This window comes from Stenotrophomonas forensis (genome assembly GCF_028752115.1).
Classification (GTDB): domain Bacteria; phylum Pseudomonadota; class Gammaproteobacteria; order Xanthomonadales; family Xanthomonadaceae; genus Stenotrophomonas; species Stenotrophomonas forensis.
The window spans coordinates 168,989-225,241 of the sequence record NZ_CP082270.1 but is presented as its reverse complement, the minus strand read 5'-3'; the positions used below and the strand labels follow the sequence as shown (position 1 = coordinate 225,241).

The 56,253-nt window shown below is 68.0% G+C and carries 50 protein-coding genes (2 of these 50 only partly in view); 21 read left to right on the top strand and 29 right to left on the bottom strand.

Annotation, left to right across the window (positions count from 1 at the left end; translation table 11 throughout):
• Positions 1-604 carry the 3' portion of a DUF2884 family protein gene (locus K5L94_RS01040; RefSeq protein ID WP_274511699.1) on the top strand. The gene continues 203 nt to the left of window position 1, outside the view, so only the last 604 of its 807 coding nucleotides appear in the window; its start codon lies beyond the left edge, outside the window; its stop codon occupies positions 602-604.
• Between the two features lie 120 nt (positions 605-724).
• On the opposite strand, the gene K5L94_RS01035 is transcribed toward K5L94_RS01040, so the two are convergent.
• The 3 genes from K5L94_RS01035 to K5L94_RS01025 all read right to left on the bottom strand — a co-directional run bounded on the left by K5L94_RS01035 (position 725) and on the right by K5L94_RS01025 (position 2,820).
• Positions 725-985: a hypothetical protein gene (locus tag K5L94_RS01035; protein ID WP_274511697.1), complete on the bottom strand. Its 261-nt coding sequence runs from the start codon at positions 983-985 to the stop codon at positions 725-727.
• Between the two features lie 66 nt (positions 986-1,051).
• Positions 1,052-2,152 carry a cell division protein ZapE gene (gene zapE / locus K5L94_RS01030; protein WP_004153673.1) on the bottom strand — a complete coding sequence of 367 codons (1,101 nt, stop codon included), beginning with the start codon at positions 2,150-2,152 and terminating at the stop codon, positions 1,052-1,054.
• Entirely contained in the window at positions 2,149-2,820 is a 672-nt protein-coding gene (locus K5L94_RS01025; protein ID WP_053448505.1) for an alpha/beta hydrolase, read from the bottom strand. The genes zapE and K5L94_RS01025 overlap by 4 nt, the downstream gene beginning before the upstream one ends.
• A 43-nt stretch (positions 2,821-2,863) precedes the next feature.
• Here K5L94_RS01025 and K5L94_RS01020 point away from each other — a divergent pair, with 43 nt between their 5' ends.
• Positions 2,864-3,721 carry an EamA family transporter gene (locus K5L94_RS01020; RefSeq protein ID WP_274511690.1) on the top strand — a complete coding sequence of 286 codons (858 nt, stop codon included), beginning with the start codon at positions 2,864-2,866 and terminating at the stop codon, positions 3,719-3,721.
• 111 nt (positions 3,722-3,832) lie between these two features.
• On the opposite strand, the gene K5L94_RS01015 is transcribed toward K5L94_RS01020, so the two are convergent.
• The 3 genes from K5L94_RS01015 to K5L94_RS01005 form a co-directional block, all read right to left on the bottom strand.
• A complete protein-coding gene (locus tag K5L94_RS01015; protein WP_053448503.1) occupies positions 3,833-5,278 on the bottom strand; it encodes an ExeM/NucH family extracellular endonuclease in 1,446 nt (481 codons plus the stop codon).
• 173 nt (positions 5,279-5,451) lie between these two features.
• A complete protein-coding gene (locus K5L94_RS01010; RefSeq protein ID WP_274511689.1) occupies positions 5,452-5,970 on the bottom strand; it encodes a c-type cytochrome in 519 nt (172 codons plus the stop codon).
• Between the two features lie 185 nt (positions 5,971-6,155).
• On the bottom strand, positions 6,156-6,764 hold the full coding sequence (locus K5L94_RS01005; protein WP_008266880.1) for a TetR/AcrR family transcriptional regulator: 609 nt from the start codon (positions 6,762-6,764) through the stop codon (positions 6,156-6,158).
• Between the two features lie 160 nt (positions 6,765-6,924).
• Between K5L94_RS01005 and K5L94_RS01000 the strand changes: the two genes are divergently transcribed.
• From K5L94_RS01000 to K5L94_RS00990, 3 genes are read left to right on the top strand one after another with little or no spacing between them, the layout of a single operon-like run.
• Positions 6,925-8,088, top strand: coding sequence for an isovaleryl-CoA dehydrogenase (locus tag K5L94_RS01000; RefSeq protein WP_053448502.1), 1,164 nt, complete (start codon positions 6,925-6,927; stop codon positions 8,086-8,088).
• A gap of 10 nt (positions 8,089-8,098) precedes the next feature.
• Entirely contained in the window at positions 8,099-9,709 is a 1,611-nt protein-coding gene (locus tag K5L94_RS00995; RefSeq protein WP_053448501.1) for a carboxyl transferase domain-containing protein, read from the top strand.
• A gap of 8 nt (positions 9,710-9,717) precedes the next feature.
• Positions 9,718-11,733, top strand: coding sequence for an acetyl/propionyl/methylcrotonyl-CoA carboxylase subunit alpha (locus K5L94_RS00990; protein ID WP_425507575.1), 2,016 nt, complete (start codon positions 9,718-9,720; stop codon positions 11,731-11,733).
• 19 nt (positions 11,734-11,752) lie between these two features.
• Here K5L94_RS00990 and K5L94_RS00985 read toward each other — a convergent pair whose 3' ends face one another.
• A complete protein-coding gene (locus tag K5L94_RS00985) occupies positions 11,753-12,919 on the bottom strand; it encodes a putative peptide maturation dehydrogenase (RefSeq protein WP_053448499.1) in 1,167 nt (388 codons plus the stop codon).
• A gap of 138 nt (positions 12,920-13,057) precedes the next feature.
• Between K5L94_RS00985 and K5L94_RS00980 the strand changes: the two genes are divergently transcribed.
• Positions 13,058-13,354 carry an NHLP-related RiPP peptide gene (locus K5L94_RS00980; RefSeq protein ID WP_053448498.1) on the top strand — a complete coding sequence of 99 codons (297 nt, stop codon included), beginning with the start codon at positions 13,058-13,060 and terminating at the stop codon, positions 13,352-13,354.
• Positions 13,355-13,361: 7 nt separating this feature from the next.
• Here the strand turns inward: K5L94_RS00980 and K5L94_RS00975 are convergent, their stop codons facing one another.
• The 4 genes from K5L94_RS00975 to aceB all read right to left on the bottom strand — a co-directional run bounded on the left by K5L94_RS00975 (position 13,362) and on the right by aceB (position 20,239).
• The gene (locus tag K5L94_RS00975; protein ID WP_053448497.1) at positions 13,362-15,851 is read right to left on the bottom strand and encodes a putative peptide modification system cyclase; all 2,490 of its coding nucleotides are present in this window, start codon (positions 15,849-15,851) and stop codon (positions 13,362-13,364) included.
• A gap of 13 nt (positions 15,852-15,864) precedes the next feature.
• Complete coding sequence (locus tag K5L94_RS00970) at positions 15,865-16,905, bottom strand: GGDEF domain-containing protein (RefSeq protein WP_053448496.1); 1,041 nt, start codon at positions 16,903-16,905, stop codon at positions 15,865-15,867.
• Between the two features lie 343 nt (positions 16,906-17,248).
• Entirely contained in the window at positions 17,249-18,550 is a 1,302-nt protein-coding gene (aceA, locus tag K5L94_RS00965) for an isocitrate lyase (RefSeq protein ID WP_004153647.1), read from the bottom strand.
• 66 nt (positions 18,551-18,616) lie between these two features.
• A complete protein-coding gene (aceB, locus tag K5L94_RS00960) occupies positions 18,617-20,239 on the bottom strand; it encodes a malate synthase A (RefSeq protein ID WP_274511678.1) in 1,623 nt (540 codons plus the stop codon).
• A 110-nt stretch (positions 20,240-20,349) separates the two neighbouring features.
• Here aceB and K5L94_RS00955 point away from each other — a divergent pair, with 110 nt between their 5' ends.
• Together K5L94_RS00955 and K5L94_RS00950 are read left to right on the top strand one after the other, a co-directional pair.
• Positions 20,350-21,318, top strand: coding sequence for a LysR family transcriptional regulator (locus K5L94_RS00955; protein ID WP_274511675.1), 969 nt, complete (start codon positions 20,350-20,352; stop codon positions 21,316-21,318).
• Between the two features lie 303 nt (positions 21,319-21,621).
• A complete protein-coding gene (locus K5L94_RS00950) occupies positions 21,622-22,530 on the top strand; it encodes a LysR family transcriptional regulator (protein ID WP_053448493.1) in 909 nt (302 codons plus the stop codon).
• Between the two features lie 117 nt (positions 22,531-22,647).
• Here K5L94_RS00950 and K5L94_RS00945 read toward each other — a convergent pair whose 3' ends face one another.
• Positions 22,648-23,904 carry an MFS transporter gene (locus K5L94_RS00945; protein ID WP_274511672.1) on the bottom strand — a complete coding sequence of 419 codons (1,257 nt, stop codon included), beginning with the start codon at positions 23,902-23,904 and terminating at the stop codon, positions 22,648-22,650.
• Between the two features lie 124 nt (positions 23,905-24,028).
• Complete coding sequence (lepB, locus tag K5L94_RS00940; RefSeq protein WP_274511670.1) at positions 24,029-24,655, bottom strand: signal peptidase I; 627 nt, start codon at positions 24,653-24,655, stop codon at positions 24,029-24,031.
• A gap of 182 nt (positions 24,656-24,837) precedes the next feature.
• Between lepB and K5L94_RS00935 the strand changes: the two genes are divergently transcribed.
• Positions 24,838-25,239 (top strand): hypothetical protein, encoded by a 402-nt coding sequence (locus tag K5L94_RS00935; RefSeq protein WP_008267294.1) that lies wholly within the window; start codon positions 24,838-24,840, stop codon positions 25,237-25,239.
• Positions 25,240-25,242: 3 nt separating this feature from the next.
• Positions 25,243-25,689 carry a 3-dehydroquinate dehydratase gene (locus K5L94_RS00930; RefSeq protein WP_004153636.1) on the top strand — a complete coding sequence of 149 codons (447 nt, stop codon included), beginning with the start codon at positions 25,243-25,245 and terminating at the stop codon, positions 25,687-25,689.
• Positions 25,690-25,834: 145 nt separating this feature from the next.
• Here K5L94_RS00930 and dcp read toward each other — a convergent pair whose 3' ends face one another.
• From dcp to arfB, 3 genes are all read right to left on the bottom strand, one after another.
• A complete protein-coding gene (gene dcp / locus K5L94_RS00925) occupies positions 25,835-27,991 on the bottom strand; it encodes a peptidyl-dipeptidase Dcp (protein ID WP_053511857.1) in 2,157 nt (718 codons plus the stop codon).
• Between the two features lie 111 nt (positions 27,992-28,102).
• A complete protein-coding gene (locus K5L94_RS00920) occupies positions 28,103-28,705 on the bottom strand; it encodes a lysophospholipid acyltransferase family protein (protein WP_008266991.1) in 603 nt (200 codons plus the stop codon).
• A 4-nt stretch (positions 28,706-28,709) separates the two neighbouring features.
• Complete coding sequence (gene arfB, locus K5L94_RS00915; RefSeq protein ID WP_004153612.1) at positions 28,710-29,141, bottom strand: alternative ribosome rescue aminoacyl-tRNA hydrolase ArfB; 432 nt, start codon at positions 29,139-29,141, stop codon at positions 28,710-28,712.
• A gap of 133 nt (positions 29,142-29,274) precedes the next feature.
• On the opposite strand from arfB, the gene K5L94_RS00910 reads away from it, so the two are divergent.
• Entirely contained in the window at positions 29,275-29,802 is a 528-nt protein-coding gene (locus K5L94_RS00910) for a DUF2059 domain-containing protein (protein ID WP_010487093.1), read from the top strand.
• A gap of 76 nt (positions 29,803-29,878) precedes the next feature.
• Here K5L94_RS00910 and K5L94_RS00905 read toward each other — a convergent pair whose 3' ends face one another.
• Both K5L94_RS00905 and K5L94_RS00900 read right to left on the bottom strand, forming a co-directional pair.
• Positions 29,879-30,622, bottom strand: coding sequence for a pseudouridine synthase (locus tag K5L94_RS00905; protein ID WP_274511664.1), 744 nt, complete (start codon positions 30,620-30,622; stop codon positions 29,879-29,881).
• A 107-nt stretch (positions 30,623-30,729) separates the two neighbouring features.
• Entirely contained in the window at positions 30,730-31,329 is a 600-nt protein-coding gene (locus K5L94_RS00900) for an O-methyltransferase (protein WP_425507574.1), read from the bottom strand.
• A gap of 152 nt (positions 31,330-31,481) precedes the next feature.
• Here K5L94_RS00900 and K5L94_RS00895 point away from each other — a divergent pair, with 152 nt between their 5' ends.
• Genes K5L94_RS00895 through K5L94_RS00880 form a run of 4 tightly spaced genes read left to right on the top strand, consistent with a single transcriptional unit; the run spans position 31,482 to position 34,614 of the window.
• Positions 31,482-32,093 (top strand): PIG-L deacetylase family protein, encoded by a 612-nt coding sequence (locus tag K5L94_RS00895; protein WP_053511859.1) that lies wholly within the window; start codon positions 31,482-31,484, stop codon positions 32,091-32,093.
• Complete coding sequence (locus K5L94_RS00890; RefSeq protein ID WP_004153603.1) at positions 32,093-33,232, top strand: glycosyltransferase family 2 protein; 1,140 nt, start codon at positions 32,093-32,095, stop codon at positions 33,230-33,232. The genes K5L94_RS00895 and K5L94_RS00890 overlap by 1 nt, the downstream gene beginning before the upstream one ends.
• The gene (locus K5L94_RS00885) at positions 33,219-33,824 is read left to right on the top strand and encodes an LbetaH domain-containing protein (protein WP_053511860.1); all 606 of its coding nucleotides are present in this window, start codon (positions 33,219-33,221) and stop codon (positions 33,822-33,824) included. Before K5L94_RS00890 ends, K5L94_RS00885 begins: the two co-directional genes overlap by 14 nt.
• Before the next feature lie 4 nt (positions 33,825-33,828).
• Positions 33,829-34,614: a YaiO family outer membrane beta-barrel protein gene (locus tag K5L94_RS00880; RefSeq protein WP_053511861.1), complete on the top strand. Its 786-nt coding sequence runs from the start codon at positions 33,829-33,831 to the stop codon at positions 34,612-34,614.
• Between the two features lie 54 nt (positions 34,615-34,668).
• Here K5L94_RS00880 and ubiB read toward each other — a convergent pair whose 3' ends face one another.
• On the bottom strand, positions 34,669-36,324 hold the full coding sequence (gene ubiB / locus K5L94_RS00875) for a ubiquinone biosynthesis regulatory protein kinase UbiB (RefSeq protein ID WP_004153600.1): 1,656 nt from the start codon (positions 36,322-36,324) through the stop codon (positions 34,669-34,671).
• Complete coding sequence (locus K5L94_RS00870; RefSeq protein WP_004153599.1) at positions 36,321-36,956, bottom strand: ubiquinone biosynthesis accessory factor UbiJ; 636 nt, start codon at positions 36,954-36,956, stop codon at positions 36,321-36,323. Before K5L94_RS00870 ends, ubiB begins: the two co-directional genes overlap by 4 nt.
• 451 nt (positions 36,957-37,407) lie before the next feature.
• On the opposite strand from K5L94_RS00870, the gene ddlA reads away from it, so the two are divergent.
• Positions 37,408-38,493, top strand: coding sequence for a D-alanine--D-alanine ligase (gene ddlA, locus K5L94_RS00865; protein WP_053511129.1), 1,086 nt, complete (start codon positions 37,408-37,410; stop codon positions 38,491-38,493).
• A 96-nt stretch (positions 38,494-38,589) separates the two neighbouring features.
• On the opposite strand, the gene K5L94_RS00860 is transcribed toward ddlA, so the two are convergent.
• The 3 genes from K5L94_RS00860 to oleC form a co-directional block, all read right to left on the bottom strand.
• A complete protein-coding gene (locus K5L94_RS00860) occupies positions 38,590-38,745 on the bottom strand; it encodes a DUF1328 domain-containing protein (RefSeq protein ID WP_004153593.1) in 156 nt (51 codons plus the stop codon).
• A gap of 82 nt (positions 38,746-38,827) precedes the next feature.
• Positions 38,828-39,820 (bottom strand): 2-alkyl-3-oxoalkanoate reductase, encoded by a 993-nt coding sequence (gene oleD / locus K5L94_RS00855; RefSeq protein WP_049458119.1) that lies wholly within the window; start codon positions 39,818-39,820, stop codon positions 38,828-38,830.
• Complete coding sequence (oleC, locus tag K5L94_RS00850; RefSeq protein ID WP_053448486.1) at positions 39,817-41,475, bottom strand: olefin beta-lactone synthetase; 1,659 nt, start codon at positions 41,473-41,475, stop codon at positions 39,817-39,819. Before oleC ends, oleD begins: the two co-directional genes overlap by 4 nt.
• Positions 41,476-41,579: 104 nt before the next feature.
• Here oleC and K5L94_RS00845 point away from each other — a divergent pair, with 104 nt between their 5' ends.
• Positions 41,580-42,011, top strand: a complete 432-nt coding sequence (locus K5L94_RS00845; protein ID WP_049458121.1) for a YkgJ family cysteine cluster protein — start codon at positions 41,580-41,582, stop codon at positions 42,009-42,011.
• A gap of 115 nt (positions 42,012-42,126) precedes the next feature.
• Here the strand turns inward: K5L94_RS00845 and K5L94_RS00840 are convergent, their stop codons facing one another.
• From K5L94_RS00840 to K5L94_RS00825, 4 genes are all read right to left on the bottom strand, one after another.
• The gene (locus K5L94_RS00840) at positions 42,127-43,017 is read right to left on the bottom strand and encodes an alpha/beta fold hydrolase (protein WP_274511653.1); all 891 of its coding nucleotides are present in this window, start codon (positions 43,015-43,017) and stop codon (positions 42,127-42,129) included.
• 140 nt (positions 43,018-43,157) lie between these two features.
• Positions 43,158-44,174: a 3-oxoacyl-ACP synthase III gene (locus K5L94_RS00835; protein ID WP_004153587.1), complete on the bottom strand. Its 1,017-nt coding sequence runs from the start codon at positions 44,172-44,174 to the stop codon at positions 43,158-43,160.
• A gap of 102 nt (positions 44,175-44,276) precedes the next feature.
• A complete protein-coding gene (locus K5L94_RS00830) occupies positions 44,277-44,594 on the bottom strand; it encodes a DUF4156 domain-containing protein (RefSeq protein WP_005407628.1) in 318 nt (105 codons plus the stop codon).
• Between the two features lie 179 nt (positions 44,595-44,773).
• The gene (locus tag K5L94_RS00825) at positions 44,774-47,623 is read right to left on the bottom strand and encodes a M16 family metallopeptidase (RefSeq protein ID WP_053448483.1); all 2,850 of its coding nucleotides are present in this window, start codon (positions 47,621-47,623) and stop codon (positions 44,774-44,776) included.
• 414 nt (positions 47,624-48,037) lie between these two features.
• On the opposite strand from K5L94_RS00825, the gene K5L94_RS00820 reads away from it, so the two are divergent.
• Together K5L94_RS00820 and K5L94_RS00815 are read left to right on the top strand one after the other, a co-directional pair.
• Entirely contained in the window at positions 48,038-48,514 is a 477-nt protein-coding gene (locus K5L94_RS00820) for an XAC0231 family protein (RefSeq protein ID WP_053448482.1), read from the top strand.
• A 69-nt stretch (positions 48,515-48,583) separates the two neighbouring features.
• On the top strand, positions 48,584-49,063 hold the full coding sequence (locus K5L94_RS00815; protein WP_004153580.1) for a tRNA (cytidine(34)-2'-O)-methyltransferase: 480 nt from the start codon (positions 48,584-48,586) through the stop codon (positions 49,061-49,063).
• A 137-nt stretch (positions 49,064-49,200) separates the two neighbouring features.
• On the opposite strand, the gene K5L94_RS00810 is transcribed toward K5L94_RS00815, so the two are convergent.
• Positions 49,201-50,364, bottom strand: a complete 1,164-nt coding sequence (locus tag K5L94_RS00810; RefSeq protein WP_053448481.1) for an acyl-CoA dehydrogenase family protein — start codon at positions 50,362-50,364, stop codon at positions 49,201-49,203.
• Between the two features lie 257 nt (positions 50,365-50,621).
• On the opposite strand from K5L94_RS00810, the gene K5L94_RS00805 reads away from it, so the two are divergent.
• Together K5L94_RS00805 and K5L94_RS00800 are read left to right on the top strand one after the other, a co-directional pair.
• On the top strand, positions 50,622-52,298 hold the full coding sequence (locus K5L94_RS00805) for an electron transfer flavoprotein-ubiquinone oxidoreductase (protein WP_197586566.1): 1,677 nt from the start codon (positions 50,622-50,624) through the stop codon (positions 52,296-52,298).
• 65 nt (positions 52,299-52,363) lie between these two features.
• Entirely contained in the window at positions 52,364-52,765 is a 402-nt protein-coding gene (locus tag K5L94_RS00800; protein WP_053448479.1) for a c-type cytochrome, read from the top strand.
• Here the strand turns inward: K5L94_RS00800 and K5L94_RS00795 are convergent.
• A protein-coding gene (locus K5L94_RS00795) for an ATP-binding protein (RefSeq protein WP_053448478.1) crosses the window boundary here: on the bottom strand, positions 52,759-56,253 show its 3' portion. It continues 105 nt past the right edge of the window; the window shows 3,495 of its 3,600 coding nt (coding positions 106-3,600); the start codon falls outside the window, past its right edge — the gene reads right to left on this strand; the stop codon is at positions 52,759-52,761. The genes K5L94_RS00800 and K5L94_RS00795 overlap by 7 nt on opposite strands.

Below are 56,253 nucleotides of genomic sequence, written 5' to 3'. Positions count from 1 at the left end.
GGACGACACGATCGTGCCGGTCAGCGAGGCCGACGCCGCCCGCCTGCGGCAGATGGAGGCCGGGGCGCGGCAGCTGATGCCGGCGGCCACCGCGCTGGCCCATGAAGTGAGTGGGCTGAGCTTCGACGTGCTCGACGGGGTCTATGAGAGCCTCACCGGCACCGCCAACAGCCGCAAGGTCCGGCGCCTGCGCCGGCAGGCCGATGACTGGATCGGCGGCACGCTGGGCAAGGGTTACTGGGAACAGGCAGTGTTCGGGCCGGGCTTCGAGGCCAAGGTGCAGGACATGGCCGAGTCGCTGTCCGCGTCCATCGCCCGCAGCGTGCTGTGGCAGGTGTTCACCGGTCGCAGCGATGCGATGGAGGAACGCGCCGACCGCCTGGACGCGCAGATGGAACAGCAGCTGGAAGGCCGCGCCGAGCGCATCGAGGCCCGCGCGCAGGCGCTGTGCCCGCTGGTGGCCGCCGTGGCCGAGGCCCACGACGCGCTGGAGGTCCGCTACCAAGGGCAGCCGCTGCGGCTGATCCAGCGCAGTGAGGGCGTGCAGGTGGCGGCCAGCGTGCGCGAGCAGCCGCAGGATGATGCGGTGGTGCCAAGCAGATAGCTGCGCTGTGGATGCCGGCCAGCGGCCGGCACTACCGGGGGCGCTGCGGGGTAGTGCCGGCCGCTGGCCGGCAGACAGCCCGGATACCCGAACAATCCTGAGCCTGTAGAGACGAGTAGATTACTTCTCGATCAGCCCCAGCGCTTCGCCCAGGCTTTCCACAAAGCCTGCCTGCTCATCTGAATAGTCCACTGCGATGCTTCTGAACTGCGAGCACAACGATGATCGGGACTCCAAGTCCATCATCTGCAGTGTCAAAGCCAGTTGTTCGAGCCGCTGGATTGCAGCATCGGGATCCACTACATCATCCGCCGAAAACTCGAGAAATATGGCGAGGTCAACGAGGGCTCGCGCAACGTGCTTGTCGATTTCCTGGCTCATGAATCACCTCTACCGGAATATTTGAAGCAGCCGAGCATGGGCTCGGCTCTACAACCAGCGGCCCCTTCACGCCCGGTGCGGGGTACCCAGGTACTCGGCGCTCTGCATCTCGATCAGGCGCGAGGCGGTGCGCTCGAACGCGCCCTGCAGGCGCTGGCCGGTGTACAGCTCGATCGGCGAGGTGCTGGCGGTGCAGACCAGGTTGACGTGGCGGTCGTACAGTTCGTCGATCAGGTTGACGAAGCGGCGCGCGGCATCTTCGTTCAGGCGATCGAAGGCAGGAATGCCGCCCAGCAGCACGGTGTTGAACTCGTGGGCGATCTCGATGTAGTCCGACGGCCCGCGCGGGCCCTCGCACAACGCGGCGAAATCGAACCAGGCAATGCTCTTGCCACGGCCGCGCACCGGGATCTTGCGGCCTTCGATCTCGATGTTGCCGGGCTTGGCCGGCTGGCCGCCGCTCAGTTCGTTCCAGCGCGTGGCCAGCCAGTCATCGCTGTCGGCGGCCAGCGGTGCGCGGTACACCGGCGAGCGGGTCAGCGCACGCATCCGGTAATCCTCGGTGCCTTCGGCGTACAGCTCCACGCAGAAGCGCTGCAGCAGGCCGATGGCCGGCAGGAAGCTCTCGCGCTGCAGGCCGTTGAGGTACAGGTTCTCCACCGCCGTGTTGGAGGTGGTGACCAGGGTCACGCCCTCGGCGAACAGGCGTTCCAGCAACCGCGCCAGCAGCATGGCATCGCCGATGTCGGTGACGAAGAACTCGTCCAGCACCAGCACGCGCAGGTTGCTGCGCCATTCCTGGGCGATCTTCGCCAGCGGATCGCTCTGCCCCTGGTGCTCGCGCAGGCGCTCGTGGACGCTGCGCATGAAACGGTGGAAGTGGGTACGGTACTTCTGCTTGATCGGCAGCCCGTCGTAGAACAGGTCGACCAGGAAGGTCTTGCCGCGTCCGACGCCACCCCAGAAGTACAGGCCCTTGACCGGCTCGGGCTTTTTCCAGAACGAGGACAGGCGGTCCAGCCAGCCGTCTTCGGCGCTGTCGACCAGGCCCAGGTGGATGCGGTCCAGCTCGGCCAGCGCGGCGTGCTGGGCCGGGTCGTTCTGCCAGTCACCACGGGCGACCCCTTCGGCGTACCGCTGCGACGGGGTCAACTCGGTTGCGCTCATGCCGCCGCGCCCAACCAGTGCTTGACGCCGTGGGTCAGCGCGCCGCGCAGGTCGATCAGCTTGCGGTGGAAGAAATGGCTGGTCTCGGGCATGCGCACCAGTTCGTGCGGGAGATCCAGCGACGCCAGCCACTGGTAGACCGCCTGCGGGTCGACGATCTCGTCCTGTTCGCCCTGGATCACCAGCCAGCGCGCCGGCGGTGCGATGCCACCGAAGTCCCAGCGACCGGCCGGCGGCGCGATCGAGATCAGCGCTTCGGGCTGCAGCTCGGCGGTCGCCTTCAGCGACACGAACGCGCCGAAGCTGAAACCAGCCAACCACAGGCGGTCATCAGGGCGCTGGCTGCGCACCCAGGCGGCGACCGCCTTCAGGTCGTCCTGCTCGCCCACGCCGTGGTCGAACTCGCCAGCCGACGCGCCGACGCTGCGGAAGTTGAAGCGCACCGTGGTAATGCCCAGCTCGCGCAGGGTGTTGGCGGTCATGGTGACCACCTTGTTGTGCAGCGTGCCGCCCTCGGTGGACAGCGGATGGCAGACGATGGCGACGATCGGCTGCACCGGCACGTCGGCCTTGGGCAGGTCGACGACCACTTCCAGCGGGCCGGCCGGGCCGTCCAGTTCGAGGCAGGCGGTTTCGCCGGGGGCGACGGGGAACGAGGGCTTGTGCATGGCAACATGATACCGTCCCTCGCCCCTGCCCTGTGCCCGCCCCATGCTCTACCTGTCCTTGGCCGTGATCTGCAGTGTGCTGGTTTCGGTGTTGTTGAAGGTGGCCGGACGCCACCAGCTGGATGTCGCGCAGATGGTCACCTGGAACTACCTGGTGGCGGCAACGCTTACCGCCGTGGCGCTGCAGCCGCCGCTGGATGCACTGCGCGCGCCGCATGCGCCGTGGCTCTCGCTGCTGGCGCTGGCGGTGGTGCTGCCGTCGATCTTCCTGGTGCTGGGCCGCGCGGTGGCGGTGGCCGGCATCGTCCGCAGCGACGTGGCGCAACGGCTGTCGTTGCTGCTGTCATTGGCTGCTGCGTTCCTGTTCTTCGGCCAGACCGCGACGCCGTGGAAGCTGGCCGGCCTCGGCCTGGGCCTGCTGGCAATGGTGGCGATCAGCCTGCGCCCGCGTGGCCCAGCAGTGGCCGCCTCGCCCGGCGGTTGGGGCTGGCTGCTGGGGGTCTGGGCCGGGTTCGCTGTGGTGGACGTGCTGCTCAAGCAGGTCGCGTTGTCGGGTACGCCGTCGATGGCGGCAGTGCTGGCCAGCTTCAGCGTGGCCTTCGTGCTGATGCTGGCGCTGCAGCTGTGGCGGCATGTCAGTGGCCGCAGCCGGCTGGCCTGGCGCAACCTCGGTGCGGGCGCGCTGCTGGGCCTGCTCAACGGCGGCAACATCCTGTTTTACGTGCATGCGCACCAGGCGATGCCGCAGAGCCCGGCCACCGTGTTCGCCGGCATGAACATCGGCGTGGTGGTGCTGGGTGCGCTGGTGGGCGTGTTCGCCTTCGGCGAGGCCACCACGAAGTGGAACCGCGCCGGGCTGGCGCTGGCGGTGCTGGCGATCGGGTTGATTGCCTGGGGGTGAGCGCGGGCGGCCTTGCCTTCGGTAGAGTCGAGCCATGCTCGACTGTCCTTGGAGAAGCAGTCGAGCATGGCTCGACTCTACAGAAAGCCGCCGGGCGTACCCCGGCGAACCTTATCTGTCGAAGCCCAGCAGCAGCGGGTCGTGGTCGGAGCTGCGCCACGGGCCCTGCACGTTGCGGCCCTGGTAGCCGCTGGCGTCCTGCTCGTCGGCGTTGCTGTGCCATTCGGCGGCACCACGCAGGCGCTTGGCCATGCCCGGGTTCAGCAGCGCGTGGTCGAGGCGGCCGGTGTAGCCGTTGTAGACGTAGCTGTAGGGGTGCTCGACCCTGGCCACCTTGAACGCGTCCTGCCAGCCCAGCTCATGCAGGGTGCGGATCGGGTCTTCCATGGCGTAGGCATTGAAATCGCCCAGCAGCACCGCGTCCCTGGCACCGGTACCGGTCGGGTCGGTCTGCAGCCAAGCGTGCAGCTGCTGTGCCGAGGTCACGCGGGTGGCGTTCCAGCACCCCTGGTTGTCGTTGCGGTCGGCATCGGCGCCGGCGGCATCGCGGCAGCCCTTCGACTTGAAGTGGTTGGCCACCACCACGAACGGCGCGCCATGCTTGCCCTGGAACGCCTGCGCCAGCGGCACGCGACTGTGTTCGACGAACGGGCCGCCGGTCAGCGTGGCGGGCTTTCCGACCGGCTGCAGGCGCGTGCCGCGGTAGATGATGCCGACCCGGATCGGGTTGTCGCCGGGGCCGCTGCCGGCATCGACGAAGCGCCAGTCGCCCTGCGCGCCGCGGTCGCGGTTGAGCGCATCGACCAGTTCGGCGATGGACGACTGCGGGCCGTAACCGTCGTTTTCCAGCTCCATCAGCGCCGCGACATCGGCACCGAGTGCATTGACCGTGGTCACCAGCTTGGCCACCTGCGCTTTGTGCTCGTCCAGCGTGCGCGCACCGCGCAGGGTCGGGAAGCCGCCGCCCTGGCCGTCACCGTTGAAGAAGTTCTCCAGGTTGAAGGCGGCCACGTGCAGGCTGCCCGGCACCGTCGGCACCGCCGGGCGCTTCAGTTCCGGCAGCTTCAGCACGCCTTCGACCTGCAGGCTGGGTCGACCCTGCGCATCCACCCGCACGATGCCTTCGACGTTGCGCAGCTGCATGCCGGTACGCAGCACCGGGTTGCCGGGCAGGTAGGCCACAGCGGCCGGGTCACGGGCGTCGCTGCCATCGTCCAACAGCAGGCGGCGACGCTGGTTGTCGGCCATCACCTGCTCGTAGCCGGCGGTACCCGGCGCGGCCACTTCGGTCGGCTGCCAGAGGCGGCCATCGAAGGCCACGGTGAGCTGGCCGAAGCGCTCCAGGCCGTCGGTGCCGGCCAGGGTCAACGGCGCGGCGATGCGCACGCGCTGTCCCTCCAGCGCACGCCAGTCGGCCGGGGCCGCAGTCAGCACCACGGTGGCGCTGCTACGCGCGGCAGGCGTCGCCGGGGCCGGTGCAGCCTGCGGCAGGGCCTGGGCGAAGGCGCTGGCCGGCAGCAGCAGGGTCAGTGCAAGGGCAAGGGAGCGGCGGCGCATCGACGGGCGATTCCAGGGAAGAGGGCGCACAGACTAACCCTGAAATGCGAAACCCCGCTTGCAGGCGGGGTTTCGACCTCGGTGGGCAAAGCCTGGGTAGTGCCGGCCGCTGGCCGGCAACCCCATGACCTTCGTGCGATGCGCGGTTGCCGGCCAGCGGCCGGCACTACCGGTTACTTCAGGTTGCCCAGCATCCAGTCCACGGTGGCGTGGATCTGTTCCTCGGTCAGCGCCGGGTTGCCGCCCTTGGGCGGCATGATGCCGCCGTCCGGGCCGGTGTAGCCCTCGATGGCGTGCTTGTAGAGGGTGTCCTTGCCCTGCGCGATGCGCTTGTCCCAGTGCGAGTGGTCCAGCGTCGGTGCCATGCCCACGCCGGTGGTGTGGCAGGCGGTGCAGAGGTTGTCGAAGATGGCCTTGCCGTCCTTGGTGCCGCCGTAGGCGACCTGCGAGGCGGCCTTGGCCAGCGCGGCAGCCTTGGCCGCTGCCTGCGCGGCGGCGCCGGTGCTGCCGGCATAGACCGCGCCGGTGGGCGAAATGCGCTGCTCGGTGCGCTTGGCCGCGGTCGGCGACACCTCCGGCGGGATCCGGGTGTGGATATAGGCAGCAAGGAGGATGAGGCCGAGGGTGATGGTCGCCAGCAGCGCGATCACCATGGAGAAGCGTTTCAGGAACTCCAGATCGTAATTCCGCACTCTTCGTTACCCCTGGCTGATAGTCGTTGGACCACGGCTGAGCGACTGCGTGATGGACCGAGTATAGAACGCGCTTCGCGTGCGACAACAGGCTTCAGGGCTGGTGCGGCGCAACATGCGTGGCCGGCATCGCCATCTCACCGGAGACATCGTGCGGAAGCCGGCCAGCGGCCGGCTCTACCGGATTACCGGGCGCCGATCGCGCGCAGGCAGAAGCTGCAGATCGCATCCACCAGTGCATCCTCGTCGCGGTGCGCTTCGCGGCTGGGTGCGGTCGGGCCGACCATCGCCTCGGTGAAGGCGCCGACCAGGCAGGCGGCGGCCACGTGCGCGTCCTGCACCGGCAGCTCACCGGCTGCCACGCCCTCTTCCACCAGGCGCAGGAACACGTCACCAAAGGCGCGGCGGCCGCGCATGCGCTCGGCTTCCACGTCCGGGTCGACCGGCTCGACGATGAAGGCATGGGCCAGCCCCGGCCCGGCCAGGGCGCGGCGGACGAAGGCGGTGATCGCCAGGCGCAGGCGCTCGCTGGCCACCTCCGGGCCGCTGGCGATGCGCTCCATGATCGCGACCTCGTGGGCCACGGCGGCGTTGAGCACCTCCACGAACAGGTCGGCCTTGGACGGGAAGTGCCGGTAGATCAACCCGGTGGACACCCCCGCCTGGGTCGCCACGGCGGTTACCGGGGCGTTGCGCCAGCCGCCGGCCGCAACCAGCTCGCGGGTGGCCAGCAGGATCCGTTCCCGGGCCCCGGCCAGGCGTTCTTCCATCAGTGCAGAGCGTTTGTAGGCCATGTTTTGATTCTAGTTTCAATTTTTGAATTTGTGTTCACTTCTTTCCCGAACCCCGTTACGCTGGGGTCCATCGCCCGTGCGGGTGACGGCCCTGCCGGCCGTCGCCCGCTCCCCCGCCGGGTGCGTCCATTCCCTGCAGTCCCGCCGTGGAGCCACCGCAATGCACGTGCCATCCCTGAACTTCGATCTTGGCGAAGATATCGACCTGCTGCGCCAGAGCGTGGCCCATTTTGCCGCCGCCGAGGTCGCGCCGCTGGCCGCCGAGGCCGATGCAACCAACCAGTTCCCGTTGGCACTATGGCCGAAGCTGGGCGAACAGGGCCTGCTGGGCCTGACCGTGGAAGAAGAATACGGCGGCACCGGCATGGGCTACCTGGCCCACGTGGTGGCGATGGAAGAAATCTCGCGCGCCTCTGGCGGCATCGGCCTGTCCTACGGCGCGCACTCCAACCTGTGCGTGAACCAGCTGCGCAAGAACGGCAGCGAAGAACAGAAGCAGCGCTTCCTGCCCGGCCTGTGCAACGGTAGTCTGGTCGGCGCGCTGGCGATGAGCGAGCCGGGTGCCGGTTCGGACGTGGTGTCGATGAAGCTGCGCGCCGACAAGCGTGGCGACCGCTACGTGCTCAACGGCAACAAGATGTGGATCACCAACGGCCCGGACGCCGACGTGCTGGTGGTCTATGCCAAGACCGACATCGAGGCCGGTGCCAAGGGCATCACCGCGTTCCTGGTCGAGAAGGGCATGAAGGGCTTCTGCACCGCGCAGAAGCTGGACAAGCTGGGCATGCGCTCCTCGCCCACCTGCGAGCTGGTGTTCCAGGACTGCGAGATTCCCGAAGAGAACGTGCTGGGCCAGGTCGGTGGCGGCGTGCGCGTGCTGATGTCCGGCCTGGACTACGAGCGCGTGGTCCTTTCCGGTGGCCCGCTGGGCCTGATGGCCGCGGCCATGGACGTGGTGATGCCGTACGTGCACGAGCGCCACCAGTTCGGCGAGCCGATCGGCAGCTTCCAGCTGATCCAGGCCAAGATCGCCGACATGTACGTGGGCCTGGGCGCCTGCCGCGCCTATGTCTATGCCGTGGCGCGCGCCTGCGACCAGGGCCGTACCACCCGCCAGGACGCCGCCGGTGCCATCCTGTACGCCGCCGAGAAGGCTACCTGGCTGACCGGCCAGGCGATCCAGATCCTGGGCGGCAACGGCTACATCAACGAGTACCCGACCGGCCGCTTGTGGCGCGACGCCAAGCTGTATGAAATCGGCGCCGGCACCTCGGAGATCCGCCGCATGCTGATCGGCCGCGAACTGTTCCAGCGCACCCTGTAAGGCCACCGCGATGACCGTCCTGAACAGCCAGCTGCAACCAGGCAGCGAAACGTTTGAAGCCAACCGCACGGCCATGCAGGCCGTGGTCGATGACCTGCATGCCACCCTCGCCCGCACCGCGCTGGGTGGCAACGAGGCCGCGCGTGCCAAGCACACCGCCCGCGGCAAGCTGCTGGTGCGCGACCGCATCGATGCTCTGCTCGACCCCGGCAGCGCCTTCCTGGAGATCGCGCCGCTGGCCGCGCACGGCATGTATGACGATGCCGTGCCCGCTGCCGGCGTGGTGGCCGGCATCGGCCGGGTCAGTGGCGTGGAATGCGTGATCGTGGCCAACGACGCCACGGTGAAGGGTGGCACCTACTACCCGGTGACGGTGAAGAAGCACCTGCGCGCGCAGGAGATCGCCGAGCAGAACCACCTGCCGTGCATCTACCTGGTCGATTCCGGTGGCGCCTTCCTGCCGCTGCAGGACGAAGTCTTTCCCGACCGCGACCATTTCGGCCGCATCTTCTACAACCAGGCCAACCTGTCGGCGCAGGGCATCCCGCAGATCGCCTGCGTGATGGGCAGCTGCACCGCCGGTGGCGCCTACGTGCCGGCGATGAGCGATGAGACGGTGATCGTGCGCGAACAGGGCACGATCTTCCTCGGCGGCCCGCCGCTGGTGAAGGCGGCCACTGGCGAAGTGGTGACCGCCGAGGAGCTGGGTGGTGCCGACGTGCATACGCGCATTTCCGGCGTGGCCGACCACATGGCCGACAACGATCTGCAGGCACTGGCCCGGGTGCGCGCGATCATCGCGCAGTTGAACTGGCGCAAGCCGGAACCGGCGATGGCGGTGCAGGCACCGGAAGAACCACTGCTGCCGGCACACGAGCTGTACGGCGTCATTCCCGCCGACACCCGCAAGCCTTACGACGTGCGCGAAGTGATCGCGCGGCTGGTCGATGGCTCGCGCTTCGACGAGTTCAAGCCGCGCTACGGCGCCACGCTGGTGACCGGCTTCGCGCATCTGAACGGCTACCCGATCGGCATCATCGCCAACAACGGCATCCTGTTCTCCGAATCCGCACTGAAAGGCGCGCACTTCATCGAACTGTGCACCCAGCGCAACATCCCGCTGGTATTCCTGCAGAACATCACCGGCTTCATGGTCGGCCGCAAGTACGAACAGGGCGGCATCGCAAAAGACGGCGCCAAGCTGGTGATGGCGGTGGCCTGCGCCAAGGTGCCCAAGTTCACGGTGGTCATCGGTGGTTCGTTCGGCGCCGGCAACTACGGCATGTGCGGCCGCGCGTACTCGCCCAACTTCCTGTGGATGTGGCCGAATGCGCGCATCGGCGTGATGGGCGGCGAACAGGCCGCCAGCGTACTGGCCACGGTCAAGCGCGATGGCATCGAAGCCAAGGGCGGACAGTGGCCGGCTGCGGAAGAGGATGCGTTCAAGGCGCCGATCCGCGAGCAGTTCGAACAGCAGGGCCACCCCTACTACGCCAGTGCGCGGCTGTGGGACGACGGCGTGATCGATCCGGTCGACACCCGCCGTGTCCTGGCCCTGGCGCTGTCGGCCAGCCTCAACGCCGCCCCGCAGCAGACGCGCTTCGGCGTGTTCCGCATGTGACCCGTGCCATGACAGAGCAAGCTCCCATGAAGCCCGTCGCCATGTTCAGCAAGATCCTCATCGCCAACCGTGGCGAGATCGCCTGCCGCGTCATCGCCACCTGCCGCCGCCTCGGCATCGCCACCGTGGCGGTGTATTCCGATGCCGACCGCAACGCGCGCCACGTGCGCCTGGCCGATGAGGCCATCCACATCGGCCCGGCCGCCGCGCGCGAAAGCTACCTGCGCGGCGACGTGCTGCTGGACGCCGCCCGCCGCAGCGGCGCGCAGGCGATCCACCCCGGCTACGGCTTCCTGTCCGAGAACGCCGACTTCGCCGATGCCTGCACCGCCGCCGGCATCACCTTCATCGGGCCGCCGGCCAGCGCCATCCGTGCGATGGGCGACAAGAGCGCGGCCAAGGCGCTGATGGCCAAGGCCGGCGTGCCACTCACCCCGGGCTACCACGGCGACCAGCAGGACCCGGCCTTCCTGCGCGCGCAGGCCGATGCCATCGGCTACCCGGTGCTGATCAAGGCCAGCGCCGGTGGTGGCGGCAAGGGCATGCGCAAGGTCGAACGCAGCGAGGACTTCGTCGATGCGCTGGCCAGCTGCCAGCGCGAGGCGGCCTCGGCGTTCGGCAACGATCACGTGCTGGTCGAGAAGTACGTCGAGCGCCCGCGCCATATCGAGATCCAGGTGTTCGGCGACAGCCACGGTGAGGCGGTGTACCTGTTCGAGCGCGACTGCTCGGTGCAGCGCCGCCACCAGAAGGTGCTGGAAGAAGCCCCGGCCCCAGGCATGAGCGCCGAACGCCGCGCAGCGATGGGCCAGGCCGCGGTCGATGCCGCGCGTGCGGTGGGCTACGTCGGTGCCGGCACCGTGGAGTTCATTGCCGGCCCGGACGGCGATTTCTACTTCATGGAAATGAACACCCGCCTGCAGGTCGAACACCCGGTGACCGAGTACATCACCGGCACCGACCTGGTGGAATGGCAGCTGCGCGTGGCCGCCGGCCAGCCGCTGCCGCTGCGCCAGGACCAGCTGGCCATCCACGGCCATGCCATCGAAGCGCGCCTGTATGCCGAAGATGCGGACCGCGGCTTCCTGCCCTCCACCGGTACCCTGCGCCACCTGCGCCTGCCGACACCCTCGGCGCACGTGCGTGTGGATACCGGCGTGGAGGAAGGCGACAGCATCACCCCGTTCTACGACCCGATGATCGCCAAGCTGATCGTCTGGGACGTGGACCGCGATGCCGCGCTGCGCCGCATGAGCCAAGCCCTGGCCGACTGCCAGGTGGTGGGCGTGACCACCAATGCCGGCTTCCTGCGCCGGCTGGTGAACACCGATTCGTTCGCAAACGCCAGGCTGGATACCGCACTGATCGAACGCGAACAGGCGGCGCTGGATCACGTGGGCGATACCGGCGATGCACCATGGATGCTGGCGGCGGTGGCCGCCGTGACCCGCACCGCAGGCGCCAGCCGCGATGCGCGCGACCCGCATTCGCCGTGGCAGGCGCAGGACGGCTGGCGCCTGGGTGCTTCGGCGCCGCGCGTACTGCCGCTGCAGCAGGGTGAGCGCCGGCACACGCTGAAGGTGTGGGCTCAGGCCGATGGCTGGCGTGTGCAGTGCGATGACGCGGCGCCGGTGCAGGTGACCGGCACCGCCGATGCACGCGGCATGACCGTGCAGCTGGAGGGCCGCCGCTGGTCGTTGCAGGCGCTGCGCGAAGGCGACCAGCTGTACCTGTTCGGTGCCGATGGCCAGCACCGCTTCACCCTGCACGATCCGGTGGGCGAATCGGACCACGCCGCGGCCGATGCCGGCAGCCTGCTGGCGCCGATGCCGGGCAGGATCGTGGCCACGCTGGTCGCGGCCGGCACCCAGGTCAAGCGCGGAACGCCGCTGGTGGTGCTGGAAGCGATGAAGATGGAACACACCCTGCAGGCTCCGGCCGATGGCACGGTGAAGGGCTACCGCGCCAAGGCCGGCGACCAGGTCGGCGACGGCGCGGTGCTGGTGGACTTCGAAGCGGCGTGATCGCCGGGGCGGCGACCGCTCAGCGGTCGTCGCCCGCCAACACGCGTCCGGCGGGATCGAATTCCGCGGTGTCCAGCGTGGCGCTGCGCCAGCCCAGGCCACAGATGGCCATCGCGCTCTGGCCGATGCCGTCGAAGCCGAACGCCCGATCGACATCGGCATCGTTGATGGCCGCAGTCACGAACGCGGCCAGCCCGCGCTCGGTCGCGCACAGGTACAGCAGCTGCGAGATATGGCCGACATCCAGCGTCACCGCACGGTGCGCCTTGGCATGGTTGCGGTACTTCCAGAAGCAGCGGTCATAACGAGGCGCCAGCACCAGCAGCGCCGGCGCATCGGCAAACCACTCCTGCCCGGACAGCATCCGCCGCGCCAGCGCAGGCAGCGACGGCGGCGGCGGTGAAGGCAGGGGCAGCACGGCGTGCTGCACGGGATGGTAGTGATACAGGCCCGGTGCCAGGCCCTCCACGTTCTGCACCAGCAGGAAGCCCTCGGTGGGATGCAGGCCACCGCCGGAGGGTACGTTCTTCTTCAGGAACTCGGTATCGCGCTCGACCTTCTGCACCGCGTGCGCCATCAGCGTGCGCTGCAGCACCTGGGCCAGCAGCGGCAGCGGCAACGCGCGCTGCGGGTCGAAGTTGCGGCAGGTGGTGCGCCGCGCCAGCAGTGCGTCGAACGCGGCCTCGTCGCTGCGCGGCAGCGGCTGGTAATCGCCCTGCATCGGCTGCACCACCGGCGGTGGCGGCCCCAGGCGCTGGCGCAGGCCGGCCGCCGTGTCCAACCCCTGCCGGCGCATGTCCTCCACGCTGTCCACGGCCTGCCAACGCGCGTGGCGATGGGCCAGTGCGGCCAGCGGCCACCACTGGCTGCGCCGCAACGCCTCATCACGCATCTGGTGCCCCACCTCGCTTGGCGGGTCGGTCAGCAGCAGGCCCTGTTCAACCAGGCGCGCCAGCATCGCCGGGCAGGCATCGGCCGGCGGCTCGCTCCAGCGGTGCGCGCTGAGTTCGCCCAGCAGCTGGCGCTCCTCGGCATCCACCGGCAGGGGCTGGTCCAGATGGGCGGCCAGGGCCACCCAGCTGATCTGGCTGTCCATCTCGGCGTGGCCGGCCAGCATCGCGCGCAGGTCCAGGGTGACCGACTCGCGGGGTTCGAACATCAGGCTGGCGCAGCGGCGCAGGCGCATGGGTTTCCTTCCTTCTGCCGCACAACCGGCATAGCAGCAGCGACCGCAGCGCGGCCAACTTTAGCGATGAACGCGCCATGGCCCTCAATGGCAGGCTGTCGCGGCCGATACGAGACATTCCACCTACGGAAGATCCCCATGAGCACCCATCCCCGCCTTTCCGCCGAAGACGCCAGCACCCTGCTGGACCACCTGATCGGCAACGACGACTTCCGCAACCGCTTCACCGCTTCGCCGGCCAAGGCCCTGGCCTCGATCGGCCTGGACGGCGCTGTCGGCGAAAACGACTGCATGAAGATCGGTACCCTGGCGTCGGTCGAGGAGCTGTGCCGCACGCGCGATTCGCTGCATGCATACCTGAGCACCTCGACCGCCTCGATGACGGTGGTGTTCTGTTTCGAAGCCGACCGCATCGACGAGCGCGTCAACGCCTGAGCCTGCATCAGCGCGGCAGCCGCACCGACGTCGCCTCCGTGGCGATATCGTGCACGTTCAGGGGCTGCCAGACCTGCATGGACGCCACCTCGGCAATGGCCTGGCCGTGGTGCCGGGCCAGCCAGGCCTGTTCGCGGCGCACGCCGGCAGCATCCTGCTCGGCACGCAGTGCCTGCAGCAGCACGACATGGGCCTGCACCGGCTCGGTGCCATCAAAGCTGGGCTCGAGCAGATGGCGCGCCGCCTGCGGCCGTTGTTGTGCAAGCTCGGCCATCGCCAGCACCACGCGGCGCCACTTGCCCACCACGGGGCTGCGCTGCCGCTCCAGCAGTTCGCCATGGTCGCGCAGCCACTCTGCGGCCAGCGCATGCTGGCCCTGGCGCTGGGCCAGATAGGTCAGGGCCAGCAGCTGCAGGCTGCGGCTGCCCACGGCGGAATCGTCGTTCCTGCGCAGCAGCGGCCGCAGCACGGCGGCGATGGATTCAAGCTCCTCCACATCGCCGGGCGTGCACAGCGTGGTCACCGTAGCGTGCTGCAGGCGTTGATGGATCTGGTAGTCAATCAGCTCCGGTGCTGGACCATCCGCAGCAACCGCGGCATGCAGGCTGCTGCAATCACGCTGCTCCGCAGATACCAGCAGGTGCGCCCGCAGCCGCATGCGCTGCTGCAGGTCATCCCCCCGCGGCAACCGCATCAACACCTGCTGCGCCTGTGCGTCCAGGCCCTGCGCAACCAGTACGTCCACCTCCAGGTCGTCGGCCTCATCATTGCCGCGCAGCATCTGTGCCTGATGCAAGGTGCGCATTGCCTGCTGCGGCTGGCCAACGCCCAACTGTGCCCGCGCCAGATGGATCATCGGATACAGCCGCAACGGGTCCTGAGGCACCGTCGCCGCGCGCGCATAAGGCTCGGCCTCGGTGAAGCGATTGTCCTGCAGCAGCGCCCAGGAGGTATTGGACAGTCCCGCAAATGAATCCGGATAGATCTTGGCAAGTGCGCGCCACTGCTCCAGCGGCCAGCCACCGGGTTCCAGTTCGGCCTGCCAGCCCTTCAGGTACAGCCGCTCGCGCGCGGGCAGGCGCTGCTGCTGGGCCAGCGCGTGCTCCAGCGCGTCACGCGCCTGCTGGACCTGCGCGGTGCGGGCCAGCAGCTTGGCCACGCCCATGTAGGCCAGGGCAAAGCCAGGATCGATATCGATCGCCGCCTGGTAGAGGTTGCGTGCTTCCTCGAAGCGACGCTGGCCCAGTGCGTTCTCGGCCAGCGCGAACGCACGCAGGGCGCGCAGGTCCTGGGTCGAAGCCCGCGGCAGTGGCAACGACTGCTCCAGGCTCGCCACCGACTCGCCCAGGCCACGGCGCAGGCGCCCGACCACGTCGTCCACTGCGAACACCATCTGATCGGATCGATCCGCGGTGGCGGTGAACGTCTGTATCACCTGGCCGCTGCCCGGTGCAGCGACGTCGATGGCCAGCTCGTAGCCGCCGATCTTCTGCCGCACGGTCGGCAACAGCACGGCCCGCGCGCCTTCGCGCACCGCCACGTCAACTGCGGTATCCCGGCTCAGCCGGGTATCGCCCGAAAGCCGGGCCATCTCCAGGCTTTCGCGGATCTTGCCCTCGGACAGCACGTTCACGTACCGCGACTGCTCCAGCGCGATCCGGATCGCGTGCCGCATCGACTCGTCGAAGATCGGGTCACCGGTCAGGTTGTCGACATCGGCCAGCACCACCCAGTCGCGCTCGGCGAAGGCGATCGCCGGTTCCGGCCGCAGCAGCAGCCAGCCGCCCAGCACCAGCACTGCCAGCACCAGGCCTTCGGCGGCCAGCACCACCGGCTGCCGCCACAGTGGAAGATCGCGGCGTGCCTTGGCATTGGAGCGCGGCATGCGCAGTGGCGCCGACCCGATCTCGCCCACTTCGATCACTTCCTGCACCACCGGCACACCCTTGAAGCGCCAGCGTCCGTGCGACTTCCACAGCAGGCGCGTGCCACGCTCGCCGAGTGCTTCGGTGGCGCGGTGGGTCAGCGATTCGGCCACGGCCGACAACAGGATCTGGCCCGGGCGTGCCAGCATCATCAAGCGCGCCGCCATCGGCTTGGCCAGGCCTTCCACTTCCATCGACTTGGCGCCGGCGCGGACCGCTTCAGGGCTGTTGTCCCAGGTCAGCACGTCGCCCACGTGCAGGCCGGCACGCGCACGCAGTTCAATCGAGCGCTGCTGGCCCAGCGCATGCAGTTCGCGCTGGTAGTCCAGAGCGAAGCCCAGCGCATCGATGGCGCGCTCGAACAGCATGAACAATCCGTCGGAGCGATCGATCAGCTGGCCGTTCCAGCGGTGCTGCAGCACCAGCACCAGCCGATCGTGTTCCTGGAACAGGCTCGCGGCCGCCACATCGCCGATCCGCTCGACCAGCTGCAGCGAATCACACAGATCGGTGAACAACAGGGCGCGTAGCTGGGGGCTATGCGGGGCTGACGTTCCGTTGTCGCCATTCATTGCCTGCCTCTCCCTATGGGCCGTCCGGATCATCCACCCAGCGCAGGCAGTTGCCGCCATCGCGCTTGGCCTGGTACAGCGCGCGATCGGCGCTGGCATACCATTCGCTCCAGCCCGCATCCGGCGGCAGCAGGCTGGCGCCGATGCTGACCAGGCTCACGTGCGGCGTGCCATGGCTGCGTTCAAGCAGGCCATGCACCGCGCTCAGAATGAACTCGGCCGCGTGCTGCACGATCTCGTGGTTGCCACGGCGCAGGATCAGGCAGAACTCGTCGCCGCCCAGCCGGCAGGCCAGGTCCTGCTCGCCGGCCATCGAGCGCAGGATGTTGCCCATGCTCTGCAGCACGCGGTCGCCGGCCTGGTGGCCATGGCGGTCATTGATCTGCTTGAAGCGGTCGCAGTCGATCAGCAGCAAGGCCTGCGGCAGCCCTTCCTGCTCGGTGCGGCATTCCTGCAGGTACAGGGTCAGACCGCGGCGGTTGTGCAGCCCGGTCAGTTCATCGGTACGCACCAGCTCGCGCGTATGGGTCAACTGATGGGTGGTGATGTACAGGTTGTCCAGCGCGGTTTCCAGATCATGGTTGCGCCGGCGCAGCTGGCTGATCAGGGCCTGTTCGTTGGTCAGCACGCGCATGATCGTGCGGCGCAGGAAGTAGGCGACCAGGCCGGGATCGGATTCGACCAGGCGATGGAAATCGGCCGGCCCCAGTTCCAGCACTTCACAGTCGGCCAGGGCACGGGCGCTGGCACTGCGCAGGTGGTCGCCCACCAGCAGGCCCAGCTCGCCGAAGAACTCATGCTGGCCGAGGGTCTTGATCACAAGGTCTTCGCCGAAGTCCAGTTCGATCTGGCCTTCGAGGATCACATACATGCGTTCGCCACGGTGGCCCCGCTGGAACAGCCACTGTCCGGCATGAAGCTTGCATGGGCGGGCGAATCTGGCGAACAATGTCACCTCGGCATCGGACAGCAGCGCGTGCACGATCTCGGCCATCGCCACCCGGGCGATACCTGACGTCACATCACTGTTCTCGGCCGCACCCCTGCCGGTCATTCCCTGCACCCGCCGCCAGCGTCCCCTGGTGAGCCGCGGAGCATAGCATCGCTTTAAAGTGTGCGCCCTATCTCATTTTGAACCTTCCGGCGCGCTTGTCCGATGTGAAGATGCGTGGTGGCCGGTTCTGGTCACTGTCACCTGCCCAAAAGTCCTGCCGGATCAATCCGATGGCCGTCTTCACAGGGTTTCGGCCAAGTTTCCGCGCTGGGGGGTGCGCCGGATTGACGCTGTCCGCGTTCACCGCTGTTCCACCGATACAACAACGCCGGCAGGTCCCCCGACCGGCCGGCGTTGCCTGGCCCTTCCCTGGCCACCCTGATCGTTCTGAAGCCCTACCGCATTACGCCGCGCGCTCGCTGCGGCCGCCGTGGAACTGCTCTTCCTCGGTCGAGCCGGTCAGCGCGGTGGTCGACGACTGGCCCTGCTGGATCGCCTGGGTCACCGCGTCGAAGTAGCCGGTGCCGACCTCGCGCTGGTGCTTGACCGCGGTGAAGCCACGCTCGGCTGCTTCGAACTCGGCTTCCTGCAGCTCTACGAAGGCGCTCATCTGGCGACGCGCATAGCCGTGGGCCAGGTTGAACATGCCGTAGTTCAGCGCGTGGAAACCGGCCAGGGTGATGAACTGGAACTTGTAGCCGTAGCTGCCCAGTTCACGCTGGAACTTCGCAATGGTCGCGTCGTCCAGGTTCTTCTTCCAGTTGAAGCTGGGCGAGCAGTTGTAGGCCAGCAGCTTGCCCGGGAACTTCGCATGGATCGCCTCGGCGAACTTGCGCGCGAACTCCAGGTCCGGCTTGCCGGTCTCGCACCACACCAGGTCGGCGTAGGGTGCGTAGGCCAGGCCGCGGCTGATCGCCTGGTCCAGGCCATTGCGGGTCTTGTAGAAGCCTTCCACGGTGCGCTCGCCGGTGGCGAACGGTTTGTCGTTGCCGTCGATGTCGCTGGTCAGCAGATCGGCGGCTTCGGCATCGGTGCGCGCCACCAGCAGGGTCGGCACGCCCAGCACGTCCGCGGCCAGGCGCGCGGCGTTGAGCTTCTCGATCGCCTCGCGGGTCGGCACCAGCACCTTGCCGCCCATGTGGCCGCACTTCTTCACCGAGGCCAGCTGGTCTTCGAAGTGCACGCCGGCGGCACCGGCCTCGATCATCGCCTTCATCAGTTCGAAGGCGTTGAGCACGCCGCCGAAACCGGCTTCGGCGTCGGCCACGATCGGCTGCAGGAAGTCGATGTCGTCCTTGCCTTCGGCGTGGTGCAGCTGGTCCGCGCGCAGCAGGGTGTTGTTGATGCGCTTGACCACCGCCGGCACCGAATCGGCCGGGTACAGTGACTGGTCCGGGTACATCTGCCCCGCCAGGTTGGCGTCGGCCGCCACCTGCCATCCGGACAGGTAGATCGCCTTCAGGCCGGCCTTGACCTGCTGCATGGCCTGGTTGCCGGTCAGCGCACCCAGCGCGTTGACGAACTCGCGCTCATGCAGCGATGCCCACAGCTTCTCCGCGCCCAGGCGGGCCAGCGAATGCTCGATGTGCACGGTGCCGCGCAGGCGCACCACGTCGGCGGCGCTGTAGTTGCGCTGGATGCCTTCCCAGCGCGGGTTGGTATCCCAGTCGTGCTGGATCTGTTCGGCAGTGGGCAGCTTGCTCATGTCTTTCTCCAGTTCGGTTGGTGCGTGCAGCGGGGAGGGAAGCGGCGGTGGAACGCGGGCGCTCGATCAGTCGATGCGTGCGTAGGCCGGCAGGGTCAGGAAATCGGTCAGTTCGTCGCTGCGGCTCAGTTCGCCCAGCAGGGCGATGGCCTCGCCGATGCGTGCGCCACCGGGCAGCGCGGCGGTATCGCCCAGCCGCGCCGGCAGCTGCGCCAGCGTGGCATCGAGCAGGGCCAGGTCGATCGCGGTGCCGTCGTCCAGTTGCTGGCCCGGCGTGTGCAGCCACTGCCACAGCTGGCTACGGCTGATCTCGGCGGTGGCCGCGTCCTCCATCAGGTGATGGATCGGCACGCAGCCGTTGCCATCCAGCCATGCGGCCAGGTAACGCACGCAGACTTCCACGTTGCCTTCGAAGCCGGCGCGGGTGATGGTGCCAGACGGCCGCGCGATCAGTTCGTCGCGGCCGACACGCACATCCTGGCGCAGCACGCTGTGCTGGTTCGGGGTAGGCATGTGCTCGTCGAAGATCGCCATCGCCACCGCAATCAGCGCCGGATGCGCGACCCAGGTACCGTCGTGGCCGGCGGTCACTTCGCGCAGCTTGTCGGCGCGCACGCGGGCCATCGCCTGTTCGTTGGCGGCCGCATCGTTGTTGATCGGGATCTGCGCGGCCATGCCGCCCATCGCATGCGCACCGCGGCGGTGGCAGGTCTGGATCAGCCGTTCCGAATAGGCCTTCAGGAATGGCTGGGTCATGGTCACCTGGCCGCGTTCGGGCAGCACGCGGTCGGCGTGGCGGCGGAAGGTCTTCAGGTACGAGAAGATGTAATCCCAGCGCCCGCAGTTCAGGCCGACGATGCGGTCGCGCAGCGCGTGCAGGATCTCGTCCATCTCGAACACCGCCGGCAGCGTTTCGATCAGCACCGTCACCTTGATCTGGCCGTGCGGCAGGCCGAGCATGCCTTCGATGTGCGACAGCGCGGTCTCCCACAGCGCCGCCTCTTCCATGCTCTGCAGCTTGGGCAGGTAGAAGTACGGGCCGCGGTCCTTGGCCTGCAGCGCGCGCGCGTTATGGAACGCGAACACCGCCGCATCGAACAGGCCACCGGCCAGCGGCTGGCCATCGATGGCCACGTGCTTTTCGTCCAGGTGCCAGCCGCGCGGGCGCACGATCAGCACCGCCTGTTCGTCGTACGGGCGCAGGCGGTAGTGCTTTCCATTGGGTGCGGTGTATTCCAGGTCACCACGCACGGCGGCGGCCAGCGACTGCTGCCCGGCCAGCAGGTTGCGCCAGGTCGGCGAGGTCGAATCCTCGAAGTCGGCCATGAACACCTTGGCGCCGGAGTTCAGCGCGTTGATGACCATCTTCGGATCGGTCGGGCCGGTGATCTCGACGCGGCGGTCCTGCAATGCGTCCGGCAGCGGCGCGACGGTCCAGTCGCCGCTGCGGATCGCGGCGGTGTCTTCGCGGAAATCCGGCAGGCCGCCCTGGTCGAAGAACGCCTGGCGTTCGCGGCGCGCCTGCAGCCGTGCCTGCCGGCCCGGTTCCACCGCACGGTGCAGCGACACCAGCAGGGCCAGCAGCGGCGCCGGCAGCACGGTGTCCTGGCCGGCCACGCGGGTCGCCAGGGCGATGCCGGGGGTGGCCTTGGCAGCGGGGGTGGGAACAGCGGAAGCGACGGCGGACATGAGGCGACTCCAGCAGTGGGGGAACGTCTCCACGGTGCCGCCGGGGCCGAGTATTTGGCAAAACAGTTTTTGCAATGTTCTACATAAACTGTGCTAATACTTATGACGCGATGACCACACGCCCCTCGCCAAGTCCGCGTTTTTCCTACAAATCTGACCGGTTGAAACCGCTGCGCGCATTCTGCCAGACGGTGCGGCTGGGTTCGGTCTCACGGGCGGCTGAGGCACTTTTCGTCAGCCAGCCGGCGATCAGCCTGCAGCTGCAGGCCTTGGAACGGGAGCTGGGGGTGCCGCTGTTCGAGCGCAGCGGGCGGCGCCTGGTGCCCAGCCGCGAGGGCCAGCTGCTGTATGAAATGGCGCAGCCGCTGGTGGAGAACCTGGACGGGCTGGAGGCGCGCTTCCGCGACAAGGTGCGCGGGCTGGATGCGGGCGAGCTGAACATCGCCGCCAACAGTTCGACCATCCTGTACCTGCTGCCGAAGATCGTCGAGCGCTTCCGGATGCATCATCCGGACGTGCGCCTGACGCTGCACAACGCGATCAGTGCCGATGGCACCGACCTGCTGCGCGAGGATGCCGCCGACCTGGCGATCGGTTCGATGACCGATGTGCCGGCCGACCTCAGCTATGCCCCGGCTTACCGCTTCGAACAGGTGCTGATCGCGCCGCACGACCATCCGCTGGCCAGTGGCGGCGAGCTGGAGCTGGCCGACATCGCGCGCCATCCGCTGGTGCTGCCGCCGAAGCGGCAGATCACCTACCGCCTGGTCGACCAGGTGTTCCAGCGCCACCGCATCGCCTACACCGTGGCGCTGGAGGTCGGTGGCTGGGAGGTGATCAAGCAGTACGTGGCGATGGGCATGGGCATTTCCATCGTGCCGGCGCTGTGCCTGAACGAAGCCGACCACGAGCGGCTGGCGGCGCGGTCGATGAAGCGCTGGTTCCCGGAGCGCAGCTACGGGGTGATCGTGCGCCGCGGCAAGGCGTTGTCGGCGCAGGCGCGGGCGTTCATCGAGATGATCCAGCCGGAGTTGTTCAGTCCGCGCGATTACGACCAGAGCGGGCATTCCGAGCGGTGAGAGGTGCTCTGGTTTGCAGGGCTGCCGCCCTGCACCTGCTTCAAGCCAGAGCAACGTCAAAAGCGAGCTATCCGTAGATGGCGGTGCGGTGTGGGTAGGCAGGACACGCCGTAAACCCATCCATGGGGGCTCGATGGCGCCATCCATGGCGCCAACGGTCCTGCCCACCCACTCCGCCCCGCCTCTGACAGTTGGTCGCTGCTGTTGGTGCCAGCTGCTGTTGGTGGGTGCCGACCGTTGGTCGGCACGGGATCGGATCCCATCTCTGATTCATTTCCGGCTGACGATGAATACACTGGGCCCATGTCCATCGAACTGCGCCACCTGCGCTACTTCCTCGCCGTTGCCGATACGCTGCACTTCGGTCAGGCGGCGGAGCGGTTGGGCATGTCGCAGCCGCCACTCAGCCAGCAGATCCGCCAGCTGGAGGAACTGATCGGGGCGCGCCTGTTCGTGCGCAGCCATCGCCGCGTGCAGCTGACGCCCGCCGGGCAGCTGCTGCAGGAACGGGCACGGGCCATCGTGCAGCAGGTGGAAGCGGCGGTGGACGAGGTGCAGCGCGCGCAGCGCGGCGAGCAGGGCGAGCTGCATATTGGGCTGACCCGGGCCACGCCGCTGTCGCCGCAGATTCCGCGTTCGATCCTGCATTACCGCCAGCAGTATCCGCAGGTGCGGTTGCAGCTGAGCGAGATGAACACCCTGCAGCAGATCGATGCGCTGCTCGATGGCAGCCTGGACGTGGGCATCATCCGCAAGCGCACGTTGCCACCCGAGCTGGTGGCGCACAGCCTGTTCGTCGATCCGCTGGCGTTGATCGTGCATGCCGGCCACCCGGCCCTGCGCCGGCTCTCGAAGCAGGGCACGCTGTCGCTGCGCGACTTCGCACAGGAGCCGTTCGTGGCGTTCCGGCGCAGTGCCGGTGCAGGTATCCACGACCACATGATCGCGCTGTGTGCGGCGGCGGGCTTCACGCCGCGCATCGTGCAGGAGGCCGGTGAAGCCTCAACGCTGATCAGCCTGGCCGCGGCCGGGCTGGGCGCGGCGATCCTACCGTCGTCGTGCGATCACATCCGCGTGGAAGGCGCGCGCTTCGTGGCGCTCGCCGATGCCGGTGCGCATTCGGAAGTGCAGCTGGCATGGCGCCGCGAAGGGGTGACGCCGCTGATCCGCAACTTCGCCACGCTGCTGCGCGAGGCGTTTGCGGAGGGGTGATGCGGTCGACCATGCAGCCTTGGTAGATGCCAACCTTGGTTGGCCGTCCTGCCAGAGCGCCGACCAAGGTCGGCATCTACCAGAGCAGCGCCGCGCCCCAGTGAAACGCGCGTTGGATCACGCCGTCACCGGCTGCGGGGCGCGCTGCTGCAGTGCCCAGACGATACCGCCGCCGATCAGGGTCAGCACGGCAGCGAAGGCACACACCCCCCGCCAGTCCCAGGCCGTGTAGGCCAGCCCACCCACCCCGCCCAGCACGCTCGAGCCAAGGTAGTAGGCAAACAGGTACAGCGCCGAGGCTTCGGCGCGCATCGTGCCGGCGCGGCTGCCAACCCAGCTGCTGGCCACCGAGTGGCCACCGAAGAAGCCGAACGTGACCAGTGCGATGCCCAGAGCCATCGTGCGCAGCCACGGCATCGCCAGCAGTGCGATGCCGGCGCCGATCAGTGCAAACGAGATCGACAGGATGCGGCCGCGCCCGTAGCGCGTGGCCTGCTGGCCCATCCACGCCGAGCTGAATGTGCCGACCAGATAGACGCTGAAAATCAGGCCGACCACGGTCTGGCTGAGGTGATACGGCGGCGCCAGCAGGTGGTAGCCCAGGTAGTTGTAGAGGGTGACGAACACGCCCATCAGCACGAACGAGGTGGCGAACAGCCACGGCAGGCCGGGGTCGGCAAACAGCGCGCGCCAGCGCGACGGCAACTGGCGCAGGCCGCCGCGACGGGCCTGGAAATGCCGCGACGGCGGCAGCTGCAGCCACAGCAGCACGGTGCTGGCGATGGCAATGATCGAGACCACGCCGATGCCCCAGCGCCAGCCCCAGTGGTCGGCGATGATGCCGGCCAGCAGGCGGCCGCTCATGCCACCGATGGCGTTGCCGCCGATGTACAGGCCCATCGCCAGGCCCAGTGCGCGGCTGTCCATTTCCTCCACCAGGTAGGTCATCGCCACCGCCGGTACGCCGCTCAGCGCCAGGCCGAGCAGGGTGCGCAGCACCAGCAGCGTGGTCCAGTCGTCCACCAGTGCGGTGCACAGCGACAGGATGGCCGACGCGAGCAGCGCGGCGATCATCAACGGGCGGCGGCCGATCGCATCGGACAGCAGCCCGGCCAGCAGCATCGCCACCGCCAGCGTGCCGGTGGTCAGCGACAGCGACATTGCGCTGCCGGCAGCGGAGACGCCGAAATGACGGCTGAACTCGGGCAGCAGCGGCTGCACCGTATACAGCAGGCCGAAGGTGGAGAAGCCAGCCAGGAACAGCGCCAGCGCGGTACGCCGGAAGGCGGGGGTACCCTGCTGGATGCGGGTCTCGGCAGCAGGGTCGACAGTGTGGGGGCGGCGTTCGACGGCCGCCGCGGTTTCGCCAGTCATGGGATCGATGGGCCGGTGAGGACGGCCGGGCGTGGGAGGGAACGGGCCCCAGACTAGGCCCGTTGATCCAGTCGATCCATAACCTGATAGGTCATGATTGATACACAGGAAGTATCAATTCAGCTTACAGTCGCTGCCATTCGAACCCGTCGCCGCGGCGGTAGTACACCGTCACGGCGCGGCCATACAGTTTGTCGGCGTCGACGAAGCCGAAGAAGCGGCCGTCAAAGCTGTTGCCGCGGTGGTCACCCAGCACCAGCACCTTGCCGGCCGGCACCACCAGATCGGCGATGTCCGGGCCGCCGCCCATGTCCAGATCGAGGCGGGCGCGGCGCTGGCCGAAGGCTTCCACGTCCTGCACATCGGCGATCTGCAGCGGCTGGCCGTTGATGCTCAGATGGCCTTCATGCAGCTGCACGTGGTCGCCGGCTACCGCCGCCACGCGCTTGATCAGACGGGTGCCATCGGCCGGCGAGTCGAACACCGCCACTTCGCCGCGCTGCGGGCTGCCGGTCGCCATCAGTTCCTTGCCAGTGAACGGCAGGCGCAGGCCATACGCGCGCATGTCCACCACCACCCGGTCGCCAGGCTGCAGGGTTGGCTGCATCGAGCCACTGGGCACCACGTAGTGGTTGGCCAGGGTGTCGCGGGCGGCGGCCAGCAGGCCGAGCATCACCAGCAGCGGCAATGCTTCCTTCTTCAGCCAGGTAAGCGCACGTTCGGAAAAGGGAGGGCGGGCAACAGCATCCATGGCAGGCTCCGGGTGGTCGGTAGCGGTATCAGACCACACGCAGGCGTCGCAGGTTCCCGGCAGCGCGGGACATGGGTTACGCAGGTTTTACGCCCCGGCCCGGCGGCGGGCATCGCACCTTTACGGCCAGCGCGCGCATCGTGTGCCCACCGCGCCACAGGGCGCATTCCGCAAGGTGTTGTATGACCCTCCTGGTGATCCGCCACGCATCTCCGTCGGCGCCGCGCCCGCAGCTGCCGGCGCAGTTGAGCGGCCATCGCGTGCTGTGCAGCGACTGCGCCAGCCTGTCCGAAGTGCGCCAGTGCCTGTGCCAGCCGCAGGCGCGCTCGGCCGACTGGGTGCTGCTGGATGTCGGCACCGCCGACGAGGCGCAGTGGCAGGCCGAAGGTGGCGCGCTGCAGGCGGCACTGGAACGGCTGCCGGCGCAGTACATCGAGCTGCAGGCCCGCAGCGAGCCGGGCCTGGATGCACGCCTGCGCCTGCAGCACGGTCCGGCCGCGGTGGTGGTCGACCAGCGCAGCCAGCAGGCCGGTTACCCGTTGTCGCTGGCCATCGTTGGCCGCCGCCTGGCGCAGGAGGGCTGAGCCATGTCGATCTTCATCATCCGTGGCCCGGAAGCGGCCGGTGCGCTGATCCGTACCGCGATGCCGCTGCCGGCGCCGGTCCTGAAGTCGCTGGTGCATCGCGCGATCGACGCCGGCACCAGCGTGGCGATCCGCGCGTGTGGTTCGGAGCAGGAACTGCTGGACGCGCTGCGCGTGGCCGACCACAGCCGTGGCGAGGTGACCCTGCTCGATCCGGGTGCGTGTGCCAACAGCCTGCGCCTGCAGCGGCTGCTGCCGTACCTGCACAATGCCTACGTGGAAGTGCATGACGACGGCGCGGTGGCCGAACCGTGCCTGCCGGCCGGGGTTGGCCAGCGCCTGGGCATCGCCGCGGGGTATGGCGCGCAGAGCTATGTGCTGGCGCTGGACATCGCGCTGGATCACCTGGGATTGGCCGAGCAGGCGAACCGCGTGCACGTAGGCACGTAACCCGCTTGTGTAGAGTCGAGCCATGCTCGACTGGCTTTTCATCGAAAGGCAGCCGAGCATGGCTCGGCTCTACAGAAGAACGTCGAGCATGGCTCGACGCTACACAACGAAAAACGGCGGGGTTGCCCCCGCCGTTTTCGATTTCTTATTTCAGCCCGCGGAACTTCAGCAGCGGCTCCACCGACGGGTCCTTGCCGCGGAAATCGCGGTACAGGGTCGACAGCTCCACGCTGTTGCCACGCGAGAGGATCTTGTCGCGGAACTCCTGGCCGTTGGCGGCGGTCAGGCCACCGTGCTCGGTGAACCACTGGTAGGCGTCGTGGTCGAGCACTTCGGCCCAGAAGTAGGCGTAGTAACCGGCCGAGTAGCCACCGCCCCAGATGTGGTCGAAGTAGGTGGTGCGGTAGCGCGGCGGCACCTGCGGCAGGTCGACCTTGAACTTCTTCAGCGCGCTGGCTTCAAAGGCGCCCACATCCTGCAGCGGCGCGTCGGCCTTCTGCGTGTGCCAGGCCAGGTCCAGCAATGCGGCCGACAGGTACTCGGTGGTCGCATAGCCCTGGTTGAAGCTGCGTGCCTTGAGGATCTTGTCGACCAGTTCCTGCGGCATCGCCTCGCCGGTCTTGTAGTGCTTGGCGTAGTTGGCGAACACCTTCGGGTCCAGCGCCCAGTGCTCGTTGAACTGCGACGGGAACTCGACGAAGTCGCGCGAGGTGGCGGTGCCGGCGATCGACGGGTACTTCACGTTCGAGAACATGCCGTGCAGCGCATGGCCGAACTCATGGAACATGGTGGTGACGTCGTCGAAGCTGATCAGCGCAGGCTGGCCGGCGGCCGGCTTGGTGAAGTTGCAGACGTTGTAGACCACCGGCTTGGCACCGGTCAGGCCGTCCTGTTCGACGAACACGTCCATCCAGGCGCCGCCGGACTTGCTGTCACGCTTGAAGTAGTCGGTGTAGAACAGGGCCAGCGAGGTGCCGTCCTTGTCGAACACTTCGTACACCTTCATGTCCGGGTTGTAGGTCGGAATGTCGGTACGCGGCTTGAAGGTGATGCCGTACAGCTGGGTGGCGGCGTAGAAGACGCCGTTCTGCAGCACGTTGTCCAGTTCGAAGTACGGCTTGATCTGCGACTCGTCCAGATCGTACTTGGCCTTGCGCACCTGCTCGGCGTAGAAGTCCCAGTCCGATGCAGCGACCTGGAAGCCGCCCTTCTGCGCGTCGATCACCTTCTGGATCTCGCCGGCTTCGGCGCGGGCCTTGGCGGTGGCGGCCGGCACGGTGTCGGTCAGCAGCTTCAGCGCGGCGGCCGGGGTCTTGGCCATCTGGTCGCCCAGCTGGTAGTCGGCGAAGGTATCGAAGCCGAGCAGCTTGGCCTTCTGCGCACGCAGCTGGGCCAGGCGCTGCACGGTCTGCCGGGTGTCGTTGGCATCACCGCGCTCGGCACGGGTTTCCGAAGCCTTCAGCACGGCCGCGCGCTGGTCGCGGTCGCTGAGCGAGCCGAGCACCGGCTGCTGGGTGGTGTTCTGCAGCGGCAGCACGAACTTGCCGTCCAGCTTGCGGTCCTTGGCGGCGGCGGCCGCGTTGTTGATCGCGTCCTCGTCCAGCCCGGCCAGCTTGGCCTTGTCGTCGACGACCACGGCGGCGGCGGCGGTGGCGGCCACCAGGCGGGTGTGGAACTGGGTGGAGAGGGTGGTCTCTTCCACGTTGAGCTTGCGCAGCGATGCCTTGTCGGCGTCGGACAGCTGCGCACCGGCACGTACCAGGCCGTCGTAGTAGTGCTCGACCAGGCGCTTCTGCACCGGGTCCAGCTCCAGCGTGTCGCGCTGGTCATAGATCGACTTCACGCGCGCGAACAGCTTCGGATCGAGGTTGATCTCGTCCTGGTGCGCGGCCAGCTTCGGCGCCACTTCTTCCTGGATCTTCTGGCGCGCGTCGTTGGTATCGGCCTGGACCAGGCCGAAGAAGATGCGCGACACGCGGGTCAGGGTCTCGCCGCTGCGCTCCATCGCCACGATGGTGTTGTCGAAGGTGGCCGGTTCGCTGCTGTCGGCGATCTTGCGCACGTCGGCCAGGTGCTGGCGCATGCCTTCCTCGAAGGCCGGCAGGTAGTCGCTGTCCTTGATCTTGTCGAACTGCGGCGCCTGGAACGGCAGCGTGCTGGCGCTCAGCAGCGGGTTGGTGGAGGCTTCGGCCGGCTGCTGGGCCGGGGTCTTCTGGGCTTCGGACACGGGGGTGGACTCCTTGCCGGAACAGGCCGCCAGCGCCAGGCTGATGGCGGCGGCCAGGACTACGGTACGCGACATGTAAAACGCTCCTTGGGCAGACGGTATGGAATACCAGCCCTCCACCCTACTCCTGTCGCGCTCGCCCGGCATGTGCCGGACGTGGCGTCTATGCGGGGCCTGCCGGCCGGCTCAGACCGTGCCGCGGGTCTTGCCGATCCAGGGCCGGTAGAACTCGCGGATGGCGGCCATGTCGGCCGCGTCATCACCGCTGGGCGTGAACAGCGGCCCGATGCCGATGGTCTTTTCCGGGTAGTGGAAGTACGCGGCCAGGATCGGCACGTCGGCCATCCGCGCGATCTTCAGGAAACCGGCCTTCCAGTCCTTCACCGCCTTGCGGGTGCCCTCGGGGGTGATCGCGAACCACATCTTCTCGTTGTTGCGCAGCAGGTCCACCGCCTGGCCGACGGTGCCCTGCGGCGAGCTGCGGTCGAGCGGAATCACGCCCAGCTTGTGCAGCAGCGGGCCCAGCGGCCACCAGAACAGCGAGGCCTTGCCCAGCACCTTCACCTTCATGCCCAGCGCGATCTTGGCCGCCATGCCCCACAGTCCGTCCCAGTTGGACGAATGCGGCGCGATGATGAACACCAGCCGGGGGATGTCGGGCAGGGTGCCGGTCACCTTCCAGCCGCCCATGCGCAGGGTGCAGCGCGCCAGCCAGCGCAGGAAGGCGTTGGGTTTGACCTGCGGCATCTGCGGCGGAACGGCCGGCAGCAACGGAGTCGGGTTGTTCAAGCAATCACTCCCAGTCACGTGATGAGCGCCCGCGCTTGATCTGCGCGCGCCCGCGTTTGGCGTCCAGACGACGCAGTTTCGACCCGAGGGTCGGCTTGGTGGCCTTGCGCGGTTTGGGCACGCTCAGCCCGGCCTGGATGAAGGCCGCCAGCCGATCGCGCGCATCCTCGCGATTGCGATCCTGGGTCCGGAACCGTTGCGCATCGATGACCAGCACGCCTTCGCCGGTCATGCGCCGGTCACGCCGCGCCAGCAGGCGGGTGCGCAACGGCTCGGGCAACGAGGGCGAGTTGGCCACGTCGAAACGCAGTTCCACCGCGGTGGAGACCTTGTTGACGTTCTGCCCACCGGCGCCACTGGCACGCACGAACCGCTCGACGATCTCGCCGTCGGGGATTTCAAGCTGCGCGCTGATGGTGACCGGTCCACTGCCCATCCGCGCATTGTAGCGGCAGCCACGTCCCGCAGTGCGGCATCGCGCACCGTATGCCGCCGATCAGGTACCGAACACGCCGCCTTCGCCTTGGCTGCGGGTATGCTGGCTGTCCCATGTACCGCAGGAAGCCCGCATGACCCGCACCGCACCCGCCCTGCCGTCCCTGCTGCGTCGCGCCGCCCTGCTGCTGGCGCTGGCCGTGGCCAGTGTGCCGGCCCTGGCCGCGCCGCCGACCGATGGCGACATCAACCGCCTGCTCTCGGCCTCGCGCGCGCAGAGCATGATCGACACCATGCTGCCGCAGATCGAAGCGATGCAGCAGCAGCAGTTCCAGCAGGTGGCCGCGCAGCGCCAGCTCAACGCCCAGCAGCAGGAGCAGCTGAAGCGGATCCAGGCGCGGACCAGCCAGACCCTGCGCCAGGCCCTGTCATGGCAGCAGCTGCGGCCGATGTACGTGGACCTCTACAAGAAGACCTTCAGCAAGGAAGACGTGCTGGCGATGGCCGAGTTCTACGAGAGCGCGGCCGGCCAGAGCCTGCTGGACAAGACCCCGGCGCTGATGCAGAACGTGATGGTGGCCATCCAGGCGCGAATGCAGCCGCTGTTCGCGGACCTGCAGAAGGACCTGGAAGCGATCGTCAACGAGCCGGAAAAGAAGTGAGGTCGTGCCGGCCGCTGGCCGGCTCCCCCAGTACATCTGGAATCGCGTAGCTGCCGGCCAGCGGCCGGCACTGCCGTCAAGCGGTATCCACCTGCCAGCCGAACAGGTCCAGCGCCTTCTGGAACGCAGGGTCCAGCGGCGCGCGTACATCCACAACGCCACCGTCGGGATGCGGGAACCGCAGGCGCTCGGCGTGCAGCAGCATGCGGTGCACGCCCTGCATGCGGAAGATGCGGTTGTGGCGGCCATCACCGTGGCTGGTGTCGCCGATCATGTGGTGCGACAGGTGCTTGAGGTGGCGACGGATCTGCCGGAAGCGCCCGGTCTGCGGCTGGCAGCGCAGCAACGCATAACGCGAACTGCTGAACTCGCCGATCGGCACCGACAGCTCGCCGGTGGCCAGGCGCTGGAAATCGGTGATCGCCGGCTTCTTCACCGGCTTGCCCGGGCCGCCGTCCAGTTCATGGTCGACCTGCCAGGCGAGCTCGGCCGGCCAGCCCCGGCACACGGTCAGGTAGTCCTTCAGCACTTCGCCGCCCATCAGCGCCTTGCCCAGCGCGCTGGCGGTATCGCGGTCGAAGGCCAGCAGCAGGCAGCCGCTGGTCGCCCGGTCCAGGCGATGGACCAGGAAGATCGGGCGGCCCAGCTGCTCGCGCAGGCGGTCGGCCAGGAAATCGTCTTCGCCACGGGCCAGCTTGCTGTCGTGGACCATCAGCCCGGCCGGCTTGTTGACCACGGCCAGGCGCTCATCCAGGTGCAGCAGCTGCAGGGGTGCGGTTTCGGTCTCGACCGCAGCGAGGGTGTCGGGTTCGGTGCTCACCGCGGGATTATAAGGGCCTGCTTCCTGTAGAGCCGAGCCCATGCTCGGCTGCTCTGCGCGACCGGCAACGACGTGCCAACCAAGGTTGGCACCTACCTATAGAGCAGTCAGGCGTTGCGCACCGCCAGCAACTCGCCATTGCCCACCGGCACCAGGCTGGTGCTGAACGCCTCGTCGGCAGCCAACAGGGCGCGCAGCGGTTCCATCTGCGCGGCGTGCGAGATCGCGTTGTCCACCACCAGCAGGCCACCGGGCCGCAGCACGCGCCGCAACTGCGGCCACCAGCCGGCGTACTGTTCGCGGTCCGAATCGAGGAACAGCAGATCGAGGCTGGCCTCGGCGGCCTGCGCAAGCCACTGCCCGGCATCGGCGTGGACCAGCGTGATGCGCCCTGCCAGGCCACTGCGCGCGAACGTCGCTCGCGCCATCGCCACCTTTTCTTCGGCGCACTCCAGCGTAGTCACGTGGCCGCCGATGGCGGCGGCGGCTTCGGCCAGCCAGAGCGTGGAGTAGCCATTGGAGGTGCCGATCTCCAGCACGCGCCGTGCTGCACCGAAACGCACCAGCACCGACAGGAACTCACCGGTCTGCGGCGTGATGTTGAGCATTCGCCGGGCACGTTCGGTCTCGCGTGCGTCGTTATCGGCACCGAAACGCGCCAGTTCGTCCCTCAATACCGAAAGCTGCATCGCTGTCGCCTCTTTCATTTGCCGCGTCAGGGCGGCCATTGTGGCCGATCAAGTCACATTTTCAGATTGATCCTAATCTTTCGCGTTGCTCGAGTTGCGATAGTTCCGCCTCTTTCGCGCGGGACGTTCCACCTGCCCGCCGCTCCCACGGTTTTCGCAAGGACACGGCCATGGCCTTCGACATTCTGGCAATCGGCGCCCACCCCGACGACATCGAACTCGGCTGCGGTGGCAGCCTGGCCAAGCTGGCACGCACGGGTGCGCGCATCCATGCGCTGGTGCTCAGCCGCGGCGGCCGCGGGTGCCACACCGGTATCGACCGCAGCGATGAATCCCACCGCGCCCTGCACCGGCTCGGAGTCGGCCACGTGATCCAGCAGGATTTTCCGGACACGCGTTTCCCGGGCTGCCGCAACGACATCATCGCGTCCATCGAGCAGGCCTGCGCCACGCTCGTGCCGCATCGCGTCTACACGATGTGCGGCGAGGACCATCACCAGGATCACCGCACCGTCCACGAGGCATCGATCATCGCCTGCCGCAGTGTCCCGCAGATCCTCTGCTACGAGAGTCCCAGCACCCTGCCGCAGTTTGCACCCCAGGTATTCGAAGACATCAGCGCGCAGCTGGACCTGAAGATCCACGCCCTGCGCGAGCATGCCAGCCAGAGCGATCGCCAGTACATGCAGGAGGACCATCTGCGCTGCCACGCACAGTTCCGCGGGCAGCAGATCGGTATCGGCCCCAGCGAGGGCTTCCTGCCCCATCGGCTGGTGCTCTGATGAAGACGCTGCTGTTCCTGGCCATGTGCGTCTTCATCCTGGTGCGTATCTGCATGCTGCTGTCGCGCCGGCCGAGTACGCACCTGTACAGCATCGACGCGATCGTTCCGGCCTACAACGAAGCCCCGTGCCTGGAGCGCTCGTTGACCAGCCTGTTGCAGAACCCTTACCTGGCCCGGGTGATCTGCGTGAATGATGGCTCCACCGATGACACCGCTGCGGTGCTCGATGCGCTGCAGGCACGCTGGCCGGGGCGTCTGGTGGCGGTGCACCAGGCCAACACCGGCAAAGGCGGGGCATTGATGCACGGCCTGCAGCACGCCACCGCCGAACAGGTGTTCCTGACCGACGCCGACACCCATATCGATCCGCGCGGGCATGGCCTGGGATACCTGCTGGACGAAATCGAGCGTGGGGCCGATGCGGTCGGCGGCGTGCCCTCGTCCAGCCTGGAAGGCGCCGGTTTCCTGCCGCATGTGCGTGCCAGCCTGAAACTGCCGATGATCGTGATCAAGCGCAGCTTCCAGCAGTGGCTGGGCGGCGCGCCGTTCATCGTGTCCGGCTCGTGCGGCCTGTTCCGCACCTCGGTGCTGCGCAAGGTCGGCTTCTCCGACCGCACCCGCGTGGAAGACCTGGACATGTCCTGGTCGCTGGTCGCGCAGGGTTACCGCGTGCGCCAGAGCGTGCGCTGCGTGGTCTACCCGCAGGAGTGCAACACGCTGGTGGAGGAATGGCGGCGCTGGCGGCGCTGGATCGTCGGCTATGCGGTCTGCATGCGCCTGCATCGCGGCCTGCTGCTGACCCGCTTCGGCCTGTTCAGCATCCTGCCGATGATGCTGCTGGCGCTGGCCGGCATCGTGCTGACCCTGCAGGTCTGGTTCGGCGCGGCGATGCTGCATGGACCCGCCGGCCTGGCATTGGCGGTGATGCCGCTGTTCTGGATAGGCGTGGTCATGCTGCTGGCGCTGATCAGCGCCATCCATCATCGCCGCGCCTGGCTGGTGCCTGCCGCCGCCTTCTCGATGCTGTATGTACTGCTTGCCTATGCGATCTGGGTGATGCACGGCCTTGCCGGGCTGTTCACCGGCCGCGAGCCGGTACGCGACAAGCCGACGAGGTATCCGCATGTGGTGGAATGATCTCAGCGCCCTGGCCGATGCGCTCCCGGCACTGGCGTCCCACATTGATTCCAGCGCCCAGGTGTCGCCACGTGCAACCGTGCAGGGGACCGTGTGCATCGGTGCCGGCAGCCGCATCTGCGACGGAGCCCATCTGCAGGGCCCGATATCGATCGGCCGTGATTGCCTGATCGGCAACAACGCGCTGCTGCGTGGCCCGCTGCGCATCGGCGATGGCACCCGCATCGGCTTTGCCAGCGAACTGAAGAACGCCTTGATCGGCGAAGGCGTCAGCATCGGTCCGCAGTGCTTCATCGGCGACAGCCGTATCGATGCCCGCGCCTACCTTGGCGCGCTGGTGCGCACCAGCAACCATCGCCTGGATGGCGCGACGGTCGCCGTGCACATCGGCGGCGCCGTCATCGACAGCCAGCGCGACAAGCTTGGCGCGTGGATCGGTGAAGGCGCCTCGCTGGGCGTCGGCGTGATCATCCTGCCCGGTCGCATCATCGCACCGGGCAGCCAGTTCGGACCGCGCATCACCGTGGAACGAAACCTGCCGCCGGGCCGTTACCGGCTGCTGCAGTCGCTGCATTCCCAACCCCTGGAGTAACCCCATGCGATTGATCTTCCGTGACGCGCTGCCGTGCGCCCTGTTGCTGGCTGTGTCCAGCGCCCATGCCGGCGTCGACCGTGTTTCGATGCAACTGGACCATGCCGACTACACCGACAGCTTCGGCAAGCGCGACGTGCAGACCCTGGACGTGGCCGGCCGCAACGGCCACAGCCGTTGGCACCTGGGCCTGGCCCATGGTGAACGCGACTTTGGCAGCAGGCGCTTCAGCGGCAACCGCGTACAGGGCTCGCTGCACCAGCGCTGGAGCCCGCGCTTGTCCACCCGCACCGCCGTCACCGCGTCCAACGATGATCCGGTGTTCGTCAACCGCCAGGTCAACCAGGACCTGCAGTGGAAGGTGGCGCCGCAGACCGTGCTCAGCGTGGGCGGCAAGTACGCGCAGTATCACGCCGGCGCGTACGTGAGCGGCTGGTCGGTGGGTGCCTCGCATTACTTCCCGCGCGTGACCGCCTCGCTGCGCCACGAGCGGCACCGTCAGTCCAATGGGCCCGACGGCCATGGCACCACGCTGTCGCTGCGCCTGAAGGACGCCCAGGGCCGCGGTTCAACCCAGCTGTGGCTGGGCACCGGCACGTCCGGCTACGCGGCAGAGTCCGATCCGCTGCTGCTGCGCGAACACGATGCGCGGCGTGCCTTCCTGCGCCGCAGCCAGCCGCTGGGCGAACATCTGGTGCTGGACATGGGCATCGGCAAAACCTGGCACAAGACCCGCCTGGACACCTTCCAGAGCGTGCAGTCGCACGTGGGCCTGGGCTACCACTGGTAAAAACCCGGGGTGGGTCGGCGGCATGCATCGCCGCCGGCCCTCAGCCTGACGGGCTCAGCGCCACCACGCGCGCAGCAGCGCCACCGCGCCAACCGCGCCGGACAACCAGCTCCACATCGGCAGGTCGCCCCAGTACCAGCCCGGCGGTTGCAGCACGTACATCAGCGCCGCGATGGCCAGCAGGCCAACGCCGGTGATCGCACCCACCGCGCGTTTCTGCAGGCGCTGCAGGCTGGCATCGAGCGCCACCAGATCGCGCGAGCGCATCGCCAGTTCATGGCGGCCTTCCACCTGCTGGGTCAGCCAGGCGTGTACCAGGCGCGGCATGTCCGGCGCATGGGTCATGATTTCCGGCAGGCGCTTGCCGATCTCGCGCACCACCCTGCGCGGGCTGTAGCGCTCGCGCAGGATCTTCGCCAGCACCGGCTTGGCCACTGCCCAGATGTCGATCTGCGGATCGAGCTGGCGGCCGACACCTTCGATGTTCAGCAGGGTCTTCTGCAGCAGGATCAGCTGCGGCTGCAGGGTCAGCTGGTAGCGCTGCGCCACGCGGAACAGCTTCATCAGCACTTCGGCCAGCGAAATCTGCGACAGCGGGCGGGTGAAGTAGGGTTCGCACACCGAACGCACGGCCGCTTCCAGATCATCGATGCGCACGTGGTCCGGCATCCAGCGCGCCTGCACGTGCAGTTCGGCGATGCGGCGGTAATCGCGGTTGAAGATGGCCATGAAATTCTCGGCCAGGTAGTACTGATCTTCCTGCGAGAGCTGGCCCATGATGCCGAAGTCCAGCGCGATGAAGCGCGGGTTGGCACGGCGCGCCGGATCGGTGTCGACCCAGATGTTGCCGGCGTGCGCGTCGGCATGGAAGAAGTTGTCACGGAACACCTGGGTGTAGAACACCCGCACGCCCTTGGCGGCCAGCGCCTTGCGGTCGATGCCGGCCTTGTCCAGCGCGGCGATGTCATCGGACGGAATGCCCCATACGCGTTCCAGGGTCAGCGCACGCTCGGCGGTGTGGCTCCAGATCACTTCCGGTACGTACAGATCGTCGCTGTTTTCCCAGAAGCGGCGCAGCACGCTGGCATTGGCGCCTTCGCGCTGCAGGTCCAGTTCGGCAGCCAGGGTGTTCTCGACTTCGGCCACCACTTCACGCGGGCGGATCTTGTCGGCACGTGGATGGGTGCGCTCGACCAGCGCGGCCAGCGAGTTGAGCAGGGCGATGTCGGCGTCGATCTGCTTCTCGATGCCTGGGCGCAGCACCTTGACCACCACCTGGCGGCCGTCGGCGAGCGTCGCTGCGTGCACCTGCGCGATCGAGGCCGAAGCCAGCGGTTCGGTGTCGAAGCTGGCAAACGCCTCGCTCACCGGCAGGCCGAGTGCTTCCTCGACGATGCGGCGCGCGGTATCGCCATCGAACGGCTTGACCCGGTCCTGCAGCAGGGTCAGCTCGTTGGCCACGTCCGGCGGTACCAGGTCGCGGCGGGTCGACAGGATCTGGCCGAACTTGACGAAGATCGGCCCGAGGTCCTGCAGCGCCAGGCGCAGGCGCGCACCGCGCGATTGTGCGGCGATATCGGCCGAGGCGCGCGGCACGAACGGCTTGGCCAGGCGCAGCCAGCGCTCGGCCGGCGTGCCTTGCAGCAGATCGTCCAGGCGGTAACGCAGGATCACCCGGCCGATGCGGCTGGCCCGAAGCACGGCCTTCATGCGGCACCCCGCAGGCGCTGCACGCGTGCGCCCAGGCGCTCGACGTCATCGCGCAGCACGTCAACGTCATCATGGAAGGCATCCAGCTCGGCGCGCGGCACCACATCACGCGATTCCTCGGTGATGAACTCGGCAGCGCTGTGGGCCAGATCGATCGCGCCCTGGCGTGCGTGCTGCAGCGCGCTGCGCAGGGTGTTGGCGACCTGCACGCCCAGCACCTCGCCGAATACGCTGACGAACGGCTGCTGCCAGTCCGGATCGAAGCCCTTGGCCAGCTGCTGCAGGCGGCGCGCCAATTCGGCGTCGCCGGCTACGCGCACGCGGCCCTTGCCGGTGCTGTCGGCGCGGCGCGCGTTGGCCAGCAGTGGCAACTGCGCCAGCACGCCGGCCAGGCTGCTGCGCACTGCCAGATCGGCTTCCTGCGTGTCGACCGGGCCGACCCGCAGCTGATCGCCCTCGACGCTGATGCGCATCGCCAGCGAAGGCGCTTCCAGGGTCAGGTCGATATGCCGGCCGTCGAGGCTGGCCAGCGCATGTCGGGTATCCGGATCCAGCGCGAGGGCGCGGTTCAGGGCGATCTGCAGGGCGCGGCCAGCGACCGGCTTGAGGGACTTGAGCAGGGAGAGAGCCATGTGCGCATTCTACCTGCGTGGGTGGGGGGCTTGGGCCGGGCTGCCGCCCGGCACCCGCAGATGCAACTGCCAGAGCAACGGCCGAAGCAACAGCGGGCAGTCCGTGGGTTGGCGGGGTGGGTCCGGTTGCGGGGGACGCCGTAAACCCCCCTCCGGGGTCCGGCCCAGCCGCTGGCGGCTGTGCGTTCGGGCGCTTGCGAAGCAGTGCTTCGCAAGCAAAGCGCCCTCACCCTTGGGGGCTTGGCCGCGGCATCCATGCCGCGGACACCCCCGCAACCGGACCCACCCCGCCTTCGACAGGTTCCTGCTGCTGTGGGTGGGTGTCGACCTTGGTCGACACGGTAGATCCACGCCATGCGTGGATGGAATTCTGGTTCATCTGTGCCTCACCTGGGTGGCAGCGGAAGGTTCATGCTGTACGGCCACGCAACGCACAGGACATCGCAACGCCATGGCACGGACCCGGGTCGGCATCATCTTCGGGGGCAGGTCCTCCGAGCACGAAGTTTCGCTGCAGTCGGCGAAGAACATCCTTGATGCCCTCGACCGCGAGCGCTTCGAGCCGGTGCTGGTCGGCATCGACAAGCAGGGCCAGTGGCATCTGAGCCAGCCGGACACCTTCCTGCTCAATGCCGATGATCCGTCGCGCATCGCGCTGCATCGCTCCGGCCAGTCGCTGGCGGTCCTTCCCGGCACGGAGCAGGCGCAGCTGCAGCCCTCCGATGCGGCCAGCGTGCTGGGCCAGATCGATGTGGTGCTGCCGATCGTGCACGGCCCGCTGGGCGAGGACGGTGCGCTGCAGGGCCTGCTGCGCATGGCCAACCTGCCCTTCGTGGGTTCGCCGGTGCTGGGCTCGGCGGTGGCGATGGACAAGGACGTGACCAAGCGCCTGCTGCGCGATGCCGGGCTGCAGGTGGCGCCGTGGCTGTGCATCCGTCGCCACCAGGCCGCGGCGGTCGATGTCGAGGCGGTGATCGCGCAGCTCGGCCTGCCGTTGTTCGTGAAGCCGGCCAACCAGGGTTCATCGGTCGGCGTAAGCAAGGTCAAGGACGCGGCCGGCTTTGCCGAGGCGCTGGAACTGGCGTTGCGCTATGACCACAAGGTACTGGTGGAGTCGGCGGTGGTCGGCCGCGAGATCGAGTGCGCGGTGCTGGGCAACGAACAGCCGCAGGCCAGCCTGTGCGGTGAAGTGGTAGTGCACGACGAGTTCTACGCCTACGACACCAAGTACATCAACGAGGGCGGTGCCGACGTGGTGGTGCCGGCGGCCATCGATGCTGCAACCCAGGCCCGCATTCAGCAGATCGCGCTGCAGGCCTACCAGGCGCTGGAGTGTGCCGGCATGGCACGCGTGGATGTGTTCCTCACCGCAGACGGCGAGATCGTCATCAACGAGGTCAACACGCTGCCGGGCTTCACCCGCATCAGCATGTACCCGAAGTTGTGGGGTGCCAGCGGCGTGGACTACACCACGCTGATCACGCGGCTGATTGAACTGGCGCTGGAGCGCCATGGGGCTGACAGGCAGCTTCTGTAGCGTCGAGCCATGCTCGACGAAGGGCGTGCCGACCAACGGTCGGCACCCACCGGAGAAAACAGTGCCGGCCAGCGGCCGGCACTGCCCTGCGGTCTTCTACCCGCGCTTGCGGAACATCGAGATCACTGCCAGTACCAGGAACACAACGAACAGGATCCAGGCGATGTTGCTGGCAGCACCGGCAATGCCGGAGAAGCCGAGCACGGCGGCGATGATGGCGATGACAAAGAAAATGACGGCGTAATGCAGCATGGCGCTCCTCGCAGATGTCCGGGCCGTTGGATGGCGTGGGTCCATCCTCCCGATCTGGCGGTGTGCAACCGGTGATGGCGATCTATGCGGCAGATGAAGCCTTCAGCCTGCGCAGCCCTTCTTCGATGCTGACCTGCGGCACGTAGCCGAAATCGCGACGTGCCGGCTCCATGCTGTACCAGTGCGGCGTACACAGCTGCTCGGCCAGGAAACGGGTCAACGGCGGTTCGCCACGCAGGCGCAGCAACGGCCACAGCCGCTCGCAGACCGCGCCGATGCGGTAGGCGGTCCTGAAGCTGATCGCCTTGTCCACCGTCGGCGCCCCCACGGCGGCCAGCAGCTTGTTGACCAGCTCGCGCATCGGCAGCGGTTCGCCGTTGGAGATGAAGTACGCCTTGCCAGCGCAGGCCGCGCCCGGTGCCAGGGCTTCGAAGGCGAGGAAGTGCGCCAGCGCGGCGTTGTCGATGTAGGTGGTATCGACCTTGTTGTTGCCGTCGCCGACCAGGCGCAGGCGACCCTGCCGCGCGCGCTCGGCCAGGCGCGGCACCAGCTGCTGGTCGCCGGGCCCCCAGATCAGGCGCGGGCGCAGCGCTACCGTCGCCAGCGTCGCATCGTTGGCGGCCAGCACGCGTTGTTCGGCAATCGCCTTGGTCGCCGCATACGGTGCCTGGAAATCCTCGCCGTACGGCACCTCGTCGGCGCCGAGGCCTTCCACCGGGTGGGTCGCGCGGTGGGTCACGCTGGGCGTGGAGGTGTAGACCAGCCGGCTGATGCCATGCGCGCGGCACGCGGCGATGACGTTGTCAGTGCCGACCACGTTGGCCTGGTGGTAGCTGTCATAGCTGCCCCAGGCGCCAGCCTTGGCGCCGTTGTGGAACACCGCATCGACGCCAGCCACCGCATGCAGCACCGCCTGCGCATCGGCCAGGTCGCCACGGATCTGGCCCACGCCCATCGCCTGTAGTTCCGGGTAGTGGCTGCGGTTGAACGCCAGCACCTGGTGGCCGCGTTCGACCAGCCCGCGGCACAGCGCCTGGCCAAGGAAACCACCCCCACCGGTGACCAGGATCTTCATGCGCGCTTCTCCAGTTCGGCGCTGGCCCAGACGGCGAGCTTCTCGCGGCCGATCTTGGCGTTGTGACGGATATCGACGGGGAAGGCCGGATGCACCAGGAAGTGCTGCAGGCCGGCCTCAGGCACGCGGGCTGCTGCGTGAGCGCGCAGTGCTTCCTGCAGTGCCGGGCTGTCGGACTGGCCACGCTGCAGTTCTACGCACAGCACCGGCACCTGCGCACCTGCGGCGCCAACACCGACCAGCGCGCTGCGCGCCACGCCAGCGACGGTGTTGAACACCGGCTCGACCTGCTCGGTGTACAGCGGCCCGCGTGCGGTTTCCACGCGCTGCGTCTTGCGCCCGCAGAACCACAGGCGGCCCTGTGCATCGAAGTACCCTACGTCGCCCATGCGGTGCACGATGCGGATGCTGCCATCGGCCAGGGTTTCGCTGATCTTCGCTGCCGCGGTCGCCTGCGGGCGGTTGAAATAGCTGTCGGTGGTGGTCGGCCCGGCCACGGTGATCTCGCCCACCTCACCGGTGGCCAGCACGCGTGCCTGCCCCCAGTCCGGCAGCGGGGCATCATCGATGGCGATGATGCGCACCTCGTTCGGCTCCACCACGCTGCCCACGCAGGTGCCGGCGCCGGCCTCGGTGGCGGCGCGGGTGCGCTCCAGCTCGCGGCCTTCGACCACGGCCACCGGCAGGCACTCGGTGGCGCCATACGGGGTCCAGAACTGCGCATCGGCCGGCAGCAGGCGGCGGATGGTGGCGACCACGTCCGGCGGCACCGGCGCACCGGCCGAGGTCACCCGGGTCACGGTCGGCAGCGGCCGGCCATGCCTGGCCAGCACGCGCATGAGGGCCGGCGAACCGAACAGCTGGGTCACGCCGAAGCGCTGGATGGCGTCGTGCAGTCGCGCCGGATCGGCCTGTGCCGGCCGCGTCGGGTCCATGTCCGGGATCACCGAGGTCAGGCCCAGCGCCGGATCGAACAGCGCGAACGGCGGGAAGGTCGGCAGGTCCACCCCACCCGCTTCCATGCCGAACGCGCTGCCCAGCAGCTGGATCTGGCCGACGAAGTGGCGGTGACGGTAGACCACGCCCTTGGGCACGCCGGTGGAGCCGCTGGTGAACAGGATGGCGGCCATGTCCTCGCCATCGGTGCCGGCCAGCATCGGCCCACCGTTGGCGCCTGCGCGCTCGAGCGCGGCCAGGGTGGTTCCACCCCAGCCGAGGCGGCGGCCGACAGTGACCAGACGGGTCGCCGAAGGCGCCCAACGCAGCGCCAGCCGCGCCACATGCGCCAGCGGGATGCCGATGAAGGCCTCCGGCTGCGCCTCGTCCAGGCATTGCTTCAGCGCACGCCTGTCGATGCCGGGGTCGACCAGCACCGGCACCGCGCCCAGCTTGAACAGCGCGAACATCAACAGGAAGAACTCCGGCGACGGCCGCACCATCACCACCGTGCGCACGCCGCGGCCGATGCCGTAGCCGGCCAGGCCGGCCGCCATGGCATCGCTGCGCGCGTCCAGCTGGCGGTAGTCCAGGGTCACGTCATAGGCCGCCATGCCATTGCCGGCACCGCGGCGGCCGGGGCAGCGGATGGCGATCTGGTCGGGGCGTTCGCGAGCCAGTTCAGGCAGGCGGGCCGCAATGTTGCAGGGTCCGTTCATCCGTTCATTGTCGCCGCTTACGGAATTTCTTGCGCGGCGGCTCACTTCGTGGAAAATCCGCACCCTCGTTCCTGATTCCGACTGCCGCCCGAGGCGGCTTGCCCATGCAACATCCCTGCATGACCTGCGGCGCCTGCTGCACCCAGTACCGCGTGGCCTTCCACTGGATGGAATCGGACGAGGTCACTCCCGGCGGCGTGCCGCACCAGCTCACCGAGGTGCTCGACCCGCATCGCCTGTGCATGCGCGGCACCCACTCCAAGCCGGTGCGCTGCGTGGCGCTGGATGCGCAGATCGGCGTGTATTCACGCTGCACCATCCACCCCAACCGGCCCAGCGTGTGCCGCGAGGTGGATGCGTCGTGGGAGTACGGCAAGGCCAGCCCGCAATGCGACAAGGCGCGCATCGCCTATGGCCTGGATCCGCTGACGCTGGCCGACTGGCGCTGGCGCGACGAGGCCGGGAACGATGACGGTCATCCGGACGACAACGGCAACAGCCCGTCCTCACCACCGCAGGCACCGGTCGCGGCGTAGTGGTAGTGCCGGCCGCTGGCCGGCAACCTCATGAACCTGGCCGGTGTGCCGACCAACGGTCGGCACCTACCCGTTGCCTCTTCCGGTGGGTGCCGACCGTTGGTCGGCACGCCCCTCAGACCGGGTTCTTGTCCAGGAACGCGCGGATTTCCGGCACCAGCACGTCGTGCTTGTCTTCCAGCACGTAATGGCCGGCATCCTCGAAGGCATGCACCTGGGCCTGCGGCAGCGCGGCCTGGAAGCCCTTCAGGAAATGATGGTCGAACACGAAGTCGCGCAGGCCCCAGCCGAGGAAAGCCGGGCGGTCGGCGAACGACGGCAGCGCCTTGCCGGCGCGCTCCAGCAGCGACCAGGCCTTGTCGGCCGGTGACAGCGGGATGTCCTGCATGAAGCGGATGGTGCTGATGCGGTTGGCGTAGCTGTTGTACGGCGACACATACGCACGGCGCACATCGGCCGGCATCTTGCGCTCCACGCCCAGCCACGAGGCGCCGGACGAGAAGGCATTGAAGGTGCGGATGATCCACTCACCGATCTTCCAGTGGCGGCCCAGCGCGATCTGCCACGGCATCTTCTTCGCCGCGGGCATCGGGAACGCGGCGGTGTTGAGCACCACCAGGCGCTTCACCTGCTCGTGGTGCGACAGCGCCCAGCCGAAACCGATCATGCCGCCCCAGTCGTGCACGGCCAGGGTCACCGGGCCGGTGATGCCCAGATGCTTCAGCAGCGCATCGAGGTCGTCCACGCGCGATTGCAGGGTGTATTCGTAGCGGCTGTCGTCCGGCTTGTCCGACAGGCCCATGCCGATGTGGTCCGGCACGATGCAGCGGTACTTGTCCGACAGGCCGGCCACCAGCGTGCGCCAGTAGTAGCTCCACGACGGATTGCCGTGCACCATCACCACCACCTCGCCGTCGCGCGGGCCTTCGTCGAGATAGTTCATCGACAGGCCGGGGCGCACGTCGAAACGCTGCGGGTGGGCGGGGTAACCGGGAAGATCGCGCATGCGGAGCACCTAGGGAGAATCGCGGCGCGGTATAGAGCCGAGCCGATGTTCGGCTGCTCTCCGGTCCGCTGCGGAAGAGCCGCGCTGCGCGCGTGAGCCGAGCATGGCTCGGCTCTACAGGAGGTCGGGCAGCGGGCTGCTTACCAGACCACTTCAGCCATCGAGCAGTTCAGGCCCGAGCCGATGCCCAGAAGCGCGATGCGATCGCCCTTCTTCAGCTTGCCCAGCTGCTTGAGCTTGCTCAGCACGATCGGCACCGAGGCCGGACCGATGTTGCCGTGCTCGCCGAAGATGGTCATGACCTTCTTCGGGTCGATACCGAAGTTCTTGATGAACGCAGCGGTGTGCGGCTGGCTGACCTGGTGGATCACGAACTGGTCCAGCTCTTCCACGGCCCAGCCCAAGGCGATCTTGGCGGCAGTGAAGGTCTTCTGGGCCAGCTTGATGCCTTCGATCAGCAGCAGGCGGGTGTCGGTGACCATGCGGTCCAGGTTGCCCAGGCACAGCTGGTTCCACTCGGTGGCCGAGCGGGTCACGCCGCCCTTGTAGCGCGGGGCGTCCGGCACCAGTTCCGAGCGCGCCATCACCATCGCGGCGGCGCCCGAACCGGTGGTCAGCGCGGCCAGCTCGTTGCGGAAATCGTCGGCGGTGACGTCCGGGGCGGTCATGCGCTCCAGGGTCTTCTCGTACACCAGGTTGGCGGTCTCGCCATCCACCACCAGCGCGTAGTCGATGTCGCCGCGCTCGATCATGCGCGCGGCGATATCCATGCCGTTGATGAAGGCCAGGCAGGCATTGGCGACGTCGAAGGTCATGCACTCGTCGCTGACGCCAAGGTTGCCGGAGACGATCGACGCCGTGGACGGCTCCAGGTAATCGCGGCTGACCGAGGTGTTGACCAGCAGGCCGACCTGGGTCGCGGTGATGCCCGCGTCTTCCAGCGCCTTGCGCCCGGCCATGGTGGCCGCATCGGAGGCCAGCACGCCGTTGTCCCACAGGCGGCGCGCGTGGATGCCGGCGATGTCGCCGAGCACGTCGGTGCGGATACCCAGGCGGTCCAGCGTCGGCTGCAGCCGCTCGTTGATTTCCTTGGTCGTCAGCGTATGCGGCGCGTCGACGTGTGCCAGGCCGGCGATCGAGACATTCTTGAAGAGCATCGAGGTTAGCGCCAAGGCTCAGGCAAAAGGGGGCGCTATTCTATAACTCCCGGGCTTTCACCGCATCTTTACGAATTCAGGCTTGCCCGTATGGTGAAGCGTTCAGCGCGGCGGGCACTGGAACGCGGCGAAGCGCTGGCTGCCGTCGGCTGGAGCCGCGGCGGCCTGCACGGCGTTGGCGCCGGCACTCGGGGCCTCGTTGCGGGCCAGGGTTTCCAGCTCTTCCTGCACGCGCAGCGGGTTGCGGTTGTAGAAGCCGACCTTGCTCTTCACGGTGACCACCACCTCGCCCTTGGCGATGCAGCCGGCCGGAACCGGGCCTGCCGGCAGCACGCGGGTCGCCTTGCCGGCCGGTTCGATCGGCACCCAGGTGCAGGCGGTGACGGTGAGCAGCAGGGAGGAAAGCAGCAGAACGCGCATGGGCAGATCCTGGAAGGGTATGGGGGGATTCTGCCTGAACAGCCTGAATCGGGGGTAGCCGGGCTCGGGGTCGGATCCCCCGCAGGGGGCTCTGACCCCGCCTTCGGGTCACGGCGTTGCCGGCCAGCGGCCGGCACTACCGGGGGAGGCCTGCCCGCCGTGGCGGGCAGGCGCATCCCTTATTTCTTGACCGGGTTGCCTTCGGCGTCGATCACCGTCACCTCGCCCAGGTTCAGCGCGCGCACGGCCGCTTCAGTCTGCTTGAGGTCACCCACCACCACCCAGGTCAGCGCCTGCGGCTTGATCTCGGCCGCGGCCTGCTGCACCTGCGCCGGGGTCATCGCCTCGATTTCGGCCTTGCGGCGCAGCACATAGTCGTCCGGACGCTTGAACTGCACGATCGAACCGATGGTCGACGCCACCGCGCTGGCGGTCTCGTAGGCACCGGGCAGGCTCAGGGTCTGGATGTTGCGGATGCGGTTGACCTCGGCAGCGGTGGCCGGCTTGCTGCCATCGGCGAACGCGGCGATTTCCTTGCGCATCTCCGCCATCGCCGGGCCGGTCTTGTCGATCTGCACCGGCGCACTGGCCATCCACGGACGCTGACCCACCGAATTGACCGCGCTGCTGCGCGCACCGTACGACCAGTGCTTGTCTTCGCGCAGGTTCATGTTCAGGCGCGAGGTGAAGTCACCACCGATCACGCCGTTGGCGATGTCGAAGCGGGTCGAGCTGGTGGCGCTGGATGGCGACACCACCTGGCCGGCGAACAGGTTGGCCTGCACCGCACCCGGCTGGTCGATCAGGAACACGCGCGGGCCCTTCGGCAGCGCGACGTCGGTGGCGGCCTCCACCTGCGGGGCGTCGCCACTGGCCTTCCAGTCGCCCAGCTGCTTGTCCAGCAGCGGCACGATCTCGGCCAGCGTGGTGTCACCGACCACGATCAGGGTGCCGTTCTGCGGGCGCAGCCAGTCGTGGTGGAAGTCGACCAGGTCTTCGCGGGTCAGGCCGTTGATCGCCGCTTCGTCACCGCTGCCGGTGAACGGAATGGCGTACGGGTGGCCCTTGCCGTACAGCAACGGCGGCAGCACGCGCATCGCCACCGCACCCGGGTTGACCTTCTCCTGCTGAATGCCGGCGATCCAGGTCGCCCGGACCCGGTCGATCTCGCCCTGCTCGAAGCGCGGCTCGCGCAGCAGGTCGCGGTACAGCGCCAGCGACGGAGCCAGGTTCTCCTTCAGCGCGGACAGGTCCACGCTCATCGAATCCAGGCCGGCCGAGGCATCCAGGCTGGCGCCCAGTGCGTCGGCAGCATCGGCGAAGGCCAGCGAACCCAGCTTGCCGGCGCCTTCGGTCATCAGGCTCATGGTGAAGTTGGCGGTGCCCGGCTTGCGGCCCTGGTCGGCACTGAAGCCGCCCGGGAACTGGTAGCTGAACTGCACCACCGGGATTTCATGGCGTTCGGCCAGGATCACCTGGGTGCCGTTCTTCAGCGTGGCGCGCTGCAGTGCCGGGAACTTCAGCTGCGGGAACTCGCGGGTCTGCGGCACGCCGGCCTTGCGGTCCACCTGCTCGGGCAGGGTGCTGTACTTCGGGTCCACCGCCGGCACGGTGAACGGCTTCGGCGTCTGGCTCGGGTCTTCCTTCAGCGCCACGCGCTCACCCGGCTCGATCACCAGGGTGTGGCTGCCCTTGTCCAGCCACTGCGCACCCAGACGGCTCAGGTCGGCGGCCGTGGCCTTGTCGATGTTGGCCAGCGACGTGCGGAAGCAGCCCGGGTCGCCGGTGAACACGGCGCACTCGGCCAGCGCGTCGGCCTTGCCGCCAAAACCACCGATGCGCTCGATGCCGCGGATGAAGCCGGCGCGGGCACCGGTCTTGGCGCGTTCAAGTTCGGCCGCGGTCGGACCCTGCTTGATCAGCCGGTCCAGTTCCTCATCGATGATCTTCTCGACCTTGGCCGGGTCCTGGCCCTGCTTCACGGTCGCCACGATCACGAAGTTGGAGCCCAGCTGCGAGGTCGACAGGCCCGAACCGATGCTGTCCACCAGCTTGTCCTGGTGCTGCAGGCGCTGGCTAAGGCGCGAGGACTTGGCGCCACCGAGTACCTGCGCGAACAGCTGCAGCTGATCGATATCGGTGGTGCCGACCTGCGGCACGTTCCAGGCGCGGTAGATGCGTGGCTGCGGCACCTTGTCGGTCATCGTCTCGCGGCTGTCGGCACTGCGCTTGGCCACGTTCACCGCCGGTTGCGCCATGGTCGGACCGGCCGGGATGCTGCCGAAGTACTTGGCGACCTTCTCCTTGGCGGTGGCCAGGTCGATGTCACCGGCCAGCACCAGCACTGCATTGTTCGGGCCATACCAGGTGCGGAACCAGGTCTTCACGTCGTCCAGCGAGGCCGCGTTGAGATCGTTCATCGAACCGATCACACCGTGGTGGTACGGGTGGCCGACCGGGTACAGCGCCTTGTTGATCTGGTCCCAGGCCTGGCCATAGGGCTGGTTCTCGCCCTGGCGCTTCTCGTTCTGCACCACGCCACGCTGCTCGTCCAGCGCCGCCTGGTCGATCGCACCGACCAGATGGCCCATGCGGTCCGATTCCATCCACAGCGCCATGTCCAGCGCGGTGGTCGGCACGTTCTCGAAGTAGTTGGTGCGATCGGTATTGGTGGTGCCGTTCTGGTTGGTGGCACCGACCTGCTTGAACGGCTCGAAGTACTCGCCGTCGTGGTTTTCGCTGCGCTGGAACATCAGGTGTTCGAACAGGTGCGCGAAGCCGGTGCGGCCGGCCGGTTCGTCCTTGCTGCCCACGTGGTACCAGACGTTGACCGCCACGATCGGCGCCTTGCGATCGGTATGCACGATCACCCGCAGGCCGTTGGGCAGGGTGAACTGCTCATACGGGATATCGACCCTGGCCGGGGCAGCCGGCTTGGCGGCCAGCACAGGGGTGGGCGCAAGCGTGCCCAGGGCGGTGCTGAGGGCGACAGCCAGCAATGCAGCGCGCGGGCGAAGGGCGAGAGACATATCCGGATCCTTGGTCACGTAGGTGAACCCCGATCCTAGCGTGCGCACGCAGCGGCAGGAATCGGTCGCCAGTCACTGGGGGTGTTTGCCCTGATGCGCCATTTCGGCCCCTCGCTGCGGCCTTCTGGCAGGTCACATGCGGCGGCAACCCGCGTCCGGACAGTGTCCGTCGCCCATCGAATGGACAGGTGTCCGCCCAGCGGACACTTTTCAGATCGGAAAAAGCCTTTCAAATCAATCACTAAAAGTTGGCACGGGGATTGCTTGGTATTTCCTGCGCCAGGAAGGGCTTCAGACGCAAGATGACTGAAGACTGAACAAATGCAGGAAATCGAAAATTTTCCTTGCAAGCCCAGAATCGGTGTACTACCTTACTACCACACCACTGATCACCAACACTAAACAGGCCCCGTCATGAACGCCAAGACCATTGCCATCGCCATCGCCCTGATTGCCGGCACCGCGGTTGTTTCGTCGGTGCAGGCCTCCGAATCCATCAAGACCCTGTCCACCGTGCAGGTCCGCCCGGCCGCCGACCAGCTGGCCCAGCAGGCCTGGGAACAGGCCAGCGGCATCCCGACCCTGGCCACCGTGGAGGTGCGCCCGAGCGCCGACCAGCTGGCCGAGCGCAACGGCTACGCCGCCACTCCGGTCGCCGCCGCGATGCCGATCACCACGTTGGCCTCGGTGGAAGTGCGCCCCAGCCTGGAGCAGCGCGTCGCCCTGGCCGCCGAACTGGAAGCCCAGCGCTACGCCGCCACCCTGGCCGCCGCCGCTACCAACGTTGCCCACTCGGTCATCGTCAACCTGCCGGCCCTGCAGGTGCGCCCGAGCGCTGCCGACCTGCAGGCCCTGGCCAGCGAAACCGCCCAGGTCCTGCTGCGCCCGTAACCGGTGCCGCCCTGCCCCGTGCAGGGCGTGCGCCGTAAAGGCGGCGGCCGTCGCAGGTACACTGCGCCGATGAATGCCGCGCCCCAGTTCCACGTGATCCTGTTCCAACCGGAAATCCCGCCCAACACGGGCAATGTGATCCGTCTCTGCGCCAACACCGGCGCGCAGCTGCACCTGGTCGAGCCGCTCGGCTTCGCACTGGAAGACAAGCAGCTCAAGCGCGCCGGGCTGGACTACCACGAGTACTCGCGCCTGCAGGTGCACCCGGACCTGGACACCGCGCTGGCGCGGATCGCGCCCAAGCGGCTGTTCGCCCTGAGTACCCGGGCCAGCGTGCGTTATGACAGCGTGGCCTTTGAAGATGGCGATGCGTTCCTGTTCGGCCCGGAAAGCCGCGGCCTGCCGCAGGACGTACTCGATGCCTTGCCCGATGGCGCCCGCCTGCGCCTGCCGATGCGGCCGGACAATCGAAGCCTCAATCTTTCCAACACCGTGGCGGTGGTGATGTACGAGGCGTGGCGGCAGCACGGGTTTGCCGGCGGCGCGTAAACCGCCTCAGATGGGTGTGAACCGCTCCTGGTGGATGCGGACCGCACTTGGTGGGTGCGGACCTTGGTCCGCACAAATGCCTGGCCGGGTGCTGAAGGAATGTGCCAACCAAGGTTGGCACCCACCACAACCCGATTTCAGAACGCGTTGATGCCGGTCAGTTCGCGGCCGATCACCAGCTGGTGCACGGTCTCGGTGCCTTCATAGGTGATCACCGATTCCAGGTTCAGTGCGTGGCGGATCGCCACGTGCTCGGTGGTGATGCCGGCCCCACCCAGCAGATCGCGACACTCGCGGGCGATGTCGATCGCCATGCGGCAGTTGTTCCACTTGGCCAGGCTGACCTGCTGCGGCTGCAGCTGGCCCGCTTCCTTCAACCGCCCCAGCTGCAATGCCAGCAGCTGCGCGGTGGTGATGCGGCGGGCCATCTCGGCCAGCTTGATCTGTGCGCTCTGCGTGGCCGCCAACGGGCGCCCGAACAGCACGCGCTCCTTGGCATAGCCCAGTGCTTCATCCAGGCAGGCGATGGCCGCCCCGATCGGCCCCCAGCTGATGCCGAAGCGGGCCTGGGTCAGGCAGCCCAGCGGCCCCTTCAGGCCCTTCACGTTCGGCAGGCGATGGCTGTCGGGCACGCGCACGTCGTCGAAGAACAGCGCACCGGTCAGCGACGCGCGCAGGCTCATCTTGTGCTTGATTTCCTGGGTGGTGAAGCCGGCCATGCCCTTCTCCAGCACGAAGCCCTGGATGCCGTCCTCGGTCTGCGCCCAGACGATCGCCAGGTCGGCCACCGGCCCGCTGGTGATCCACATCTTGCTGCCGCTGATCCGCCAGTCACTGCCGTCGCGCACCGCACGGGTCTTCATGCTGGCCGGATCGGAACCGCCGTGCGCCTCGGTCAGGCCGAAGCAGCCGATCAGTTCGCCGCGCGCCATCGCCGGCAGCCACTGCTGGCGCTGTTCCTCGCTGCCATAGGCGTAGATGGGATACATGCACAGCGAGCTCTGCACCGAAACGAAGCTGCGCAGGCCCGAGTCGCCACGCTCCAGCTCCTGGCAGATCAGGCCGTAGCTGACCGCACCGAGGCCACCGCCGCCGTATTCGGCCGGCAGGGTGGCGCCGAGCAGGCCCAGCGATGCGATCTCCGGCACCAGTTCAGATGGAAAACGGGCCTGGTCAAAGGCATCGCCGATGATCGGCAGCACCCGCTCGTTGGTGAAGCGGGCGACGCTCTCCTGCACCGCGCGCTCTTCCTCGTTGAGCAGGGAACGGACATCGAACAGATCGTACGGATGCAAAGCCATGGCACTCACGCGCAGTCAGGACCGGGCCATTGTCGGTCATCCGGGCAGAGCGTGCCGACCCAGGTCGGCACCCACCAGAGCGGCGGCACTACGCTGCAATGCAGCAATCGGGATGTGAACATCGGCGATCTAGCTCGATCACGCGCGGCCCGGTACCCTGACACATTCAAACAACCGTTTCGCTCGTGGCTGCACGCGCGATTTCCAGGCACCGCCGGTGGCCCCGATGCCGGCCCTACCCACGAGTCATGCAATCGATGAGCGCTGAAGCCAACGCCCTGCCCCCGCGTGAAGTAATGGAGTTCGACGTGGTGATCGTCGGCGCCGGCCCCGCCGGCCTGGCCACCGCGATCCGCCTGCGCCAACGCGCGATCGAAGCCGGTCGCGAACTGTCGGTCTGCGTGCTGGAGAAGGGCTCCGAGCCGGGCGCGCATGTGCTGTCCGGCGCGGTGATGGACCCGCGTGCACTGACCGAGCTGTTCCCGGACTGGGCCGAGCGCGGCGCGCCGCTGAAGCAGAAGGTCACCCGCGACGAATTCCTGTTCCTCAGCGAAACCGGCGCACGCAGCACGCCCAACGCGCTTCTGCCGGAGTGCTTCCACAACGAAGGCAACTACATCATCAGCCTGGGCGAAGTGACCCGTTGGCTGGCGCAGCAGGCCGAGGCGCTGGAAGTGGCGATCTTTCCCGGCTTCGCCGCCGCCGAGGTGCTGTATGGCGACAACGGTGAAGTGATCGGCGTAGCCACCGGCGACATGGGTATCGAGAAGGACGGCAGCATCGGCCCGGCCTTCGAGCGTGGCATGGCGTTGCAGGCCAAGTACACGATCTTCGCCGAAGGCGCGCGCGGCCACCTCGGCCGCCAGCTGATCGCCCGTTACAAGCTGGACGAAGGCAAGGACCCGCAGGCCTACGGCATCGGCATCAAGGAGCTGTGGCAGATCGACCCGGCCAAGCATGAGCCGGGCCTGGTGGTGCACGCCGCCGGCTGGCCGCTGGACAACGACACCTATGGCGGCGCGTTCCTGTACCACGCTGACGGCGGCAAGGTTGCCATCGGCTACGTGGTCGGCCTGGACTACAAGAACCCGTGGCTGAGCCCGTTCGAGGAATTCCAGCGCTTCAAGACCCACCCGTCCATCCGCAAGCACCTGGAAGGTGGCACCCGCATCGGCTACGGCGCGCGCGCCATCACCGCCGGTGGCCTGATGTCGCTGCCGAAGACGGTGTTCCCCGGTGGCGCACTGGTCGGCTGCGAGGCCGGCTACCTCAACGTCAGCCGCATCAAGGGCAGCCACGCCGCGATCAAGACCGGCATGTTGTGCGCCGATGCGGCCTTCGACGCCCTGGCTGCCGACCGCCAGCACGATGAACTTGACGCCTACCCGAAGGCGTTCGAAGCCAGCTGGCTGTTCACCGAACTGCAGCAGGCCAAGAACTTCAAGCAGTGGTTCAAGAAGGGCCAGACCGTGGCCACGCTGATGACCGGCATCGAGCAGTGGCTGCTGCCCAAGCTGGGCGTGCGCAACCCGCCGTGGACCCTGCGCCACAGCACCCCGGACCACGCCTGCCTGGAGCCGGCGGCCAAGCACACCCGCATCGCCTACCCGAAGCCGGATGGCGTGCTGACCTTCGACCGCCTCAGCTCGGTGTTCCTGAGCAGCACCAACCACGACGAGAACCAGCCCAGCCACCTGACGCTGAAGGACGCCAGCATTCCGGTGAAGGTGAACCTGGCCGAGTACGCCGGCCCGGAAGCACGCTACTGCCCGGCCGGCGTGTACGAGTTCGTCGGCGAGGCCGACAACGCGCGGCTGCAGATCAACGCGCAGAACTGCGTGCACTGCAAGACCTGCGACATCAAGGACCCGACCCAGAACATCGTCTGGGTGACCCCGCAGGGCGGCGGCGGCCCGAACTACTCGGGCATGTGACCGCCACGGGCTGCGACCGCGTGTCGCAGCCCGGTCGTTTCCGCGCACCGCTATCCTGCCCGCCCATGCGCGCCTTCAACCTGCTCACCATCGTTGCCATGGCACTGGCGGCCACGGCCTGCCAGCGCCCGGGCGCCGCACCGGCCACGCCCGAACAGGCCCACCAGCAGGCCATGCAGCGCGCGTTCGAGCTGTGCGCCGGTTGCCATACCGTTCAGCCTGGCGGGATCCATCGCTTCGGGCCGAACCTGCATGGCGTGATCGGTCGCCGTGCAGGCAGCCTGCCCGACTACGGCTATTCCGACGGCATGCGCCGCGCCGACATCACCTGGACCGCGCAGACCCTGGATGCATTCCTGCAGTCGCCCACCCACCTGGTGCCGGGCACGCGCATGTACAACGCCTTCCCCAGCGCCGAACGCCGCGCGTTGGTGATTGCCTACCTGCAGCAGCAGTCGGCTCAGTGAGCCAGCCGCTGAAGCTGTTGCTGCAGCCGGGCCACGAACGCCGCGACCGCAGCGAACAGCGGCGCCGGATCGGTTTCGGTTGCGTCCTGCAGGCGCTCGACCAGCGCATTGGCCTGGCCTGCCAGCACGCCCGCCCCCACCGCCCCGAGGCCGCCGGCCTGGCGATGCAGGTGCAGCGCCGCGGCCGCACGGTCACCGGCCTGCAGCGCGCGCTGCACGGCCGCCAGATCCTCCTCGCTGGCCTGCAGCAGGCTGTCGCGCAGCTGCTCGGCCACCGCCCGTGAGCCGAACCGCTGCTGCAGGGCTGCCAGATCGGGCAGCGCCATGCCGTCGTCGGCCACCGCCTCCGTTTCCGGCTCGGCGAACGTCTGGCCCTGTGCCTGCGGCAGCCAGCGCAGCAGCGCCGCACGCAACGTGGCCAGTGACAGCGGCTTGGCCAGCACCTCATCCATGCCGGCCTCGCGGCAGCGGCGCGCATCGTCGTCCAGCACGCTGGCGGTCAACGCCAACACGGTCAGCCGTGGCTGGCCGGTACGGCCTTCGCGCTCGCGCAGCAGGCGGGTGAAGCCGAACCCGTCCAGTACCGGCATGCGGCAATCGGTGATCACCAGGTCGAAACTCTCCGCGGCCAGCCGATCCAGCCCCTGCTGGCCATCGCCGACCATCACGTGCGGCACGCCCAGCTGCTGCAACCGCCAGGCCATCATCGCCTGGTTGGTCGGATGATCCTCGATCACCAGCACGCGCGCCTGGCGCAGCGCGGCCGGCAACAATGCGGCCTGCTCCTGCTCGGCCACCAGGGCCTCGACATCGCCACTGCCCGCTTCCACCAGCGACAACCGTACTTCGGCACGGGTGCCCTCGCCCAGCGTGCTGTGCAGGGTCAGCTCGCCCTCCATCATCTGCGCCAGCCGCTGGCTGATGCTCAGGCCCAGGCCGGTGCCACCGTGGTCGCGCTGGATGTAGGCACCGGCCTGGGTGAAGGGTGCGAACAGGTGCTGCAGCTGCTCCGGTGCGATGCCCATGCCGGTGTCGGTGACGCTCAGGCACAGCGGCTGGGCGCCGTCCTCGCGGGTCGGCCCCAGCACCTCCAGCTGCAGGCGGACCTCGCCCTGGGCGGTGAACTTGATGGCGTTGCTGAGCAGGTTGAACACGATCTGGCGCAGGCGTACGCCATCGACTTCGTGCGCGGGCGCCAGCTGTGGATCAATCTGCACGTGCAGCGCCAGCCCGCGTGCACTGGCCTGGGCCGAGAGCAGGCGGCAAACGCTTTCCAGCAACGGCCGCAGGGGCTGCGGCACCGGCTCCAGGCGCAGCGCACCGGCTTCAAGCCGGGAGTAATCGAGGATGTCGTCGAGAATCTGCCGCAGCATCTGCGCCGAATCCTCGATCACTCCCAGAATGCGTTGCTGCTCGGCGTCCAGCGGTGAATGCGCCAGCACTTCCAGCATGCCGAGCACGCCACTCATCGGCGTGCGGATCTCGTGGCTCATGGTGGCCAGGAAACGCGACTTGGCCTCCGCCGCCTGCTCGGCGTCGGCCTTCGCCGCCACCAGGGCATCGGCCTGTGCGCGCGCCTCGCTCACATCCACCCAGTAGCCACTCCACGTCACGGCGCCGGCTTCGGCCGCATAGGGATGGGCCTGGCTGCGCACCCAGCGCGCGTCGGTGCCCTCGGCGCGCAGGCGGAATTCCAGGATCAATGGCGCGAACTGGCGCGCGGCCTGCTCGACCGCCTGCAGGATGCGCGCGCGATCGTCCTCCTCGATGCGCTCCAGCAGGATCTTCGCATCCTGCTCGGCCTGCTGCCGGCTGATTCCGAACAGGGCCTGCAGATCGCCGGCGATGAACGGGAAACTGAGCGTGCCATCGGCATCGCGGCGTGCCTGGTAGACCACCGCCGGGAGGTTGTCGGTGACTTCGGCCAGGCGCTGTTCCAGGTGACGCCGCCCGGCCACTTCGCGGCGCAGCCGCCAGTAGCCGATGCCATGCACCAGCACTGCGGTCAGCAGCACCAGCAGCAGCGGCAGTGCCCAGCGCAGCACCCGCTTCCAGTCGACCCCATTGCGGTGCTCGACCGACAGCCAGTTGCCGCGCAATGCCTCGTGCTCGCGCGGTGCCATCTGCAGCAGCAGGCGGTCGAAGGTCGTGGCCAGCGCGGCATGGCGGCGCTCCACCGCCATCACCAGCTGATCGTTGAAACCCGCCGGGGCAGCAACCTGCAAGCGCCCCTGGAAGCGGCTGCGCAGCAGCTGATTGACCAGCGCCAGGTTGCCCACATAGGCATCGGCTTCGCCATCAAGAACCCGCTGCATCGCCTGTTCGGCACTACGTGCCGCCATGATCCGGGCCTGCGGTGCCTGCTGCAGCACGTAGCCACGCACGCGCTCCGGATCGGACAGCAGAACGCGCTTTCCCTGCAGGTCCGACAGGCCCAGCAGGGCAGGGCTGTCGACGCGGCTGACGATCACGTTTGGCACGCTGATGAAGGGCTGGCTGAACACCCAGTCCGGCCCGAGGTAGCGCGAATCGGCCGGGATGCCCATCACCGCCTGCAGCTCGCCACGGCGCGCCTTCTCGCGCACCTCGTACCAGTCGTGGCTGCTCTCCGGCTGCAGGTGTGCACCGGCCTGCACCAGCCGATGCAGGTACTCGCTGGCCAGGCCACTGGGCGCACCATCCCCGCCGGTGAACGACAACGGCGCCGCATTCGGTGCGAAGCCGATCTTCAGTGGCTGCTCCAGCACCCGCTTTTCGGCCTGGCTCAGCGCCATCTGCGCCGACGCCGACCATTGCGGTGGCGGCAGCCAGCGCCTCGCCAGGGCATCGCGCTGGGCCTGGCTGGTTGAGGCCAGGGCCAGGTCCAGCGCTTCGGCCAGCGGCTGCTTGCTGCTGGGGATGCCGAAGTGCAGCCGTTCGGGGGGCAGATCGCTGGGGCGCAGCAGCACCACACCCTGCAGATGGTGGACGGCGATCAGTTCAGTGGCGACATAAGCATTGCCGATATAGACATCAGCTTTGTCGTCTCTGACCATCTCGAGCGCCGCCAGCGAGCTGTGTGCGACAAGCTGCCGTGCGCGCGGGAAGCGTGCCCGCACCTGCGGACCGGTCAGGAAATCCTGCTCGATCACCACCCGCAATCCATCCAGATCGGGGTTGTCGGAGCCACGCAGGTCGCCCGGTCGGCCCACCAGGGCCAACGGTGCTTCGCCATAGGCGGCCGTGTACACCATGCAACGGGTGCGGTCGGCACTGAGACCGACATTCATCACCACATCGATCTCGCCACGGCACGCCGCATCCAACACGGATGTCCAATCTGGATAGCGACGGGCCTCCACCCTGACGCCTAGCTGGCGGGCAAGAAGCGACAGATAATCCGGTCCCAGGCCAACCTGCTGGCCATCATGGAGGGACTCGAACGGCGGCCAGCCGCTGTCATACTGGCCCACGACGATGCTCGGATGGGCGGCGAGGTACTCACGCTG

Bases quoted from the DNA above. Each gene is read 5' to 3' on its own strand.
- K5L94_RS00835 (WP_004153587.1), bottom strand. From the start codon at position 44,174: ATGCTCTTCAAGAATGTCTCGATCGCCGGCCTGGCACACGTCGACGCG.
- K5L94_RS00980 (WP_053448498.1), top strand. From the start codon at position 13,058: ATGAGCACCCATCCCCGCCTTTCCGCCGAAGACGCCAGCACCCTGCTG.
- K5L94_RS00800 (WP_053448479.1), top strand. From the start codon at position 52,364: ATGCGCGCCTTCAACCTGCTCACCATCGTTGCCATGGCACTGGCGGCC.
- K5L94_RS00840 (WP_274511653.1), bottom strand. From the start codon at position 43,017: ATGCGCGATCTTCCCGGTTACCCCGCCCACCCGCAGCGTTTCGACGTG.
- K5L94_RS00885 (WP_053511860.1), top strand. From the start codon at position 33,219: ATGTGGTGGAATGATCTCAGCGCCCTGGCCGATGCGCTCCCGGCACTG.
- K5L94_RS00870 (WP_004153599.1), bottom strand. From the start codon at position 36,956: ATGGCTCTCTCCCTGCTCAAGTCCCTCAAGCCGGTCGCTGGCCGCGCC.
- K5L94_RS00880 (WP_053511861.1), top strand. From the start codon at position 33,829: ATGCGATTGATCTTCCGTGACGCGCTGCCGTGCGCCCTGTTGCTGGCT.
- arfB (WP_004153612.1), bottom strand. From the start codon at position 29,141: ATGGGCAGTGGACCGGTCACCATCAGCGCGCAGCTTGAAATCCCCGAC.
- K5L94_RS00930 (WP_004153636.1), top strand. From the start codon at position 25,243: ATGTCGATCTTCATCATCCGTGGCCCGGAAGCGGCCGGTGCGCTGATC.
- K5L94_RS01020 (WP_274511690.1), top strand. From the start codon at position 2,864: ATGCTCTACCTGTCCTTGGCCGTGATCTGCAGTGTGCTGGTTTCGGTG.
- K5L94_RS00985 (WP_053448499.1), bottom strand. From the start codon at position 12,919: ATGCGCCTGCGCCGCTGCGCCAGCCTGATGTTCGAACCCCGCGAGTCG.
- aceB (WP_274511678.1), bottom strand. From the start codon at position 20,239: ATGTCCGCCGTCGCTTCCGCTGTTCCCACCCCCGCTGCCAAGGCCACC.
- K5L94_RS01035 (WP_274511697.1), bottom strand. From the start codon at position 985: ATGAGCCAGGAAATCGACAAGCACGTTGCGCGAGCCCTCGTTGACCTC.
- K5L94_RS00815 (WP_004153580.1), top strand. From the start codon at position 48,584: ATGAATGCCGCGCCCCAGTTCCACGTGATCCTGTTCCAACCGGAAATC.
- K5L94_RS01005 (WP_008266880.1), bottom strand. From the start codon at position 6,764: ATGGCCTACAAACGCTCTGCACTGATGGAAGAACGCCTGGCCGGGGCC.
- K5L94_RS00845 (WP_049458121.1), top strand. From the start codon at position 41,580: ATGCAACATCCCTGCATGACCTGCGGCGCCTGCTGCACCCAGTACCGC.
- K5L94_RS00910 (WP_010487093.1), top strand. From the start codon at position 29,275: ATGACCCGCACCGCACCCGCCCTGCCGTCCCTGCTGCGTCGCGCCGCC.
- K5L94_RS01025 (WP_053448505.1), bottom strand. From the start codon at position 2,820: ATGCACAAGCCCTCGTTCCCCGTCGCCCCCGGCGAAACCGCCTGCCTC.
- aceA (WP_004153647.1), bottom strand. From the start codon at position 18,550: ATGAGCAAGCTGCCCACTGCCGAACAGATCCAGCACGACTGGGATACC.
- ddlA (WP_053511129.1), top strand. From the start codon at position 37,408: ATGGCACGGACCCGGGTCGGCATCATCTTCGGGGGCAGGTCCTCCGAG.
- K5L94_RS00820 (WP_053448482.1), top strand. From the start codon at position 48,038: ATGAACGCCAAGACCATTGCCATCGCCATCGCCCTGATTGCCGGCACC.
- K5L94_RS00890 (WP_004153603.1), top strand. From the start codon at position 32,093: ATGAAGACGCTGCTGTTCCTGGCCATGTGCGTCTTCATCCTGGTGCGT.
- K5L94_RS00810 (WP_053448481.1), bottom strand. From the start codon at position 50,364: ATGGCTTTGCATCCGTACGATCTGTTCGATGTCCGTTCCCTGCTCAAC.
- K5L94_RS00970 (WP_053448496.1), bottom strand. From the start codon at position 16,905: ATGACCGGCAGGGGTGCGGCCGAGAACAGTGATGTGACGTCAGGTATC.
- K5L94_RS00805 (WP_197586566.1), top strand. From the start codon at position 50,622: ATGAGCGCTGAAGCCAACGCCCTGCCCCCGCGTGAAGTAATGGAGTTC.
- K5L94_RS00995 (WP_053448501.1), top strand. From the start codon at position 8,099: ATGACCGTCCTGAACAGCCAGCTGCAACCAGGCAGCGAAACGTTTGAA.
- K5L94_RS00895 (WP_053511859.1), top strand. From the start codon at position 31,482: ATGGCCTTCGACATTCTGGCAATCGGCGCCCACCCCGACGACATCGAA.
- K5L94_RS00900 (WP_425507574.1), bottom strand. From the start codon at position 31,329: ATGAAAGAGGCGACAGCGATGCAGCTTTCGGTATTGAGGGACGAACTG.
- K5L94_RS00830 (WP_005407628.1), bottom strand. From the start codon at position 44,594: ATGCGCGTTCTGCTGCTTTCCTCCCTGCTGCTCACCGTCACCGCCTGC.
- K5L94_RS00990 (WP_425507575.1), top strand. From the start codon at position 9,718: ATGACAGAGCAAGCTCCCATGAAGCCCGTCGCCATGTTCAGCAAGATC.
- dcp (WP_053511857.1), bottom strand. From the start codon at position 27,991: ATGTCGCGTACCGTAGTCCTGGCCGCCGCCATCAGCCTGGCGCTGGCG.
- K5L94_RS00935 (WP_008267294.1), top strand. From the start codon at position 24,838: ATGACCCTCCTGGTGATCCGCCACGCATCTCCGTCGGCGCCGCGCCCG.
- K5L94_RS00860 (WP_004153593.1), bottom strand. From the start codon at position 38,745: ATGCTGCATTACGCCGTCATTTTCTTTGTCATCGCCATCATCGCCGCC.
- oleC (WP_053448486.1), bottom strand. From the start codon at position 41,475: ATGAACGGACCCTGCAACATTGCGGCCCGCCTGCCTGAACTGGCTCGC.
- lepB (WP_274511670.1), bottom strand. From the start codon at position 24,655: ATGGATGCTGTTGCCCGCCCTCCCTTTTCCGAACGTGCGCTTACCTGG.
- K5L94_RS00825 (WP_053448483.1), bottom strand. From the start codon at position 47,623: ATGTCTCTCGCCCTTCGCCCGCGCGCTGCATTGCTGGCTGTCGCCCTC.
- zapE (WP_004153673.1), bottom strand. From the start codon at position 2,152: ATGAGCGCAACCGAGTTGACCCCGTCGCAGCGGTACGCCGAAGGGGTC.
- K5L94_RS00955 (WP_274511675.1), top strand. From the start codon at position 20,350: ATGACCACACGCCCCTCGCCAAGTCCGCGTTTTTCCTACAAATCTGAC.
- K5L94_RS01015 (WP_053448503.1), bottom strand. From the start codon at position 5,278: ATGCGCCGCCGCTCCCTTGCCCTTGCACTGACCCTGCTGCTGCCGGCC.
- K5L94_RS00950 (WP_053448493.1), top strand. From the start codon at position 21,622: ATGTCCATCGAACTGCGCCACCTGCGCTACTTCCTCGCCGTTGCCGAT.
- ubiB (WP_004153600.1), bottom strand. From the start codon at position 36,324: ATGAAGGCCGTGCTTCGGGCCAGCCGCATCGGCCGGGTGATCCTGCGT.
- oleD (WP_049458119.1), bottom strand. From the start codon at position 39,820: ATGAAGATCCTGGTCACCGGTGGGGGTGGTTTCCTTGGCCAGGCGCTG.
- K5L94_RS01000 (WP_053448502.1), top strand. From the start codon at position 6,925: ATGCACGTGCCATCCCTGAACTTCGATCTTGGCGAAGATATCGACCTG.
- K5L94_RS00975 (WP_053448497.1), bottom strand. From the start codon at position 15,851: ATGAATGGCGACAACGGAACGTCAGCCCCGCATAGCCCCCAGCTACGC.
- K5L94_RS00945 (WP_274511672.1), bottom strand. From the start codon at position 23,904: ATGACTGGCGAAACCGCGGCGGCCGTCGAACGCCGCCCCCACACTGTC.